At 29.5% G+C, this 41,078-nt stretch carries 31 protein-coding genes; 8 read left to right on the top strand and 23 right to left on the bottom strand.

The features are described from left to right. Positions 1 to 17 precede the first annotated feature (17 nt). The 3 genes from rfbB (at position 18) to rfbC (ending at position 2,866) form a co-directional block, all read left to right on the top strand. On the top strand, positions 18 to 1,037 hold the full coding sequence (gene rfbB / locus BMY79_RS01160; RefSeq protein WP_022749328.1) for a dTDP-glucose 4,6-dehydratase: 1,020 nt from the start codon (positions 18 to 20) through the stop codon (positions 1,035 to 1,037). A 76-nt stretch (positions 1,038 to 1,113) separates the two neighbouring features. Further along, positions 1,114 to 2,193: an SDR family oxidoreductase gene (locus tag BMY79_RS01165; RefSeq protein ID WP_074730313.1), complete on the top strand. Its 1,080-nt coding sequence runs from the start codon at positions 1,114 to 1,116 to the stop codon at positions 2,191 to 2,193. A gap of 61 nt (positions 2,194 to 2,254) precedes the next feature. Continuing rightward, positions 2,255 to 2,866, top strand: a complete 612-nt coding sequence (gene rfbC / locus BMY79_RS01170) for a dTDP-4-dehydrorhamnose 3,5-epimerase (RefSeq protein ID WP_022749325.1) — start codon at positions 2,255 to 2,257, stop codon at positions 2,864 to 2,866. Between the two features lie 104 nt (positions 2,867 to 2,970). Here rfbC and BMY79_RS01175 read toward each other — a convergent pair whose 3' ends face one another. The 22 genes from BMY79_RS01175 to BMY79_RS01280 all read right to left on the bottom strand — a co-directional run bounded on the left by BMY79_RS01175 (position 2,971) and on the right by BMY79_RS01280 (position 30,972). Further along, positions 2,971 to 4,671 carry a HAMP domain-containing sensor histidine kinase gene (locus BMY79_RS01175; protein ID WP_022749324.1) on the bottom strand — a complete coding sequence of 567 codons (1,701 nt, stop codon included), beginning with the start codon at positions 4,669 to 4,671 and terminating at the stop codon, positions 2,971 to 2,973. Then, positions 4,655 to 5,362, bottom strand: coding sequence for a response regulator transcription factor (locus BMY79_RS01180; RefSeq protein WP_022749322.1), 708 nt, complete (start codon positions 5,360 to 5,362; stop codon positions 4,655 to 4,657). The genes BMY79_RS01175 and BMY79_RS01180 overlap by 17 nt, the downstream gene beginning before the upstream one ends. Before the next feature lie 301 nt (positions 5,363 to 5,663). Further along, positions 5,664 to 6,998, bottom strand: coding sequence for a phosphoglucosamine mutase (glmM, locus tag BMY79_RS01185; RefSeq protein WP_022749321.1), 1,335 nt, complete (start codon positions 6,996 to 6,998; stop codon positions 5,664 to 5,666). Positions 6,999 to 7,079: 81 nt separating this feature from the next. Further along, positions 7,080 to 8,156 carry a glycosyltransferase family 2 protein gene (locus BMY79_RS01190; RefSeq protein WP_022749320.1) on the bottom strand — a complete coding sequence of 359 codons (1,077 nt, stop codon included), beginning with the start codon at positions 8,154 to 8,156 and terminating at the stop codon, positions 7,080 to 7,082. A gap of 31 nt (positions 8,157 to 8,187) precedes the next feature. Next, on the bottom strand, positions 8,188 to 9,330 hold the full coding sequence (locus tag BMY79_RS01195; RefSeq protein WP_022749318.1) for an EpsG family protein: 1,143 nt from the start codon (positions 9,328 to 9,330) through the stop codon (positions 8,188 to 8,190). A gap of 2 nt (positions 9,331 to 9,332) precedes the next feature. After that, positions 9,333 to 10,418: a glycosyltransferase family 1 protein gene (locus BMY79_RS01200; RefSeq protein ID WP_022749317.1), complete on the bottom strand. Its 1,086-nt coding sequence runs from the start codon at positions 10,416 to 10,418 to the stop codon at positions 9,333 to 9,335. 50 nt (positions 10,419 to 10,468) lie between these two features. Next, complete coding sequence (locus BMY79_RS01205; protein WP_074730314.1) at positions 10,469 to 11,581, bottom strand: glycosyltransferase; 1,113 nt, start codon at positions 11,579 to 11,581, stop codon at positions 10,469 to 10,471. A 119-nt stretch (positions 11,582 to 11,700) separates the two neighbouring features. Beyond that, positions 11,701 to 13,377, bottom strand: coding sequence for an HAD hydrolase-like protein (locus tag BMY79_RS01210; RefSeq protein WP_022749314.1), 1,677 nt, complete (start codon positions 13,375 to 13,377; stop codon positions 11,701 to 11,703). 23 nt (positions 13,378 to 13,400) lie between these two features. Continuing rightward, positions 13,401 to 14,180 (bottom strand): DegT/DnrJ/EryC1/StrS family aminotransferase, encoded by a 780-nt coding sequence (locus BMY79_RS01215; protein WP_022749313.1) that lies wholly within the window; start codon positions 14,178 to 14,180, stop codon positions 13,401 to 13,403. A gap of 66 nt (positions 14,181 to 14,246) precedes the next feature. Then, the gene (locus BMY79_RS01220; RefSeq protein WP_074730315.1) at positions 14,247 to 15,410 is read right to left on the bottom strand and encodes a glycosyltransferase; all 1,164 of its coding nucleotides are present in this window, start codon (positions 15,408 to 15,410) and stop codon (positions 14,247 to 14,249) included. After that, the gene (locus tag BMY79_RS01225) at positions 15,358 to 16,158 is read right to left on the bottom strand and encodes a sugar transferase (RefSeq protein WP_022749311.1); all 801 of its coding nucleotides are present in this window, start codon (positions 16,156 to 16,158) and stop codon (positions 15,358 to 15,360) included. The genes BMY79_RS01220 and BMY79_RS01225 overlap by 53 nt, the downstream gene beginning before the upstream one ends. Positions 16,159 to 16,185: 27 nt before the next feature. Then, positions 16,186 to 16,887 (bottom strand): CpsD/CapB family tyrosine-protein kinase, encoded by a 702-nt coding sequence (locus tag BMY79_RS01230; RefSeq protein ID WP_027422378.1) that lies wholly within the window; start codon positions 16,885 to 16,887, stop codon positions 16,186 to 16,188. After that, on the bottom strand, positions 16,884 to 17,675 hold the full coding sequence (locus tag BMY79_RS01235; protein WP_074730316.1) for a YveK family protein: 792 nt from the start codon (positions 17,673 to 17,675) through the stop codon (positions 16,884 to 16,886). Before BMY79_RS01235 ends, BMY79_RS01230 begins: the two co-directional genes overlap by 4 nt. Before the next feature lie 41 nt (positions 17,676 to 17,716). Next, a complete protein-coding gene (locus tag BMY79_RS01240; protein ID WP_027422376.1) occupies positions 17,717 to 18,445 on the bottom strand; it encodes a CpsB/CapC family capsule biosynthesis tyrosine phosphatase in 729 nt (242 codons plus the stop codon). A 199-nt stretch (positions 18,446 to 18,644) separates the two neighbouring features. Further along, positions 18,645 to 19,481 (bottom strand): hypothetical protein, encoded by an 837-nt coding sequence (locus BMY79_RS01245; protein WP_027422375.1) that lies wholly within the window; start codon positions 19,479 to 19,481, stop codon positions 18,645 to 18,647. Between the two features lie 261 nt (positions 19,482 to 19,742). Beyond that, positions 19,743 to 20,861: an LCP family protein gene (locus tag BMY79_RS01250; protein WP_022749304.1), complete on the bottom strand. Its 1,119-nt coding sequence runs from the start codon at positions 20,859 to 20,861 to the stop codon at positions 19,743 to 19,745. Then, a complete protein-coding gene (srtB, locus tag BMY79_RS01255; RefSeq protein ID WP_022749303.1) occupies positions 20,861 to 21,679 on the bottom strand; it encodes a class B sortase in 819 nt (272 codons plus the stop codon). Before srtB ends, BMY79_RS01250 begins: the two co-directional genes overlap by 1 nt. A 294-nt stretch (positions 21,680 to 21,973) precedes the next feature. Next, complete coding sequence (locus tag BMY79_RS01260) at positions 21,974 to 23,914, bottom strand: LCP family protein (RefSeq protein ID WP_022749301.1); 1,941 nt, start codon at positions 23,912 to 23,914, stop codon at positions 21,974 to 21,976. Between the two features lie 119 nt (positions 23,915 to 24,033). After that, positions 24,034 to 24,561, bottom strand: coding sequence for a hypothetical protein (locus BMY79_RS01265; RefSeq protein WP_022749300.1), 528 nt, complete (start codon positions 24,559 to 24,561; stop codon positions 24,034 to 24,036). 161 nt (positions 24,562 to 24,722) lie between these two features. Further along, positions 24,723 to 25,961 (bottom strand): PI-PLC domain-containing protein, encoded by a 1,239-nt coding sequence (locus BMY79_RS01270; protein WP_143065801.1) that lies wholly within the window; start codon positions 25,959 to 25,961, stop codon positions 24,723 to 24,725. 151 nt (positions 25,962 to 26,112) lie between these two features. Continuing rightward, positions 26,113 to 29,982 carry a pectinesterase family protein gene (locus BMY79_RS01275; RefSeq protein WP_074730318.1) on the bottom strand — a complete coding sequence of 1,290 codons (3,870 nt, stop codon included), beginning with the start codon at positions 29,980 to 29,982 and terminating at the stop codon, positions 26,113 to 26,115. A gap of 426 nt (positions 29,983 to 30,408) precedes the next feature. Then, complete coding sequence (locus BMY79_RS01280) at positions 30,409 to 30,972, bottom strand: hypothetical protein (RefSeq protein WP_022749296.1); 564 nt, start codon at positions 30,970 to 30,972, stop codon at positions 30,409 to 30,411. Positions 30,973 to 31,828: 856 nt separating this feature from the next. On the opposite strand from BMY79_RS01280, the gene BMY79_RS01285 reads away from it, so the two are divergent. Genes BMY79_RS01285 through BMY79_RS01300 form a run of 4 tightly spaced genes read left to right on the top strand, consistent with a single transcriptional unit; the run spans position 31,829 to position 37,529 of the window. Then, the gene (locus tag BMY79_RS01285; protein WP_027422372.1) at positions 31,829 to 33,229 is read left to right on the top strand and encodes a radical SAM/SPASM domain-containing protein; all 1,401 of its coding nucleotides are present in this window, start codon (positions 31,829 to 31,831) and stop codon (positions 33,227 to 33,229) included. Next, entirely contained in the window at positions 33,229 to 34,446 is a 1,218-nt protein-coding gene (locus BMY79_RS01290; RefSeq protein WP_022749292.1) for a M50 family metallopeptidase, read from the top strand. The genes BMY79_RS01285 and BMY79_RS01290 overlap by 1 nt, the downstream gene beginning before the upstream one ends. Further along, positions 34,430 to 35,101, top strand: coding sequence for an ABC transporter ATP-binding protein (locus tag BMY79_RS01295; RefSeq protein ID WP_022749290.1), 672 nt, complete (start codon positions 34,430 to 34,432; stop codon positions 35,099 to 35,101). Before BMY79_RS01290 ends, BMY79_RS01295 begins: the two co-directional genes overlap by 17 nt. Then, the gene (locus BMY79_RS01300; RefSeq protein WP_074730319.1) at positions 35,088 to 37,529 is read left to right on the top strand and encodes an ABC transporter permease; all 2,442 of its coding nucleotides are present in this window, start codon (positions 35,088 to 35,090) and stop codon (positions 37,527 to 37,529) included. Before BMY79_RS01295 ends, BMY79_RS01300 begins: the two co-directional genes overlap by 14 nt. Positions 37,530 to 37,714: 185 nt before the next feature. Here BMY79_RS01300 and BMY79_RS01305 read toward each other — a convergent pair whose 3' ends face one another. Further along, positions 37,715 to 38,362 (bottom strand): hypothetical protein, encoded by a 648-nt coding sequence (locus BMY79_RS01305; RefSeq protein WP_022749288.1) that lies wholly within the window; start codon positions 38,360 to 38,362, stop codon positions 37,715 to 37,717. Between the two features lie 577 nt (positions 38,363 to 38,939). Here BMY79_RS01305 and BMY79_RS01310 point away from each other — a divergent pair. Next, complete coding sequence (locus tag BMY79_RS01310) at positions 38,940 to 40,790, top strand: hypothetical protein (RefSeq protein WP_074730320.1); 1,851 nt, start codon at positions 38,940 to 38,942, stop codon at positions 40,788 to 40,790. Positions 40,791 to 41,078: the final 288 nt, after the last annotated feature.

A 41,078-nucleotide genomic window follows, 5' to 3' on the forward strand; every position in this document is an offset into this window, starting at 1 on the left:
ATTAGGAGGATATTATAATGACTATTATCGTTACTGGTGGAGCAGGTTTTATCGGAAGTAACTTTGTTTTCCACATGTTAAACAAATACCCAGATTACAGAATCATCTGTTTAGATGCACTTACATATGCAGGTAATCTTTCAACATTAGAGCCTGTTATGGATAATCCAAATTTCAGATTTGTAAAAATCAGTATCACAGATCGTGAAGCTGTTTACAAATTATTCGAAGAAGAACATCCTGATATGGTTGTAAACTTTGCAGCTGAAAGTCACGTTGATCGTTCTATCGAAAATCCACAGGTATTCCTTGATACAAACATCATTGGTACATCTGTACTTATGGATGCTTGTCGTAAATACGGTATTGAAAGATATCATCAGGTATCTACAGATGAAGTTTATGGTGATCTTCCACTTGATAGACCAGACTTATTCTTCACTGAAACAACACCTATTCATACATCAAGCCCATACTCTTCTTCAAAAGCTGCAGCTGATTTATTAGTTTTAGCTTACCACAGAACTTATGGACTTCCTGTATCAATCAGCCGTTGTTCAAACAACTACGGACCATATCACTTCCCAGAAAAATTAATTCCACTTATGGTAATTAATGCACTACATGATAAACAACTTCCTGTTTATGGCGAAGGTTTAAATGTTCGTGACTGGTTATATGTTGAAGACCACTGTAAAGCAATCGACTTAATCATCCACAAAGGTAAAGTTGGTGAAGTATATAACGTTGGTGGACACAACGAAATGAAAAATATCGATATCGTTAAATTAATCTGCAAAGCTTTAGATAAGCCAGAATCATTAATTACACACGTTTCTGATCGTAAAGGTCATGATATGCGTTACGCTATCGATCCAACTAAGATTCATAATGAACTTGGTTGGTTACCAGAAACTAAATTCGAAGATGGTATCAAGAAAACTATTCAATGGTATCTTGATAACAAAGATTGGTGGGAACCAATTGTTTCTGGAGAATACCAAAACTATTATGACAAAATGTACAAAAATCGCTAATATTATTTAGCTTTTACTTCCTCACCATATTTATTATGGTGGGGAAAAATTTTAATAAAGCAAAAAGGAGATTACAATGAAAGTTCTTGTTACTGGTGTTTGTGGCCAATTAGGTCATGATGTAGTGAATGAATTATATAAACGTAATGAAAATAACGGAACAAATTATATTTGTATTGGTTCAGATATTGCACCATCTTACTGTGGTGTAGCTGATGGTTCTGCTGTCACAACAGCAAAATACGTTTCATTAGATATTACTGATGCCAAAGCAGTTGAAGAAGTTCTTTTAAAAGAAGATGTAGATGCAGTTGTTCACTGTGCGGCTTGGACAGCTGTTGATTTAGCTGAAGATGAAGATAAAAAAGAGAAAGTTAAAATGGTTAACTCCATCGGTACTTTAAATCTAGTAAATGCTGTTAAAAAAATAGATTCAGCTAAAGAATCTGGTTGTAAATTTATGTATATTTCAACAGATTATGTTTTCGACGGTCAAGGATTAACTCCTTGGAATCCAGATTGTAAAGATTATGCACCACTTAATGTTTATGGTCAAACAAAACTTGATGGTGAACTTGCAGTTTCTGAAAATCTTGATAAATACTTTATCGTTCGTATTGCTTGGGTTTTCGGACGCAATGGAAAGAACTTTATCAAAACAATGCTTAGAGTCGGAAAGAATCATGATAAATTAACTGTCGTTTGTGATCAAATTGGTACACCAACATACACATACGATCTTGCTATTTTATTATGTGACATGCTTGCTACAGATAAATATGGTTATTACCATGCAACAAACTCAGAAATCACTAAAGAAGGTAACCCTGCAACATCTGAAGAAGCAAAAGCTTTAATCAATGACGATAATGCTTATACAAAAGAAGGATGTAAAGCAGGATATATCAGTTGGTTTGATTTTACAAAAGAAATCTTCCGTCAAGCTGTTGAACTTGGTCATAACGAGTATTCTACAGACAAAATTGAAGTTAAACCAGTTACAACAGAAGAATATGGAGTTTCTAAAGCTGCAAGACCTTTTAATAGCCGTCTTGATAAATCTAAACTTGTTGAAAACGATTTTAATCCACTTCCAAGTTGGCAAGATGCTGTTAAACGTTATGTTAGTGAATTAGATTTTGATAATCTTGATTAATCATTATAAAAATCACATAATTATTATTTAATCATAAGAATATAGAAAGAAGGATCTTAAAATGGGACAAATTAAAGTAGAAAAAAATGTTGGTGGAATCGAAGGTTTATGTGTAATAACTCCAGCTGTACACGGTGATGCTAGAGGCTACTTTATGGAAACATATAATCAAAATGATATGCACGAAGCTGGTCTTGATATGGTTTTCGTTCAAGATAACCAGTCTTCTTCTACTAAAGGTGTATTACGTGGTTTACACTTCCAGAAAGAATTTCCACAGGGAAAATTAGTACGTGCTGTTCGTGGTAACGTATTTGACGTTGCTGTTGACTTAAGAAGCAACTCAAAAACATATGGTAAATGGTTTGGTGTAGAACTTTCTGAAGAAAACAAAAAACAATTCTACATCCCAGAAGGTTTTGCTCACGGATTTTTAGTTTTATCTGATGTTGCTGAATTCTGCTACAAAGTAACAGATTTCTATCATCCTGGCGATGAAGGCGGAATGGCTTGGAATGATCCTGAAATTGGTATTGAATGGCCACAATTAAAAGGCGAATATAACGGAACAGCTTCTGGTGAAGGATATACACTTGAAGATGGTACACCACTTAACTTAAGTGATAAAGATCAAAAATGGCTTGGTTTAAAAGATACTTTTAAATTCAACTAATAATCATTAATATATAAATACAAATTGTCCCACCTCAAATTACTAGCTTTCTTGGCTATCTTTTGAAGTGGGACATATTTTATACCATATCTTATTTGTTCATATTATTTACTTAAATTTGAATCATGTTTTTTGGGAAGAATAATTTCAAATGCTGTTTTCCATTGATCATTTAGCCCTTCTAGCAACTCAATTGTTCCTTGATGTTGTTCTACTATCTTTTGAGCTATAGACAATCCTAATCCTGTTCCTTGCTTACTATTTCTTGATTCGTCACCTACAACAAATGGATTAAATATTGTATCTTTTAAATGAATTGGCACACCATTTCCGTCATCAGCTAATATTATTTTTATCTTATCTCCCATCTCATACAAGCATACATATAAACATGTTCCTTTTTTGTTATGCTTAATAGAGTTTGTGATAATATTTTCAAATACTCGACTCAAACTTGTTGGATCAAAATCTGCAAAAACCTCTGTATCAGGAATATCAATTTGAATTTCAATTCCTAATATTTCAAGTTCATTATATTTTGCGGCTATATATTCTCTCAAATATTCACAAATATCTCCATTTGAAACAACAATATTATAATCTGGATGTTCTAACTTCGAATATTCATAGAATGAATTAATTAATCCACTCAATAATTCTGCTTTATTGTTAATTGCTTCAACATACTGTCTTTGTTTATCTTTAGGTACCATTCCATCAGCTAATGCCTTTGTATAGCCTGCAATAACCGTTATAGGTGTCTTTAAATCATGTGAAATATCTGCTAACATTTTTTGCTTTTGCTCTTCAACAAATTTTCTTTCTTGTTCACTTCTATATAGTTTCTGAGCCATGCTATTGAAAGCACCACACATATCGACGAATTCCTGAGCACCATAATATTCAACTGGATCGTAACTTTCGCCTTTTTCTACTTTTTTCATAGCTTTACTAATCAAATTGATAGGTCTTTCTACATTTTTTCTCATAGAAAAACTAAATGAAAGAAGTAAACCAATAAAAATCAATCCCATAATGGCTACAGTTATAATATAGACATAAAACATATTACGTGCCTTTACTCTATGAGATCTACTAACATGCAATATCATATATCTTTTTTCACCATACTTATTTGTAAAAATATATTTTTGTAAAAAAGTACCTTTATCATAACCAGTACAAAGTAGATTATATTCTCTCTCCGAAAGTTTATGTTTTCCGATATTATTGGCATTTGAAAAAATAACATTTCTTTTTTCATCTAAAACCATCATTAATTTTAGCTTGTCACCTTGATAGCTTCCATCATCTTTATATTCTGCTTCATAGACCGAAATCACTAATAATTTCTTATTATCTTTCATCGTGGATGCCAGTTGAACAAAAGTATCCATTGATACATCTGGAATAAAATCAATTGAATTTAAACTATAATTTTTTTTATGTTCTCCACTAGAATACAGACATTTTCCTTGTTCATCTAATATTTCAAAATAGCCATTTTTTCCTATTGCCTTAGACATATCAATTGATTGATAATTTCCGTTTTTGATTTTATAATCAACACTTTGAATCGTGTGTTCAATTACATTTTGATTTTCAATTTGTCCTTCTATGCTAGTTGAAATAAAATAAGTTATACCTATCAAACAAACTACAACTACGAAAAACAAAAAAAAGTTTTTCATAATCAAAAAATAAAGACTATCGCTTATAGCTTTCTTACGATCTATATATTCTATTTTTTTTCTTTCAATTTTTATAAAAATTTTTTTCTTTAATTTTTTATTGAATATTTTCAATTTTGTATCCTAATCCCCTTACTGTTTTAATATATTTTGGATTATGGCTATCTTCTTCTATTTTTTCACGAATCTTAGAAATATGAACCATTATTGTATTATCATCTGATTCAAAATATTCACCCTTTACATTTTCATATATTTGTACCTTTGTAAAAACTCTGCCAGGCTTTTTCATAAGTAAAGATAATATTTTGTATTCTGTTGGTGTTAATTCAATATTGATATCATTCTTTTTTAAAATAAGATTATCCGTATCAAGTTCTAATTCCCCTACTCTTAATATTTCAGCTTCACTACTTTTGCTTTCATTAAAGTCATAGAATCTACGTAAATTAGAATTCACACGCGAAACAAGTTCTAACGTATTAAATGGTTTTACAACGTAATCATCTGCTCCTAAATCCAACCCTAAAATCTTATCGCTATCACTATTTTTTGCTGATACAATAATAATTGGAATATTACTTGTTTCTCGAATCTTCTTTATTAATTCGTAGCCATTCATTCTAGGCATCATAATATCAACTATAGCCAAATCTATATTGTTATCTTTTAAAACTTCTAATGCTTCTACACCATCAGAAGCTGTAAGTACTTTGTAATTAGAGTTTTCGAGATAAAGAACCATAAGTTCAACAATATCGGCATCATCTTCTGCTACTAAAATCTCATATTTTTTTTCGTTCATTTTGTTACCCTCTTTTGTAATTTTCTAGTACAATACTTTTTTTGCCTTTTTCATTTTACAATATATCTATAATATATTCTAGTTTTTTGACTGAATATTCTTTTTTCTAATCAAAAAAATTGGATTAACTTATAGTTTCAATTAACTATTAGGTTAATCCAATTCTTATTATATATCGTTTTTAATTGTCAATATTCCTGCTAAATAATATCTACATTAAATCAATATTTCTATCAAATTACTATCTTCAATAACTTAATATTTTTATTAAATCACTTTCTTCAAGAACTTAATATTCCTATTAAATTAATGTTTCAATTAAATCTACCATTTTGCCTACGTATTTAGCACAAAGCTCATCTGTCTCAGCTTCAACCATTACACGGATAACTGGTTCTGTACCACTTTCACGAAGAAGAATTCTTCCTCTTTCTCCAAGTTCTTCAGCGATTTGTTTATCTAAAGCTTTAACCTGTTCATTTTCCATGATAACTTTTTTATCAGATACACGAACATTCTTTAATAATTGTGGATACATACGCATTCCTGATGCTAATTTAGCAAGTGGTTCTCTTGTTTCAAGAATAACTTCCATTAACATAAGAGCTGTTAAAATACCATCACCTGTTGTTGCATGTTTACTGAAAATAACGTGTCCTGACTGCTCGCCACCTAATACGTATCCGTTTGCTACCATTGCTTCATTAACATATTTGTCACCTACAGATGTTTTACAGTAGTCAATTCCTTCTGTATCTAATGCTTTAAATAATCCCATATTAGACATAACAGTTGCAACTACAGTGTTTCCTTGTAATTTTCCACATTGTTTAAGATATTTACCACAAACATAAAGGATGTAATCACCGTGGATTTCTTTTCCATCTCCATCAACTGCAATACAACGATCTGCATCACCATCGAATGCGAATCCTACATCTAGGTTTTTCTCTTTTACAAGTTGCTGTAATGCTTCAATGTGAGTTGATCCACAGTTTTTATTGATATTTGTTCCATCTGGTTCACATCCAATAGCGTATGTTTTAGCGCCAAGTGCATCAAATACATTCTTTGCAAGATTGAATGTACTACCATTTGAACAATCTAATCCAACTTTCATTCCATCATATGAACGAGTTGCAAGAGAAATTAAATATCCGATATAACGATTTCTACCGATTGCATAGTCTTTTGCAACACCAATTTTATCCATTTTAGCGTATGGTAACTCATCGATTTCTCCATCTATATATTTTTCCATTGCTAATTCTACTTCTGCAGAAATTTTATGTCCATTTCCATCTAAAACTTTTATTCCATTATCAGAATATGGATTATGACTTGCCGAAACCATAATACCACAATCAAAATTCTCAGTTCTTACAACGTATGCAACACTTGGAGTTGTTGTTACATGTAACAAGAAAGCATCAGAACCTGACGCTGTAATACCAGCAACTAATGCATATTCAAACATATAACTACTACGTCTAGTATCTTTTCCAATGACAATTCTTCCTTTGCTATTTTGGTTATAATACCAACCTAAATAACGACCAATTTTAAAAGCATGTTCTGCTGTTAATACTGTGTTAGCTTCGCCTCTAAAACCATCTGTTCCAAAATACTTACCCATGTCAATCTCCTTTTTTACTCTTACTAAATAATATTGCTCTTTAGTCTCTTAATTTTAAGCACAATTTTCATTATAACAAAGCTAACTTTTGTTTGCAATATACTCCTTAAATTTTTTTCCTAAATAGACTTTAACTTTGAAACAATTGTACATAAAATAGCTATTTTTCATATTAATTCCTAGTAAAACCAGCTTATCCTGAATATTATTAACTTCTCCGAAGCTTATTTTTGAAAAATTAATATCACTTTCATACGGAATTTGCTCTAATTTTTTTATTACCTCTCTCTTATTAGCATTATTATCTATAACAATATTTAAAAAGAATCTAATTCGTTCTAAATATAAAATATCTACCTTATGTTGGTATTGTTCATAGCAATTTGTTCTTTTAAAAAGACGTACTCTTTTGTTGTATAAAACTTCGCTTAGATGCCAAATATTATCTACATCTTTTAATTTATATCTCTCAACTTTTTCATCTGTAACAACTTGAACATAGTTATAAATGACACTACTAATTTGAACTATACTATTTACAAATTCTAAGTATTTTAAAACAAAAATACTGTCTTCTGCAAATGTATAGTTTTCATCAAATTTAATCTCATTTTCTTTTATTATTTCCATTTTGAATAATTTTGCTGTGGCAACTTTATATATCTTAAATTGCCTATCATTAAGCAAAACCTTAGGTATATCAACTGTAATGATTTTGTGATCTACAGTTTCAGTTGACAAAACAATATTTTTTTTACTATCCCTTTTAGCCATTCCACCTACAATCAAATCTGGGATATAATGCAAATCTTTAATTTCATTAAAGCATAATTCAATTGCATTTTTTCGTAAGTAATCATCACAGTCTAAAAACATAACATAATCGCCATTTGCATGCTCTATCCCAAAATTTTTTGTATCAGAAACACCACTATTTCCCTTTACATAATATTTTACTCTACTATCTTTTAAAACAGCTTTTTGACATATTTCGGATGTGCTGTCTGTTGAACCATCATTAACAAGTATAACTTCTATGTTTTTATAAGTTTGTTCTATACAACTTACAATTGCTTTCTTTAACGTTTTTTCTCCATTATAAATTGGCACTACAATTGATACCAACATATTACTATTATTTACTTCATCCACACTCATCTTATTATTCCTCCTCTATAACCATTAACCTTTAATGCCACTTTATAAATTTTTCTGTAATCATTCTATATGGAAATATCTGAGAATTTCCTATATAAAAATATAATATATAAAAATAAATCATTGCAGAAATTGAATAACTCGTTGTTATATATTTTCTATTTGTTTTTGATATAGATTGTTTTAGCATTGCAATTGAAATAATTTCCACATTATAAAAATATGCAAATAACCTATTTCCGAATTGTCCAGCTAAACTAACCATTAGCAATACAATCTGTAAAACAAAACCTATAATATATACCTTGTTGTACATTTCATTTTTTTCAATATTTTTTAAATATATAATACATGGTACCATCAAGAGAAGAACTACTATATAAGCCAAACTTATTTTGCTTTTATCATCTATAAGATAACGTTTGTATTTTCCTAAAAAACTAAAATTATTAAGTATAAATGACATAATCACATATCCATACCAATAGCTTATTAATACTCCAGCGATAAACAAACTTATGAATATACCGCTATATTTTTTTATGTAATTTAATATCGAATCAAATAAATATATTACTCCAACTCCTGCATATATTATTGCTGAATTATGAAACATTATTGCTATTGCCACTAGAATAAAGTAACCTATGAATTTTCTTTTTTCCAATAAAATAATTCCAACCCAAACAATTGTCATTGCTACTGATTGACGTTCAGCATTTAAAAACATTGGATAAAACATAAAATAAAATATTGTATATGCAAGCGGCATATCTATTTTCTTTTTATAATAATCTAATAAAACAAAAACAAGTGTATTTTCTATAAAAGCATTTATAAAAAAGAATCCCCAAACATCTCCAACCAACTTATCTGATATTATGCACTCTAAAACATAAAAATATTCGTTTGAATATTTCTGATACACAACATTATGACTTCCCTTAATTATTTCTCTATATAAGACTTCATATGGATAATAATCTGTTCCGACTTTATATCTTAAAGTTTGCATCAAAACTACAGGGGCAATTATTAAAAAAATAAGTACTCCCTTCTTTAACTTTACGTCTTTTTTTTCTTGATAATTTCTTTGATAGATAAAACTCATACATATAGAAAAAAGGAACACTCCGTAATATATGTATAACGATTCCTGCATCGTAATTTCCATTTTCACTTCTCCCCTATATAAACCTTAGTCAATTCATTTGTAATATCTTTTATATTATATTTGTACGCTTCCTCTGATAATTTATTTGAATGATTTGGGCATTTTTCGTATAATTCAATAATTTCATCAGCCCACTCTTCAGCCGTTTTATTTAATGAACAATACTGGATATTTTCACTTATTTGTGATTCTTTTGTAATTGAATCACTTGCAACACAAGGCAATCCTTCAAATTGTGCTTCAATCAATGCTATTGGATTTCCTTCGTAAATTGATGGAAAAACAAAAACATCCATTGCTTGTTCTACATAACCAACATCATTTGCAAATCCCCAAAAAATAACATTATCTGCAAGTCCCTTTTTTAAAACTTGATTTTTCACTTCATATTCAAGTTTACCACCTTCGCCAACAAGCACTAACTTGGCATTATCCTTTTTTTCTAAAATTTTATTAAAAATTTCTAATAAAAAAAAATGATTTTTTACAGGCATAAATCGACCAACATGCCCTATTACTAAATTATTTTTTGCATTTATTTTCCCTCTGCTTTCTTTTCTCTTTTTTGCCGAAAATTCAAACTCTTTTTTTCTTATCCCGTTATTTATAACTTGAAATTTTTGTTTTCCATACATCCACTTTCCAGCTTCTGTGGAACACGCAAAAAAAACATTAGCATATTTTTTTAGCCGATGCCTATTAATTATATGTAAAAGTTTATAAATTTTTCTCCGCGAACGCGTACTGTGACTATGCATAATTCTTATTGGTACGTTATTTTTTTTTGCTTCAATTATTCCTCTCATATATAGAAGTGCATTTGCGTGAACATGTACTACATCAAATTTATTTTCTTTAAAAATTTTTCTTGTTTCAAAATAATTTTTTATTATTCTTCGCGGAAATGGCGATGTAAAATAAATATGTCCACCCATTTTTTCTATTTCTTCAGCATAAATACACTCACTTGAACGAATCAAAAAATCGAACTGAACCTGATTCGTATCAATGTTTTTGTACCAATCCATTATTATTTTTTCAGCCCCACCACTTCCAAGTCCATTTATGACATGTAGTACTCTGACCATATTTTCACGCCCCTTTTATTAAAATAAACACTTTTAACCCCTTTATATTTCTATTTTGCAACATTATTTTTTATGTACCAAAGATTGTCTTCTAATTTTATTTTAGCGTAAATATTTGTTATTTTATTATAATATTCCTTCATATTATCAAGATAAATTCTTTTTCTATCTGTTGCTTTTACTTTTTTGAAATGATAAATATCATCTATTGACAAGCGATAAACTTCGGCCACATATGCTTCTTTAGAATATCCACAAATTCTACCACACCAATCATCTACAATATTATCTAATCCACCCGCTCCACTGCAAATAACTGGCACTCTAAGTACCATTGCTTCGGCTGCTGCTATTCCATAACCTTCTTCTTTAGAAGGAAGAATGAATGATTTAGATTTTTTTATCAAAGGATATGGATTTTCTAAATTACCAAAGTAAAGCACATTTTTTTCTAAAAAATAATCTTCAATTTTGGAAAAAAATCTGCTTTTTGCATCGCCATCACCTACAATAGCTATTTTTATTTCAGGTCTTTCTCTACACAAGGAATTTATTATATCTGCAAGAAAAATTGGATTATTTTCTTCATTTATTTTTCCAACAAAAATCGCATCAAATAAATATCTTGCTTCAAGATTAACCATTCCATCGTAAGTAATATTTTGATTTGAAAGACGTCTAATTCTGCTTACATTTATAGGTTCACCTACGTTTACAAATTTGTCATATAAAAATCTTGAAAAAATAAACTCTTCTTCCATATCATCTGTGGTTGTCAAAATCTTACTAGCTTTTTTACATGCTAAATACAACGCCACAGATTTATAACAAATTTTTCTCAAATAACTTGGTGTATTATGAATATGTATTATCAGCTTTGCGTCGCATTTTATTTTACTAGCCAAAATTGATGATTTTAAATCATGAGTATGTATTACATCTGGTTTTAAAATTTCAATTGCTTTCTTTAATGTTTTTTTATCTAACGTATCTACACCATAATAATCTATACCAAATTTTTTTAATATATCTTCAACATCACCTCTAGGTGACAAATAAACCGACTCAGCTATGTCATGTCTACTAACATATGAAATTATAGTCAACACAACATTTTCAATTCCTGTAAATGTATTTGAATCAAGAATGTGTAAGATTTTCATCGTACCATCCCCCCTTTTTTATGATTCGGTATCTTGATGATAGCAACACCAAAATTACATACTACAAGCTAATTATTCCAAAATATATCTTTCAAAATACGATAAAAAACGCATATTATCTATATTTTTATACTTAAAATTGCGTCAATTGCATTTTTACTTAAAATATTTCCTTTAGAATTATTAAAATGCAAACATCTCATTCCAAGTCGTTGAGGCGCTTCAAAATCCTTTTGCATATTTGCTCCCACAAATATCATGCAATGATATGGAACTCCAAAACGTAATTTTAGTATTTCAAAAGGTAATGGATTTGGTTTTCTAAATATCGAAGGATTGCCATTTTTTCCTGCTAACTCGTCTGTCAATAATATTTCTGAAATCCTACTATCATTCATAAGACCTAGCTTTGCTAACTTCTTTCTTTGAACTTCACTTCTTCCATCCGTCACTATACCTATTGATATTCCATGTTTTTTTAATGTCTCTATAACTTCGATTGTTTCTTGTGTAATTCCAATTTTTGGATCATGATTTCTATACGTATTCAAAAATAGTTGTGTCAAATCAAATTGACGTTTTTGTGGAAGGCCACTTGCAAACTTTTTCACAAGATTCCTTATTGCAGGTTTTTTTGATAAAGTATCACTAACTAACTCATCATAAACTTGTGAATACACAGCTTCTTTAAAAATAGTCGTCGCTTGCTGTGCAACTGCTGCACATCCACTTTTAATATAATCAATTTCCCGATATAACGTATTATCTAAATCAAAAATCACAACCTTAATTCCCTTTGAATGTTCAAAAATCATCTCTAACTTATCTATGTGATAAATTCCATTTCCATATGTACAAACGCTATCCTCATACCTGCTATATCCTATTCTATCTCTTGCCGCAAATGGCTTATACAAAAGTTTCTTTCCTAAAAGCATAAGAATTGCTGCAGTTGATGAATCAGCCCCTGCTTTTATAGAATGTGGAACACCACTACTGTATCCAGGAATTATTTTTATAAAATAATCCTCCTTAGTTCCTTCTTTCCTAATCAAATGAATAGAAATCGGACCAACTGGCTTAAATTTATTAATAATAATTTTGCTCTCTGTTATGATTTTTTCATCTTGAACTATTCTACTTTTTACAACCTCTTTTTCTCTTACGCTGATTCTTTCGCGAGGAGTTATATATATGGGATTTCCATCAAAATCACAAAAAACATCAACCGAATACTCTATTCCATCAATAAATGGTCTAATTATATAATCTTCCATATCCTGAGCAAAAGCCAACAATTCAGCTTTAGTTTCAACCTTATATCCTATATTGTCTTTTTCCCTATTCCTTTGCTTTATAAAACAAGGAAATTCTCCCTTATATTTCTCAGCATTTTCAACAATATTAGGGTAACGTAGCTTACACGTTGCAAAGAATAAAGCAGTTTTTGTCTTATCTTTACATATTTCAATCATTTCTCTAGATGATAAAAACAATTTTACTCCGATTGCGGAAAATTTTTCCCTGTTATCGCTAAATATATATATACCATCTTCTCTTAACGGAATTAATAATTGAACATCATTACTAATGCATATATCAATTACTTCTTCGATATACCCCTCATCTTCTACTTTCGAGGTCAAAAAAGATTTATCGCAAAAAGACAGCGCAGGTGACGAATTGGTTATATCTGTACCTATTAAAGTTACAGGTATCCCTATGTTACTCGCTGCCTCTTTATATGATCTTATTATTTCGACTCTGCGGCCGACGCTTGTAAATAAAATGTTCATCTAAACACCCTCCTTGGCATTTACTAGAACTTAATAGTTTGTTTTACAAACATCTTACGAATAATGTCAATTATCTTTTCTTGTTTATCTTCATCTAGTTCAACATCACTTGGTAGACATAGACAGCATGTATACGCATCCGTGCTCACTGACCTATCTACTTCATAAAAATGTTCGGCATACTTATATAATGCAACAAACTCACAGTCCCGATATTTTTTGGTTAAATGAAGCGGCACAATAATAGGTTTTGTTAGAAAATTCTCATCTTCAAGTTTTTTTCTAATCATCTCTGGTGTCGTCTGTTTAAATTCAAGACTTAGACCATAAACTGTTTCCGTATCAATTCGAATAAAACTATTCCAAAACTTTGACTTTGACTCATCTAAATTTGGATTAACTTCCACCGGCAAATCATCAAACGCATGCTTATATTTTTCATAAATCTCTTTCTTTTTTTTCATATAAGTTTCAATATCATTGAACTTAATTAACGTTTCTTTCGAATTTTCTACATTTTCTTTTGCAACTTCAACTAAAATTGCATTATGTTTTTTACAAATCTCTTTTAGCTCATTTATATGTCCCTGTGTTCCATAAAGATTGGCTACAATTACTGTTTTAGCAGTTTCATACAATCTAAAAGCGAGCTCAAGTGCAACCGGATCCATATTTAAAGTATCTCTTTCTGAATCAATTAAAACAGGAACTGCTCCTTTATCAACATATTTATCTATAATAGATTCTTGAATTAAATCCTGAAAAAAAATAATATCTTTTGTTGTAATATCTGTTTTTTTCATCTAGCCACCCCTTTATAGAACATTTACATTCTCCTATATTTTCTATCGGCTTAAAATATATACTCTTTATTTTTCTCCGACTCTCTTATATATATTTTCCATTTTTTTACATATTTCATGAACATCACATTTTTTTACAGTTTCATAATTTTGTTTCAGATACATCCTATATTCTTCCTTTGATAAATCAACTGCTGTAAGTATTGCTTTTTTAATATCAAGATATGATAACGGATTAAAATAAAAACGCGAATCCTTTATCAAATCTACATTTCCCCTTACTTTGCTACAAATAATTGGCACATCGCAAGCCATTGCCTCCATTAAAGAAACAGGCAACCCCTCTCTTAGTGAAGGAAAAATATATAAATCACACACTTTACACAATTCAATTATATCTGTTCTGTATCCTAACAATATGACTTTACCATCTAATTCTTGCTGTTTAATATAATCTTTTAGAACTTCCTCTTGATCTCCTATACCACATATAAAATATTTAAACTTTAACTCATACTTCAATGAACTTAAAGCTTCTATTACACGTATGTGATTTTTTCGTGTTCCCAACTCACCTACCGATAAAAAAATAAGCTCATCATCATGAACCCCTAGGCTTTCTCTTTTTTTCTTCCAATCTATTTTTATTTTATCAATTTCTTTAACGTCAACTCCAACACCTGGAATATACTCTATATTTTTTGCTTTGAGTTTTTCCTTTGAAAAATTATAATCTTCCTCATTAATATTTATAATTGTATCAGTAAATTTACTAAGATATTTTTCTATCTTATAATACATCCAACTACCCGAAATCTCTTCCTGCTGACCATCACCTTTATATTCAAAACTATATCCATGTGCTGTATAAATAACTTTAATGTTTCTTTTTTTTGCTTCTAATCTAACTAACGCACTAGCAACAGGGGTATGTGTATGTATAAAACAATATTCATTATTCTCTAATAATTCAGCAATTTGTTTTCGGGAAATTTTATGTTGCTTAAAATTTTTGGCGCTTCTAGAAAAATCAATTTGAAAATATCTGACACCTAATTCTTCTAATTCTTTTTTTAATTTATCTATTATATCAGATGTGCAAGTATTACCTTCTATAAAATTGCTTGCTACATCAACTTCATATCCTAATTTTTTTAATAATTTTATATTCGGCATATTAAATTGCTCTATCATCGATGCTGCCGTTGATACCATCAGTACTCGTTTCATTTATAGACCTCCGTTTAACTTCATCATTACTCGTTTCCATTTTCACATTTTCAGCACCTTCTACATAACCATCTCTCATAATTACAGTATAAAATGTCTTAAAAAAACATTTTAAATCTATTAAAATTCCATATTTTATATAATATTCACCATCTAATCTTGCTTTTGCCTTTGTTGTCAACTTATCTCTTCCATTCACTTGAGCCCATCCTGTTAACCCCGGTTTAATTTCATTTACTCTATATCTATCTCTTTCATTTATCAAATCATATTGATTATATAGTGCTGGTCTTGGTCCAATCAGCGCCATATCTCCTTTTAAAATATTAATAAACTGTGGTAATTCATCTAAACTACTACCTCTTAAAAAACGTCCGACTTTAGTAATATAATTATTCGATTTGTTTAACATATGAGTTGGAATATACTGTGGTGTATCAACTGTCATCGTCCTAAATTTTATGATATAAAATTCTTTCTTATTTTTCCCAATTCTTTTTTGTTTAAAAAAAGCTGGTCCTTTTGAGTCAATTTTTATACAACATACAATTATCAAAAAAATTGGACACAATAAAACAAGTGCACTAAGCGAAAAAATCACATCTAAAATTCTTTTAAAAATCATATATATTTTCTTTATTTTTTGATTTTTTTCTAGAATCTTATCGTACTCAATATTATAATTCATGCTTGTTTTTTCATCAAAATTCAAGCACCCCTTATTATCAGTAAGCACATGTTTTATCATACATTCACACCTCGTCTATGGCTCTAATTACTCACCTTCTGCACCGTAATATTCACCATAATACTTTCCATAGTATTTTCCATAGTATTTGTTACCATCATAATCTACTTTATTAAGAACCACGCCTAAAATATTACATCCTGTTTTTTCTATCTGCATTTTGATTTCTTGGATAAATTTATGGCTGACTTTTCCCTGCTGAACAACAATAACTGCTGCATCACATTTTTTTGCAACGACTGCTGCATCAATTACGCTTCCTAGTGGAGGTGCATCAACAATTACATAATCATAATGTTCTCTCAAAAAGGCAATTAGTTGCTCAAATCTCTTTCCACTTAATAATTCAGATGGATTAGGTGGTACTAACCCCGAAAAAATAATATGCAACCCACTAATATTAGTTCTAAATAAAACTTCAGTAATAGATGCACGACCTGCAAGCAAGTGTGTAAGGCCTTTAACATTTCCTTTAACATTGTAGCGGCCTAAAATCACAGATTTTCGTAAATCTGCATCAATAAATGCAACATTCTTTCCTGCCTCTGTCAATGTAACAGCAAGCCCCATTGCCACACTACTTTTTCCTTCTCCTGGTGTACAACTTGTAATTACAATAGTTTTATTAATATCTCCTGCAAACTCTATATTGGTTCTTAATGTTTTATATGATTCATTACTTCTAAAGTCTTTATCATCCTTAACATATTCAATATTTACTTCTCTCATGCTAAGCTCCCCTTCGTTCCATATTCATCTCGTTTATTTTTCTTTTTCTCTTTTCTTTTTTTACGATTTGAAACCTTTTCTGTCTCTTTAACCGGAATTGATGCAAGTACTGTCAATCCTACTAAATTTTCAACATCTTCTGGTGTTTTAACTGTATCATCTAATTTATTTACTGCAACGACAATTACTGCAATAAAGAAAAATCCGATCACACCACCTAAAATCGTATTTTTTATAATATTTGGTGAAGAAGGTTTAGTTGGTAGACTAGCCTTTTCAACTGTATTAACAGCATCGATATTCATTACATCAACAATTTGATTTGAAACTTCTTTTCTTAATGTATTTGCCAAATCTCTAGCGATTTGAGGATTGTTATAAGTTACTCTTATTTTTAAAATACGAGTATTATCTGGTGTATATACCGAAACACTTTTCTTTAATTCCTCTGTTGTTATGTTAGTTAAACCAACATTTTCTATTGTTTTTTCAAGAACCGGACGCGAAGTCACAAGCTCAGCATAATCACTTGTCAACTGATTACCAGCTGTCAAATCAGATGTTGTTATAGTATGTTGATCTTGCTTTGTTAATACATATACCCCCGTCTCTGAAGTATACTGTGGTTCTATAAAAAACTGTGTTGCAAAAAAGGCTGCCGTTGCGAAAATTATCACAACCGTTAACACAATCAAAAAATGTGACCACAATATATATAAAATTTCCCCTATATCAATCACATCTTCAATTTGTTCATTTTGAGCATTAGAATTACTATAATTTATCAAACTATCCCCTCCCTATTATCTGCATAATAAGCAATTTCTAATCAATTAATTCTTTTGCCTTGAAGAATCCTTAGCTGATTCTCCATAAAAATATCTTGTGCATAATCCATTCCTATTTTTTTTACTACATAATTTGCAGCTTTACTAAGATTAGGTTTCCTATCATTTAAATCATGAGCATCTGTTGCAACTAAATCAATCAATTCCTCTTTAAGAACTTTTTTCATAAACTTTTTATGTTCTCTGTCATTTGGTTTATAAATCGTATTGGCATTCATTTGTATAAGAACTCCCATACCCTTAACGTGCTCAACCTTTTCTAGATCTTTTCTCAAAACTTCATACCGTTCAACATGAGCTAATATTACATCGTAGCCACACGCTTTTAATTTTTGAAAGGCACGTAACATTTCATCGTATGAAATCATAGGAGAAAATTCAACTAAAACATAATCCGTTTTATTTATAGTTCTTATTATATGTGGTGATTCTTCTAGAATTGAGGAATAAAAATAGAACTCTCCTCCTAAATACAGATGCATCTGTGGATATTTACTTCTAACGATTTCTTTTAATTCTTCAAATTTACTTACAATTTCTTCCTCTGGCAATAAATAACGCGGTGCCTTTATATGTGGTGTTAAAACCAGACCAATTATTCCATCTTCTAATGCCATTTCAATCATTTTTTCTGCCATCTCTAAATTCCTTGCTCCATCATCTACTCCTGGCAAAATATGACTATGAATATCAATAAACCCTTCTAGCATAACTTAATCTCCTTTAAATATATCCTATACATTTTATCGGAGTTTTATACTATTTATTTAATTTTTACTCTGCTTTTACAAATACGTTACTTTTATAAATAAAAATTCATAAAAAAAAGATGAGCAACAGAACCATCTCTCTTACTCATCTTTAAATTCATATTAAACTTTACAGTTATTTTTTTATTTAATAATTATCTTACTTTTCTTTTTTTAGTGAAACCATTGTTAATGCTGAACAAATAATTATTCCCGAAAGTAGCCAAACCACTCCGTAACCATCATTTGTATTAGGCGATTTTCCTTTACCTTTTCCACCGCCGCCACCTGTTGTTATAACACTTCTCGTTGCTAAACCTGATGATTTATTTCCACTACTTTGAGTATAGGTTGCACCTTTTGAAGGGGATGGAATATCGATACTGCCACCACCACTATTACCTTTTGAAGTATCATTTTTATTATCTTTATCAACTACACTTCCAGTTCCATTATCTTTCGTTTCAACACCTTTTTCAGTTTGAAAAATTCCTGTAGTTTTTCTAAATTCTGAGATATCACCATCATAATCAACTATTGTAATATATATAGGAGAAAAATTTTCAAAACTTGGGGAAATTTCTCCCGCATCTGAAATCTTTAAAATCTGTCTTGTCCAGTATCCCTCTTTTGTATTATAATGCGAAACAATAGCAATTTTCTTTGCATACTGTTCACCAAGATAAATAACAATACATCCACTGCCTTGAGCCCTAACATCCATCTTAAAATTATTTACAATACCTAAGTCATTTTTTTCTAGACGCTCATTTATATCCTTTGCTTCGCTTTCTAAAGCTTTTAGAGCCTCTGGATTTGTAATATCTGGTTCTACACTTTTTATTATAACCCCATCTTTGGCTTCTATACAATCTTTCGTAATACCTTTGGCCTCATCAATAACCACCGCAATAGCACTTCCTGCCGCAAAAGCAGTCACATTCATCGCAAACACCAATATTGTCGTTAATACCACCTTTATTAACTTCTTATTCATGCTTTATCCTCCCTAGCTTGCTACAATGTTAGTATAATTCACCACAAAACTCCAAATTACACAGACATTTTCTGATTCTTTTTTATTCTTTATAAACAAAATCTAGTTATGTACAATTATTTTATCGAATGATTCAATTGCTTATTAATAATCAGTTTAAATATTTTATAAATTTTAATAATTTACGGCAGAATATCTATGCAAGCCTTTTTAGAGTTCTTTATTCTTTTTTATTCTTTTTTATTCTTTTTTGATAAAATCTTATTTTTTTTCATAGAAAATATCTAATAGCATTTCATATGATTTATCTTTATCTGGAATAAATTCATCAAATTTTGTTGTCGTTGGTCCTTGATAAATTCCTGGTAAAACTTTATATTCTTCAACTTTATAATCTCCCGTAGCAAAAATCGAACCTAAATAACTTACTTCTGAAGCTGAAATATTAGTTACCATATTATTTCTTAATGCATTTAAGATTCCAATCACAGACGTCGGATTCTCTTTAAAATGCTGCTGTACTGTTGCCATTAATCCCCTAACATAATCTTTTTGTCTATTTATTCTTTGCATATTACTTCCTGTAACATTTGTATCTCTATATCTCAAAAACTTTTCTGCTTTAATTCCTGTCATAACAATTGTAGCGCCTTTTTTATATGCACTATCAATATATGTATAATCTTCCGACATTGTAACATTTACGCCACCCATTCCATCATTAATAATTGGTATTGCTTCGAAATTAACAGCTGCGTAATTATTTATTGGAATATCATACAAAATTTTTGATACCGAATTTAACATATCATTACAACTTTTTTCTTTTCCATCTCCATATGCATATTGCAAACAAACTTGACCTTTTATAATATCAGATACTTTACCACTTTTAGTTCGAGTCAAAATATCAGTAATTGTATCTCTTGGAATGTTAATGTTATTAACTACTTTTTTATCTGTATCAATCGATACAACACAAATAACATCCGCTTGACCGAACTCCCCTGGGACTTTACTTTTGGCCGCTATGTCACCTTCTGAATCAATTCCCATAAACAAAATATTAATAACATTATCCTTTAATTTATATTTTTCTCCATTATACTTAACTACATCTTCTATATTATTCTTCCCATTTGAAGCATTTTGTGATTTTGCAATGAGTTTTTGTTTTCCATTAGAAATCATAAATGCTACTGTTGCCGTGCCTATTCCCGCTAAAAGTAAACATACTGCAAGTACGGCAACTAAAATTTTTAACTTCTTATTTTTTTTTCGATGATGTCTATGGCTGCTTCCGTGATGACTATGATGTCTAGGATGAGAACTGCTATGTCGTCTATGATAATCATCACTAGATTTATAACTTCTACTCATTAATTATTCTCCTCCTCTTTCCACTTATTTCCCTGTCCATCATCTTCAAGATAAGCTTGGACAATATATCTATAATCTGGATTTCCAATACAAGTTGACAACGTTATAATCTTTGAATTCTTTGTAACTTCTGGAGTCGCATCTATATTATTCTTCATATTCTGATTTGACAAAATAGATTGTAAATAGGTATCAAATACTGCTCTATCCTTAAAATCATCATATTTTTCTAAAATCAAATCGTTACTTGTTACATATGCAGCAAAAATTTTATACTTCATTTTATAATTTTTTGTATATATATCTATTTCCCTATTAGCATTAAAAAAATCTTTGTCTTCAAACTTATGTAATGTTGCAAACATACTTTTATCTTTCATATTATGACCATATATCACTGTATTAGGATCTGTAAACTCTGGTGAATTCCTTTTTTGTGTATAAATGCAACCTGGGTAGCCACTAGAATGATCAACATTATGTTCTAGATAATAATCTTCTGGCAGCCCATCAGAACTTCTTAAAATAGGATAATCTACATTTGTATTAGGAATTTTAATCCATGCATATATATCTGGATTAATTTTATATAATTCGTCAAAATTAATATCTGTTTGTTTTGGATATTCTTTTACTTTAGACTTTTTATTTTTATTTGATTTCTTTTCAACTTTTTGAACACTATATGCTTTTTTCTTTATATCTTCATATTTAGTTTTCTTAAGACTTAAAGAACCTAGATAAGCGCCAATACTTGCTACACAAATTATTATTACAATACCTAGTAGCATTTTTACCGCTCTATTTGTTTCTCTCATAACAAAGCATCCTCCCCTTTTCTATAGATAGACTACTTTCTTTACCTTGCTTCTTTTTTTCTTACTTCTTCTTTTACCTTTATTATTAAAAATCACTAAATTACATTCCCATAATACATCTTTTATTTCGACTTTATTTATATTAAATTTAGAATATTTATAAATATAAATATTTTAAAAAGTCTTGCTAAGCTATTAATTAGCTTAACAAGACTTTTAATCTAGTTAATTATAATATGTTTTTTATATGATAGATTTATCTATCACTTAACAATTTTAAGTTCTCATCTAAGTCTAAGGTGTCGTCACCACTTCAGATTGTGTATTATCACTCTCTTGAATAGATGGTTCTGTCGAACCTGAAGATGCTGAACCACCTTCAGTTTGACCATTTCCTCCTGCTTGTGTCCCACCATGATTAATGTGGTGTTCCGGTTGCTTTATCGTTTCTGTATGTTTCTCAGGAGTTCTTGGCTTAGTCTCTGTATTCACAATTCTGTTTCTATTTCTTGTAGTTGTTTTCTTTTCTGTATTTCTTTCAGATGAAGTATTCTCTGTATCCTGCGTATTATATGATTTTCTTCTTGTCTTAGATGAACTTTCTGTACTATCATCAGAATACTTAGACTTACTATAACTTGAATCATCTGACGAATCATACAAATCTTTAACCTTCTTATCATCTTTAGTTAAGATTCCATTTTCAGCTCTATCGCGAATTCTCTTTTCTTCTTTCTCAATTAAATCTTGATTTAATTTTTTGCCAGAATATATTTCTTTGATTAATCTCTTTCCTTCATCAATAGACTCAACACTTGGAAGCATTACATAGGCTCTACTTCCTAAAGAATATGGAACTCTCTTAGCGTTACATCCTGTAGCATGATATGTTGAAATTGTCCAATCTTGTCCTTCATCTAACTGTAACTGAACTAATTCAGAAATAACTGAATAAGGAATGTTCATCTCAAAACTACTCTCTATACTCTTAAGTACAGATTCGTAATTAGTAAGCATTTTAGTCGACATACATTTTTTAACTACAGCCTTGATTACTTTCATTTGATCAATACCACGTTGCTCATCACCCATGTCCTTGAATGCTTTACGTTCTCTTGCAAATGAAAGAGCTCTCGCTCCATTTAATTTATTAATACCCTTTGAATATTTCTGTCCATCATGAGCTGTAAACTTGTAATCTGAATCAACTTCAATTCCACCTAATGCATCAATAATATTTCTAAAGCCTGTAAAATTCAATCTGAAATAATAATCAATTTTACATCCATAAATATCTTCTAATGTATCAATAGATTTATTAATACCATATAAACCAGCATGTGTTAACTTATCGTAATTGCCTTTTGAAACCCCAGGTATCTTAACATAATAATCTCTAGGTGTAGAAAGCAACATTACTTGATGAGTTTTTACATTAATGAAAGCGATAATATTAACATCACTTCTACTTGTTACTGATGGATCTCCCTCTGTATCAATACCACTAATATATACAGCAAATGTATCTTTTAATTTTCCACTAACTTTTTGCTCAGAATCAGTTTTAATCTCATATGTAGCGATTACCTTTAATTCCTTAGAAATATTTTCGAAACCTTCAATATCATCGAAACTATCTAAATATCCTTTTTTCAAAATTAAAGCATCTACTTTTTTACTTCTAATTGCTTTAAAACTTTCATTAACATTGTCTAAGCCTTTAGTTTTAATAGATTTACCAACATCTTTTTTAATATAATTTACTGTTCTTTTAGTAATATCTTCATCTTGGTTTGCTAGAACACCAAAACTATAATTTTTAGCATCTTTAATATTCTTAGCCTTGTCATCTTTTAAAACATAAACACATACTTCTGTCTTATCTTGATTATTTTTTGAAATTTCTTCAAAAGCTAATCTACCTCTTATCATGTAAACACTACCAATAATTAGTAGCACACTCATAATTGAAGCCAAACCAGCTCCAACATAAAAAAAGTTATCAGCCTTCTTAAATCTCATCACCGCACCAAGTACAGCAAAGATAATTAGAAGAACAAATGCACCTAAGAAAATATATTTGTTAGGTAACACTTGTACATACTCAAGAACACCTATTGTAGCTATTGATGCAATAAAAAGTATTGCAAGAATAATTCGACCAATAACCGTTCTTCTTCTCAAGCTTCCTTCTTTAAACTCAATAGATTCATTTTGTTCGCTATTATTATTCAATTTCTTTTCCTCTCATTTTTCCACTAAATATCCTAGTTTTTATTAATTTATATAACAAACACTATTTTGAATTATAACTATTTTCTATATTTTTTTCAATAGTATTTATAATATTAACACTATATTTGCTCTATATTGCATAAAAACTGTCTTTTTTTGTTATGTAGATGTCTCCTACACATTCTGTAAATAAATTCTAAAGAATACGCATCATCATTTTTCAATACACCTAGCATATATTCTATAGCATCAATGTTCCTAAATTCATTTGGCAAAAAATTTAATTCATTTTCATGCTCACAAATTATACGAACACTTTCTCTCTCTTCTAACTCTATTTCTATTTTTTTTTGTTCAATAAATTTTTTCTTACAAAGGCTGATAGATAAAATATCAACTGTAATAAATAAGTTGAACAATAGCATGCTTATAATATAAATCAAAGCACCTTTACTTCCTAAAGATAATAATCCTGTTGAAACTAAAACTATAAAAATATCAAGTAGCACTCGACTTTCTACTTTTTTACTGTAACGTTTTATCATCTCTTCAATTTCTTGCTCATATGCTTTTTTCTGAAGAATATGCTCGTCAGCTTTTTGGCATATATCATATGCTTTCATAAGTCTAATTAATGTCATTTTCATTTGTACTTATCCTATTCTAATCTAAAAAAATTAATGGGCTTACAAAATTATAATGACTAAGTTAACAGTTGTCAACATAACGTTCTTTAATACATATTACAATTATTTTTTTAATTATCTCATATTTTTTTCTCCACATAATTTAACATGTACTATACAGCTTATCTATTTTCAAGGCTATTGTAAACTTTTGCGTCTGATAGATTTAAAACATTCGTATAAATTCCATCTGTACCTAAAGATTTTGACTTAATATAATTTTTAAAAGTATCTATAGTGTGATTAAAAAAATATTTATTTTTTTTATGTATCTCATTTATCTCTGTTATTCCAAAACGCTTATCTTCAAATTTAGCCGTAATCACCTGAATATTCTGATGTTTTGAAACAAATTTTATTATTTTTTCTGCCTTTTCTTTTGTTGCGTAAGTTGTAAAAATAATGCTTTTAAAAGGATAAACACTCATCACCGTATCATACATTTCTTCATCATAAATTTGTGGTATTATTCTTTCTAATAAATGTATGTCCTTTTCTTTTGCTAAATTATAAATTTGTTCAAACTGAATCTGGGTTTCTTCTTTTGAAAAATCCGAAGATTTAGTATCTGTAATAATATACATATCCTTATTTATAAGCATTTCATCTAAAAGATTATCATACATCATAGTTGTAAATGTTTGACCAAAATCAGGATAACCTGTACCTTTAAAAGCTTTCCACTCTTTTTGTGAAAAAGCCCTATTATCTTTCATTCCAAACTTCTTCCAATCATGAACAAGTGCCATCTTATTATCCGAAGTAGGATACATATCAAATTCAAAAACTCTAAATCCTAAATTATAGTTTTGAATGATTGCCTCTTTAGAATTAGTATAAGAACTATAATTATTGCGTGTTTTTACAGCTCCACCTGCATGTGCAATCATTTCTGTATTATTATACCATGTCTTAGGGTGTATATTTTTATACTTAATATGATGATTTTTATAGAAAAAATCTAGCATAAACACATCTTTTAATGCTTTAGCCGTCACATAATCTTCTCCATCTATTGTTTTTATTTGTTGTTTTATATTGTATTTATAACTGTTTTTTCTACAATAATTATTAATTTTATCCCAAAAAACAGTTACATTAACACCGTTAATTTTACCTGTATATATATTATATTTCTTAGTTTTAAACCCAATTAAATTCATTACATCATTTATTTTAAAATATTTTTCTTTTTCTATTTTATGTAACAATAGCTTTTGAGTTTCTTTTTTATAATATTTTTTTTCATAATTACGTCCTAACGTAAATACACATACCATACTTATGAAAAAAAACATCATAATCAAAATAATCCTACTTATATTATTTATTAATTTATTTTCCTTCAAATTGATCTTCATTTTTCTCACCATGTAATACTTTCTAGTTTGTAAAAACAATATACGTATTACATAATAACACACTGTTATTGTTTTGTGTAGAAAAAAGCATTCTATATTATCCTAATAAAAGAAATAATATAAAATGCTTTTTTAATCTTATTTAAATAAATTATCTTCTTTTCTTAGCCAAAAAGAATCCAATTGCGCCTGAAATGAAACTTACTGCAATTAAAGCAACTGCAATACCAACTAATTTCATTGCATTATTTTCTTTTTTATCTACTTTTTCTTCTTGTTCTTTGGCCGATTTAGGAACTTTATTTTCCTTAATATTAGTTTTATTTTTTGATGCTTTTGATTTTACTTCTTTGGTATTCTCCACATTATTATTTGCATCATTTGATGTAGAAATACTATTTGATGTTTCCGAAGCTGACTCTACATTTTGTGCTTCGCCATTGTTGTTTGTTGATAATATATTAGACCTAGTAACAGCTGGTTTAATTACACTCACAACTGTTTTTACACGCTTAGCAGTTGTAGTAGAAACACCTGCTCCTCCTTTAATTGCATTGGATCTAACTGAAGATGTATTAGCAGGTAGCGAACTTACAGCATTTGTACTTTTCGAATCACTCTTAGTGCTTCCTGAAGTGTTACTATTTTTATTTGTACTCTCTTTTGTACTTGTTTCACTTCTTGTAGGTTCTTCTGTAGGTGTTTTAGTATTTTCGTCACCCTGACTTGGTTGTGGCTGTGGTTGTGGCTGTGGCTGTGGTTGTGGTTGTGGCTCTGGCTGTGGCTGTGGTTGTGGCTGTGGTTCTGGTTGTGGCTGTGGTTCTGGCTCAACAACCGGTGTACCATATAAATTATTTAATAATGTTTTGTAGTCATAACCATCTAAAACACTAGATCCATTTATAGCTGCTGCCTCATCTTTTCCAAGTAAAGGTCTACTTTCATCAATTACAAAACCTTTACCATATGAACCATATTCAAAGAAACGAGCATCCTTTGCATAATTTTCAGACATATCTCCATAGCTTTGGCCTTTTTCGATATTTATTGCGCGTCCTAAATAACAATTAATGAAGATAGTTGAATCATCTTTTCCCCATGGTCTAGCCATTCTATAGCTTCCATCTTTTATATTATCTTCAGCAATAAATCTACATTCATTAAATACCAAACCATAATCAACATCTGCTGGTGTATTACCTGCTGTAAATACACCATCTGCTTTATAAGGTGTGTATCTTGCAACAATATCACAATCATCAAAATAAGATGAACCCGATCCATAAATAAAGTCTACATTTCCTGTTATGTAACATTTTTTGAAATATTGCCTTGTTTTAACAGTCACACCATTCTTCTTTTGTCTTGCAGCTGTTAAAACTGTATCCTGATAACCTAAAAATCTTACATTTACAAATGATGACTTATCTGCTGCAACACAAATTGCATCTGCTTGTTGACCATTTTTATTTCCATATGGGAAACTATTTTCAATTGTCAAATTTTCAGCTGTAAAGCCCGTGGCCTTAGAATCTACATAAACAGCATTTCTATCCCACATACTAGTAGCTGTGTTATCGCCTGTTGCTGCGTGATAGTAAATATGAGTATTTTTGCTATCTTCACCTAATAAACTAATGTTAGGTTTATCAACAATAACTCTCTCATTATATTGTCCATTTTTCACAAAAATTACAACATTTTTATCAGCTGAAAATGTAGCTTTTACTGCGCTTGAAACTGATTTATATGTTTTTTTGCCTTCGAAAGTACTACCTTCTTCTCCTGGATAATTTTTATCAACTACAATATCATAGTCAGGATTACAAACAAAATTAAAATATGTTCTTGTTATTTTTTGATTGTCATCAATCAAAAGAATTTCAACATCATTTCTCTTATCTAAAAGTTTAGCGCAAAAATCAAATTCTTCATCAGCTTTTACGTTTCTTTCTTCTTGAACTTTTCCGTTTACAACTAACTGTGCTTTTCCAGCTTTGCTAGATTTTAATTTTAAATTTGCCTCTTTTTTAAATACAGTATCATTGTCCTTTGAAATTACACTAATTTTAGCAGCTTCATTTTCATATACATATTTACCAACATGTCCATCAGTTGTTAACACTTGTAATTTATTTGATGGATTTGAAGTGTTTGTCTCATTTTTAGCAACTACATAATATACATATGCTTGTTCTTCTACGATATTTACATCTTTATATTCACACTCTTTTACAGTGGCACATAAAGTTGGATTTCCCTTAAATCCAGTTGTTCTATAAACATCGTACTCTGTTGCCCCTTCTACCTGGCTCCATTTCAAAGAAACTTCCTTAGCTGATGCTGTTCCTGTTAAAGTGCTTGCATTTAAAGGTTTCACATAAGATACTTCATTTGTTTCAATTTCTTGTCCTTGTGTGCTTCCACCGTAAGGAATAATTTTAAATTTATAAGTTCCCTGTTCGTTTAAATCATTGAAAACAAAATTATTTTTTCTAACAGTTTTTACTTTATTGTACTCTGAACCATTTTTAGAAACAAAAATATCATACTGTTCTACTCCAGAACCATTCTTATCAATGTTCCAATTAAGAGCAATATTTGTTCTATCCTCTGACATAGTAGCTGTTGCATTAGAAATACTTGGTGCTTCTCCCTCAACATTAAACTGTTCATTTGAACTATAAACAACTTTATCCGATTCATCAGTCAATATTATATTTGATAAACTTACACTAGCTCCTGAAATTGCAAAACCATATCTGACTTTTTGCTCATTTCCAAGACATGCCGACTGCTTAGCTGGTATAAACTCATAATTGTTCACAATTATATTATTGTTAGAATCTTTAATTGTTGTGTAGCTTTTATCTCCAACTTTTTTATATTCAACATAATATGGTTTTCCATATTCAAATGTGGATGTTCCCATTTCTTTTTTGCCACCATCTGCTTTCCCTTTTGAATACGCATGAACCATTAATTGATTTTTATTAAACTGAAGCGCATCATAATATACGAAATTATCACTCGCATTAGGAGCAAATTGTCCTACAAAAACGCCTTGTTTATCAGTTCCCTTATCTAAACTATTAATTACAACTTCAGCTTTTAAAGTCATATTGTTAGTATTTTCTGGCAAAAGCAAATAATCTACATTAGTTGATGTTCTAATATCTCCTTTTGAACATGCTGTTCTATCAGATGCTACGTTAATTCCGCGTCCAGACAATTCACATGAATACTTTACTTTATCCTCATATTTAGCGCCTACATCTGCACCTGTCATATGATTTAAGGTATATGTTTCAACATTTGAAGTAAAAACTTCACTACCATTACTTTTAATTGATACATCTGTTGCTTCAATTTTAAGTCCTTTTGAAGCGAAAAAACCAATTGTAGATGGTTTAAAATCCGAAACTCCCATTCCATTTCTTGTCATTATACAATCCTTGAATTCTGCATCCTTAGCTACTGTATAATAAACTGCGTTCTCTGAAAATTCTAATTTAACATAAAATTCTTTTGGCAATGTATTAAGTGGTTGTTGACAAAGTGCCGAACCATTTTGTTTAATAACTCCCATCTTATTTTTTGAATAATCAATATACCAGCCACCTGCTGCTGTATTTACTGTTTCACTATCATTTCTAGCTATAATACCGATTTGACCAGCTGTAGCATTATCATTACAATTTTTTACTTTAGCAACAATTGATGAATTTCCCTCTACATCTGTAAAAAGATATGAAAAATCATTCTGTTGATAATCTTTATCAAAACCTTTATCACCCTTACCAACAAGAGTAACTGTTTTGTTTGAAATGCTACCCATTCCACTCTCTGTATGAGTTCCTATTTCACTAAGAATAAGTTGTGTATTTTTTTCCGTTTGACTTGCCTCAACCATTGAAAGTGGTAGAATGTTCAAGCAACCTGGTGTAACTGTAGTAGTTGAGATAACAGTTGTCGCTGTAATCACCTTAACCATCAAAGCAAGTTTTTTATTTTTTCTCATATTTCCTCCTTGAAACAAAAAACAAAAGTAACTAGCTTTCATTTTCCATAGTGTAACTAAAATTTGAAAAATAAAAGATGACATAAAAAACACCATGTTTTCACTTCAAGAGAAACATGAATTTTTCATAAACCAACTATAAACTTTTTATAAATTTTGTTACTGCATAAAGATTACCATAATTTTACAAATTTTACCATCGTAAATAGCAACAAGAATGTTTCCATTTAAAGAGTGTTTTATAACTATTTTTTATAAAAATGACTTTATTGTGAATTTTTTATTTAATCCATTGATAACGTGATGTTTTTTTAATAAAAAAGACTATGAAATCGATGCACATAATCTTGCATCACTTCCATAGTCTTTTACATTTTCTTGTTTAAAATTTTATAACAAAGTTTCCAATTTTTTTAAGTAAAAAAATTAAATATCATCATTCGTTTCTTTTTGTTTATTTCTATCGAGAACCTTCTTGATTTTTTCATCATACTCACTCTTTGTAATCAAACCTAGCATTCTTTGCATTTTGATTTTTCTTATCTCATCAAAATAATCTACTTTACTCTTTGCTCTTTCTATTTTTTCTTCATATTCATCCCTGCTTAAAATTCCCATCTCTAAAGCTTTTGCAAGATGTTCCTTAGCTTTTTCATACTCTCTTTTAGCTTTTATTCTTTCTTTTTCATCGTAAACATCCCTCACATAAGCCTGCTGCTTTGAGTACTCTCTTTTAAATGTTTCATATTTATCAATAATTGGATCAATTTCATCTAATAAATCTTCAACATCAAAAGTTTCTATCAATTCACCATTTCTTACAAAATCAACATATCTTTTTCCGATTTTCTGGTAAAGTTCATTCAATTCTCTTTCTGCTGCCAATTGTTTTAATTTAATATTTGCAAATTCTCCATGTTCTTTAACTGTTGTACATACAGTCGTTCCAACATCTTTAGCAGATAATGCTATCTTTTCTAATAAGTTCACTAAAACACACCCTCCTAACATTTTTACAAAAAAGTTACTTCTAGCGGTATTGAACAGCTATATTCATAAAACAAACTAATAAGTAATTCTAGAAAAATAAGTTTTCTTATATTTAACAATCTAAATATCACATTCAAAGTGTCACTTATTATATCGAATAAAATTCAGTTTTACTTATTGATTTGCTTATTGAATTTATAATATATCTATCAGAAATATAATTCAATAAACTTTATAAAACTTTATCAGAAATTTCCCAAATTTTTAATTTGACATTTTGCACAAAAAATATATCTATTTTTTTCTTATTTTAAACAATTGTTTCAGTTGTTTCATATGAAAAAATCGTTTCATATATTCCAAGAAGTTATAGGTATATAACTCTTCTATAAAATTTAAGTTTTCCTATTGACTTTCATTCTTTAGCAGTGTAAACTGAATTCAACAAGTGCACAACTTGTGTTAATTTAACTAAATATTTTTAGAGGAGGAAGTTATCATGAAAAACATTAATGAAAATCTTTGGACAGAAATTTCTGTAGAAGAAATGGAAACAAGAGAAGAGTTTTGTTTCTGGAACAACTGCTTCACATGCTTTTGTTTCACATTCAACTGGTAATTAGAAGTGTTTAATTTTACCCCTAGTAATTAACATTAAACATCAAAATCAGTTATCACACATTAAGGATTAGATTTAATTGAATCTAATCCTTATTTTAAAATAAGGCGTTTTACATATATAACATCTAGGAAAGAAATACTCAAAAACTTAATAAACCTCTTTAAAATATTCTCTTAGATATTATTTAATAAATGCCAAAAAAGTAGAAAAATATAGATTAAGGAATCAAAAATTATGGCGATTATCACAAAATATTGTTTAACATATAAAATGAATGAAAATGAACATCTTTTAATAAATACTGTGACTGGAGCTTTAGATATTATCGACACTCCTTCACTAAATTTAATTAATGAAGTTAAAGCTGGTAACTCAGATGCTATTTCAAAGAAATCACAATTATACTCTGATTTACAAAAACGTGGTTATCTATTTGAAACACCAAAAGACGAGCTTGCATTATTACAAAAAGTAAAATCTTATAGCGATTTTCTTTATAATAATTCATTTCCATCAGAGTTTATTATCCTACCAACTTTAGGATGTAATTTACGTTGTACATATTGTTTTGAAGATGATGCACAACACGTTAATCACTGCAAAATGACAAAAGAACAACTTGAAGGAATTTTAAAATATATAAAAGAAATCAAAGAATCTCACAAAGAAATTCTTGAAAAAAACAAACAAAAACTTAAAATTAGAATTTTTGGTGGAGAACCACTTCTTCCTGGAAACAAAGAACTTGTTATACGAATTCTAGAATTTAGTCGTGATAATAACGTAGAAGTAAATATCGTTTCTAATGGTACTTTAGTTGATTATTACATGGAAACATTAGTTGAATTTAAAGATGTTATCAATCTTCAAATTACACTCGATGGTCAAAAAGATATCCATGACAAACGTAGAATTAGAGCCGATGGAAAAGGAACTTTTGATGCCATCTGTAAAAATATTACAAAACTTATCGACAACAACATTCGAATTGCATTAAGAGTAAATGTTGATGCAGAAAACATTTCTGGCATTAATGAAATTGAAAAAATTATTATTGATAACCAATGGAATAAACATGGATATGTAATCCCTTATTTTTCACCAGTTGTAGACTTTTCTGGAACATCAACTACTGTTCTTGAAGAATCCGAATTACTCGAAGGATTATTAAAAAGTGGCTATAAAACTGATGGTTCTTCAACTTTTAAATCAGTTGTTTCGCCTTGTATTGGTTATCTCAATATGTTTTTTAATCCACACTCAAAACATAAATTTTGTAAAACTCACTATTGCGGAGCTACATCTAAAAATGAATTATGTTTTTCACCAGATGGACTTGTTACAAGTTGCATAACATATAGTGGAAAAGGAAAACACAGCATTGGAACTTTTGATGAAAACGGAGTAACTTTCGATCAAGAAGCTTACCTTGCTTGGACTGATAGAAATGTATTTAAAATCCAAAAATGTGGCAACTGCAAATATGCATTTCTTTGCGGTGGTGGATGCCCTATTAAAGCAATTGACCAGAATGGTTCTATGGAAGACGTTGTTTGTAGTGATATCAAATCCACAATTGATACATATGTAAATGAAGTTGTAATTCCAACTTTAACTGCCGGAGAAAGTGCATAATGACTTATGATTTTATAAAAACAAAACCTTACGAAATAGGTGAACACACTAAAGATAATAAGATAATTTTATCTTTTGATAAAAAACATCACATAAAACTCTCAGCAACAGCCAAAAAAATTTTGGATAAATTTGACGGATCATCTAGTTTAGAAGATATACATTTGGCATTAGAAAAAGAAGAAATCAACCTCTCTACTGAGGAACTATCTATTTTTGTTGATAAAATTCTTGTACCGAATTCACTAATAGAAGGTACAGAATATGTTCCTAATAAAGATTCTCTTTTATGGCTTAAAATCGAGCTCTTTGAAACTGATAAATTGTCATTTTTATTCGAAAAGCTGAGATTTTTTTATAAAAAATCAATTGTATTTTTTATGTTGTTTCTCATTTTTTGTTCAATTTCATATTCATCATACGCTCTTGTTTCAAATCATATGAATTTAAAAAGCGTAAATAGTGTGAAAATTTTGCTCATTGTAGCTTTAGATATAATTATACATGAAATTGGGCATGTTGTTGCAGCATACAAATACAATGTACGTGTTGGCAAAGTTGGCCTTGGAATATTTTTGTTTTATCCTGTAATGTTTGTAGATATGTCAAATATTTGGCGTTGTAAAAACACACAACGTGCTGTTGTTGACATTGGCGGTACATATTTTCAACTATTTTTATTGATAATACTTTCCGTTATCGGATATTTTACAGGCGATATCAACTATCATTTAACAAATGTTTCCATTTTTGTTGCAGTGATAATTAATTTGTTACCTATTATAAAACTTGACGGATATTGGCTTTTTTGTGATATTTTAGAACTTGACAATTTATCAAAAAATACGATTGACAGATTAAAATCTCAACGTAACATCCACAAATACAACAGTATAAATGACAATCAACAGAATGATATATGCAAGAACAAAGACTCAAAATATATCCTATTTTCTAATCTTTATCTTGTAAGTATTGTAATTGCACTTATTGTTACTATAGTTTATTCGATTAATATCGTTAAAAATTGGAACCGCTTAGTTGGGTATTTTAATATTATAAAACTTGATTTAATTCACCAAGATGTAAACCTAGTGCTTACGCATTTAAATGAAATTTTTATTTATATTTTACCACTAGTTTTTATCATTTATATGACATTAAGTGAACTAATCAAAGCATTTTTTAGGAGAAAAAAGCATGATAAAACTAATTAATATATGTAAAACTTTTAAAACGGAGTCATCAAGTCAACAAATCCTAGATAATGTGAATTTTTCAATACTACCGGAAGACTTCATTACAATAGCTGGTCCTTCCGGTTGCGGAAAATCTACGTTGCTTAGTATTATTTCGTTACTGACAACTCCCGATGAAGGAAAAATTACATACAATGGAACTAATGTTGATTTTTCATCTCAAAAACAATTAGAAAAACTTCGTATAAACTATACTGGACTTATTTTTCAAAATCCTAACCTAATATCATCATTAAGTGTGCTTGAAAATATCTTACTTCCAGCTGATTATAAAAAATACGGAAAAAAATCCATAATTAATAAGGCAAAAAAATTGTTAGATGAAGTCGGTCTTAGTAGCAAAATAAATGCTGATGTAACCAAATTATCTGGCGGCGAGCAACAGCGCGTTTCGATTGTTCGTGCTCTTATCAATGAGCCTAAAGTTCTCTTTTGTGACGAACCAACCGGCGCGCTTGATCAAAAAACAAGCGGCCAAATTCTTCAACTTCTTCTAGATGTTGCCAAAAAAAATAAAACCGCTATTGTTATGGTGACTCATGATAATAATATTTGGCAAAAAGGAACTCGAAAAGTAAGGCTACAGGAGGGTAACTTAATTGAAATGGCTTAAATTATATCGTGAATACAATTTGAAACAATTAAAAAATTCCTTTTTAATTCACGTTTGCATTATGATTTCAATACTTTTGGCTGTTGCTACTGCGATTTCAATTCCAAAAGTTACAAACTCTATCACTACCTCTTATGAAAATAAGGCAACAAAAATTAACGGTGGTGATATAACTATTCAAACCTCTAGCGATAATCAGAAACTACACGACTTTTTGAATTCACACAATAATGAAATCACACACTATACTATTGGCAAAGCACAAAACGGTTCAATAAAATCAAGTAAAAACAAAACACAATCCTTTTATACAGATATTATTACCGTTTCGAATAACAAAAGTGAAAATGTTTTGCACCAAAATGGTAATAAACTAAAAGTAAATGAAGTTATAGTTTCATCTTATCTCGCTAGTAAATTAAATTTATCAAAAGGCGACACTATTAAGCTTCTTGACAAAGAAAAAAAGGTTGTACAAATAGAGAAACTACCATATGGTTCTTCTTCACAAGGAAAACAGCTTGGATATATTAAAGCAAATATAGAATTAACTAATCCTTACGCTTATATTTTCTATATTGATTTAAAACAACCTAAAAAAACAGATAAATTTTTATCTACACTAAAAAAAAGTTTAAGAAAAGAGTTATCAAACGACACAACATATTCAACTACAAAAGATGTTATAAAGGAAAACAATAATAAACAAGAAACATCTCTTGTTATTGTGTCATTAGCGAATACAACTTGTTTTATTTTTACACTTTTCACTACTCTTTCATGTGCATATATGTTGCTCGCAAAACGAAAAAAAGATTATGCAATAATGCAGTTATATGGTGTAAAAAAATCTTCTATTAAAAATGCATTTTTCTTCGAAATGTTATTTTTAATAATTATTGCTTGTGTTTTAGGTGGAATTTTCAGTGCTCCTTTAGAAAATATGTTACTTGCAATAAATGGATTAGGACAAACTAAAACAAGTAGTATTTTTTCTATGATAACTGTTGTTGGAATCGCTTTTTTTGCATTTATTTATGCAGTATATATTCGGATTTTAACAGTATCCATCGATAAAACTAATCCTTATAATGTAATAAAAGATATACCAAACAAAAAAACTGTACCGTTTATTCGATACACATTCTTTACTTTAATTACATTATTTGCATATTCAATTTACGTTGGAACTGCATCTGTTTTTGTGAGTAGTATGATTTTAATTATTGCATTACTTATCTTTTTTATAACATGTTTTATATTAATTAAATTAATATGTAATCTTAAATTTATAAATAAAACAACATTATATACTTTAAAAAAGGTTTCTAAACGCGCCACTACTTACTCACTTGTAATTTTATCATTTGTTTTTATGAATATTTTTTTAATGCTTGGCTACAACTTGCCTAAGGAACTTTCAAAAAGTTTTAATTTAACTTTAAAGAATGATTTGCCTTTTAATTATATGGCAATGGTAAAAAATACTGACACCACCGAGCAAAATTCACTTGAAAAACAAATAAAAAAATATTCTAAAATCTATATAAAAAATGGTTTAAGATGTACCGCAAAAAATGGAAAAGTCAACTCAGATATTACTGCAGGTTTTGTCGAAAAAGATGACTATTATTACAAATATAAAATTAAAAAAGGCAAAAATATCACTTCTATTTCAAGTAATGAAATAATAATCAGTGATGAATTTGCCAAAAATAACAAAATTAAACTTAACGACGAAGTGACTATTAACACTTTTTCACAAACACAGTATAAACTTAAAGTTTCTGGTATTTATGTTTGCCAGAAAATTAATCCAAATTTAATACTTTTTAATGGTTCATTTGATTCGTTTAAAGTCAAATTCAATCTTGAGAAAAATTTAAACGATAACTCATCATCTCAAGATTCAATGACTGATTATTATCAATATTTGATTAATAAAAAATCAATTGCATCTATTAAAAGTTCTGAAAACACCTTATTTATCGGTGTAAACAATATAGTTGATGCTATGCTTGGTGTTTTAGATGGATATGTTAAGATGTTAAAAATTCTTGGTTTAATCTGTATTTTTGTTGCAATAATTTTTAGCATAAACGTATTTATTATTTTTACTAAATCTGATGAAAAAGAGCAGATTATTATTAGAGCCATCGGTATTAAAAAAGATTTTTTACAAAAAACAAGTTTAATCGAAACAATAATTGAAATCTTTTTATCCATTATAATTGCAAATATTATATATTGCTTTATAAATAAAATGCTTTCAAAAATGCTTTTTAACGCCAGCGGTATTTATAATTTTATGAACACATTAGAAATATTAATACTAACAACAATTATTGCATTAATTACTTATGTAATAAAACTACACTTTATAAATACGCGTTCTAATAACTTCGATCGTTTAAGAGAAGATGCTTAAATCTTGAGTCTTTAAATAATTTAGCATTCTTGAGTATAGCGTTATTAAATATAGTGTTATCAAATATAGCATTTTCAAAACGATTTTTTCAAAACGATTTTTTCAAAAAGGATGTCTCCCTATATCATAATATGGAAGACATCCTTCTTTTAATTTCAACGTTTTTTTCAATTTGTATTTTGTATTCAAATTGAAAAATCCATTAATATTCCTTCAAAACTACTCTCAAATTGTACTGTTCTCATATTTGCAAAATCTATATTATCACTTGGTATTTCAACAATATTTCGCCGCTGTTTATCCGAAAATTCATTTAAATTTGGACCAATTGTATCCCTAGCCTCTCGCTGATTTTTCTCTAACTCTCTCATCTTCTCTTCATGGGCTAATTCTTCATCTTCATCCCACTCAGATGCTTTTTTCTTTATTCTCTCTTTATTTTGTCTAGACAAAAACTGCAAAGCCTTTGCTGCCTGATACATTTTGTCATCAAATTCCATCAGCTTACGTTCATCCGATGCAGGTACCATATCACCATTTGCCATACTTCTAAAAACTGCCATTATCTTTGCCTTATCCTGTGCATCCTTCTTATTAGCTTCTAAATTTGTCTTTTCTTGTGCCATATTTGCGTTTATTTCTAATTGTTTAGCATACTCATCCTTGTCTTTTCTCATCTGGTTGGTGGCTTTTTCCGTCAAAACTAGTACATCTTCATCTTCCGATAATACTGTCTCTTCGCCCCTCGAATTTTTTACTTTAGTGCCCTTTGGCACTCGATAAGCCTCGTACGAATGCATAAATCTTAACATTGTATTCGTTACTGAATCCATATCAACTGCCTCCTTAAAAAATGACAGCACAACAACACTCATCTCCTATTTCGTCATTTATTTTTATTTTATTCAAAACATGAATATATTTAATTTTAGTTAATTATTTATTAATTGATTTTGGGTTTTATTTTATATTTATTCATTTTATATTATTTGATTTCATATTTTTTTATTTTATCTTAACCTTTTTTGTTTTTTCTTAATTTTTTGGCTTCATTATATTTTAGGGGTTCCATTTTGTTCTTGAGGGCATTGTACTCCTGTTTTTTATTATAAGTTTTCATTATTTCTAAATACTTACTCTTCTATTTCAAATAAATTAAAATAGCATTTCACAATATTACAAAAGAATTTCTCTTTTTTTTGCGTGAAAAAAACTTGATAAATGATTTTTTTCAAACAAAATCGAATAGATTAAAGCTAAAGCTTTAGATGATAAATATTTTTAATGTTTTGAAGTTTCTATATTGGCTTATTGGATACACACAGTCTTTCTGAAAAACTTTCAAAACGTTTCCACATCGTGTTCAGTATTTCATAATTTATCCTCTGACAAATAAGGAGGTCACTCAAGATGATTAGAGGTTTAAAGAAAAAATTACTTATTGGTTTATTAAGTGCTGCTGTTGTTGGCACTAGTTTAGCTCCAAATGTTCCACTTGTTGGTAGTTTTGCTCAAGAGGTTAAGGCGGATGATGCGACAACACAATCAATTGATATAAGTGCAACACAAGAATATAATGGAAAATCTGTAACTGTAACTAAACCTGCTCATACACAAGTTACTTTGAATGGTGTTAGCGCAGAAAACGGTACAGTAACTTTCAATGTTGCCTCTGAGGATGGCTATGTTCTTGGTGGTGGTTTTACATTAACGCATCCTATTACAGTTGATGCTAACAAAGATATTCAACAAAGTTCATTTAACATAGGGGGTAGTGTTTCTCTTGCAGAATTAAAGCTTCATCCAACAAAGACTAACACTGCTGCAGATGGAATCACATATAGCCTTGATAAAGATACTTTAGATTGTGTAACAAATAAAACTGCCAAATTAACTATTACCGCAAAGAGTGGAAGAAAATTTGCAACTGCTCCTACAGTTGAGGAGTCTCCAAATGGCAAAGTGACAGTGAGTGCTGTAGTACTTTCTGCAGATAAAACAAGTGCAACATGTACAATTACTGCTCCAGAAAATACTCCAGAAAGTGTAACAACAAATGTAGATTTAAATATTAGTGGTGGTACCTATGAGACACTTTCAAATATTAAAGTGGATGATACTAAATTAGTAGGCGCTGATGTTACAGTATCTAAAAAAGAAGGAATTACTCAAGATGATCAGATAACAGTTACTGTTACACCAAAGGCTGGTTATACTTTTCCAGATGTTGGTCAAAATGGTGCACCAACAGCAACAATCAAAGGTGTATTAACAGGTAATGTACAGGTTCAATTAGCACCAACAGGTGGAAAATATGTTGGAACAATTCCAGCTAAAGATAAATTTAAAGATGATGATCTCACATTAGTAGTAGAGGGTTCTGGAACATTTGCAGCCGAGTCTAAAGAAGAAAAAGCAAATGATAAGAATGTAAAGACAACAATTAATAAAAAGGTTGAAAGTACAGCAAAAGTTACAACAAAACCAGACGGAGTATATGAAGCTGCAAAAGCATCTGGTCATATTTCATCTGAATTAAATGCATTAGCAAATGCAACTGAAGAAAAAGCATTAGAAATTAAGACTTCAATTTCCATTCCAGATGCAGTTGATGCACCTATTGTAACAAAAATTAAAGATGACAAATTAAATGTTGGCTATGCATTCGTTATAACTATTACAAAGTCAATATCTCCTGTAGCGGGTGGTGGTGCTCATCAAGCTGTTGAAATAACAGATTTAGGCAACAACTTGGTTTCATTCACAATTAGTGTTCCTACAGAACAGCAAGGAAAGAAACAATATGCTGTATATAGAATGCATGATGGTTTGGCTGAAGTAATTTCAACAACTCCAAATGAATATGGAGAGTATATTGAAGTAAGTTCAGATACTAGCACAATCACATTACACGCAAATAAGTTCTCAACATTTGCTATTGCTTATGGTGATGATGCAAGTGTAACACCTGAAGAAAAAGATGATCCCGAGGTTCCAGATCCAACTAAAGAAGATGAAAATAAACCTGGAACAATCACACCTTCAAGTGGTACAGGCACAACAGCTACAACAAACACAGCTAAAGCTGCTACATCTACAAAAGCTGCCAAAGCTACTACATCAACAAAGAAATCTTCAAAGACTTCTTCACCAAAGACAGCTGATTACGCAGTAAACTCATTACTTGCATTATTAACAGGTGCTGCAGGATTATTCGGAATCACTTTAATTAACAAAAAAAGAAAAGAAGACGAAGAATAATTCTTACCCAAAATAAAAAACAATAATACAAAAAACTATTATTAGTAGAAAACTTCAAATAATCTATTTACTAATAGTGAAAAAGTAGAATCAGCCCTCTAGAAGCAACTCTGGAGGGCTGGTTTTTGCCATTAAACAGTTTTACTTTTTGTCAATTTTCACTAAATACTTCTCTCATTCTTTTCCAAAAATCTACTACTCGTTTCATAATTAACCATTGATAATGCTCCAAAATCCCTGTATAATCTCTATTGCGATTAAAAATAGATCGGAGATTCAAATGAAAAA

It is taken from the genome of Lachnobacterium bovis, from assembly GCF_900111325.1.
GTDB lineage: Bacteria > Bacillota > Clostridia > Lachnospirales > Lachnospiraceae > Roseburia > Roseburia bovis_A.

Excerpts from the sequence above, each read along its gene's own strand:
- rfbB (WP_022749328.1), top strand. The coding sequence starts at position 18 with ATGACTATTATCGTTACTGGTGGAGCAGGTTTTATCGGAAGTAACTTT.
- BMY79_RS01165 (WP_074730313.1), top strand. The coding sequence starts at position 1,114 with ATGAAAGTTCTTGTTACTGGTGTTTGTGGCCAATTAGGTCATGATGTA.
- rfbC (WP_022749325.1), top strand. The coding sequence starts at position 2,255 with ATGGGACAAATTAAAGTAGAAAAAAATGTTGGTGGAATCGAAGGTTTA.
- BMY79_RS01180 (WP_022749322.1), bottom strand. The coding sequence starts at position 5,362 with ATGAACGAAAAAAAATATGAGATTTTAGTAGCAGAAGATGATGCCGAT.
- glmM (WP_022749321.1), bottom strand. The coding sequence starts at position 6,998 with ATGGGTAAGTATTTTGGAACAGATGGTTTTAGAGGCGAAGCTAACACA.
- BMY79_RS01190 (WP_022749320.1), bottom strand. The coding sequence starts at position 8,156 with ATGAGTGTGGATGAAGTAAATAATAGTAATATGTTGGTATCAATTGTA.
- BMY79_RS01195 (WP_022749318.1), bottom strand. The coding sequence starts at position 9,330 with ATGGAAATTACGATGCAGGAATCGTTATACATATATTACGGAGTGTTC.
- BMY79_RS01200 (WP_022749317.1), bottom strand. The coding sequence starts at position 10,418 with ATGGTCAGAGTACTACATGTCATAAATGGACTTGGAAGTGGTGGGGCT.
- BMY79_RS01205 (WP_074730314.1), bottom strand. The coding sequence starts at position 11,581 with ATGAAAATCTTACACATTCTTGATTCAAATACATTTACAGGAATTGAA.
- BMY79_RS01210 (WP_022749314.1), bottom strand. The coding sequence starts at position 13,377 with ATGAACATTTTATTTACAAGCGTCGGCCGCAGAGTCGAAATAATAAGA.
- BMY79_RS01215 (WP_022749313.1), bottom strand. The coding sequence starts at position 14,180 with ATGAAAAAAACAGATATTACAACAAAAGATATTATTTTTTTTCAGGAT.
- BMY79_RS01220 (WP_074730315.1), bottom strand. The coding sequence starts at position 15,410 with ATGAAACGAGTACTGATGGTATCAACGGCAGCATCGATGATAGAGCAA.
- BMY79_RS01225 (WP_022749311.1), bottom strand. The coding sequence starts at position 16,158 with ATGATAAAACATGTGCTTACTGATAATAAGGGGTGCTTGAATTTTGAT.
- BMY79_RS01230 (WP_027422378.1), bottom strand. The coding sequence starts at position 16,887 with ATGAGAGAAGTAAATATTGAATATGTTAAGGATGATAAAGACTTTAGA.
- BMY79_RS01240 (WP_027422376.1), bottom strand. The coding sequence starts at position 18,445 with ATGCTAGAAGGGTTTATTGATATTCATAGTCATATTTTGCCAGGAGTA.
- BMY79_RS01245 (WP_027422375.1), bottom strand. The coding sequence starts at position 19,481 with ATGAATAAGAAGTTAATAAAGGTGGTATTAACGACAATATTGGTGTTT.
- BMY79_RS01250 (WP_022749304.1), bottom strand. The coding sequence starts at position 20,861 with ATGAGTAGAAGTTATAAATCTAGTGATGATTATCATAGACGACATAGC.
- srtB (WP_022749303.1), bottom strand. The coding sequence starts at position 21,679 with ATGAGAGAAACAAATAGAGCGGTAAAAATGCTACTAGGTATTGTAATA.
- BMY79_RS01265 (WP_022749300.1), bottom strand. The coding sequence starts at position 24,561 with ATGAAAATGACATTAATTAGACTTATGAAAGCATATGATATATGCCAA.
- BMY79_RS01270 (WP_143065801.1), bottom strand. The coding sequence starts at position 25,961 with ATGAAGATCAATTTGAAGGAAAATAAATTAATAAATAATATAAGTAGG.
- BMY79_RS01275 (WP_074730318.1), bottom strand. The coding sequence starts at position 29,982 with ATGAGAAAAAATAAAAAACTTGCTTTGATGGTTAAGGTGATTACAGCG.
- BMY79_RS01285 (WP_027422372.1), top strand. The coding sequence starts at position 31,829 with ATGGCGATTATCACAAAATATTGTTTAACATATAAAATGAATGAAAAT.
- BMY79_RS01290 (WP_022749292.1), top strand. The coding sequence starts at position 33,229 with ATGACTTATGATTTTATAAAAACAAAACCTTACGAAATAGGTGAACAC.
- BMY79_RS01295 (WP_022749290.1), top strand. The coding sequence starts at position 34,430 with ATGATAAAACTAATTAATATATGTAAAACTTTTAAAACGGAGTCATCA.
- BMY79_RS01305 (WP_022749288.1), bottom strand. The coding sequence starts at position 38,362 with ATGGATTCAGTAACGAATACAATGTTAAGATTTATGCATTCGTACGAG.
- BMY79_RS01310 (WP_074730320.1), top strand. The coding sequence starts at position 38,940 with ATGATTAGAGGTTTAAAGAAAAAATTACTTATTGGTTTATTAAGTGCT.